The organism is Faecalimonas hominis, assembly GCF_054660755.1.
Genome location: NZ_BAAHSH010000003.1, coordinates 1 through 57,671 on the forward strand (window position 1 = coordinate 1; position 57,671 = coordinate 57,671).

Annotated in this window: 52 protein-coding genes, 4 tRNA genes, 1 pseudogene and 1 other annotated feature (1 of these 58 running past the window's edge); of the genes and pseudogenes, 14 read left to right on the plus strand and 43 right to left on the minus strand. The window is 38.8% G+C overall.

Annotation, left to right across the window (positions count from 1 at the left end; all coding sequences use genetic code 11):
- Positions 1-217: 217 nt before the first annotated feature.
- The 9 genes from ACYQ35_RS00270 to ACYQ35_RS00310 all read right to left on the minus strand — a co-directional run bounded on the left by ACYQ35_RS00270 (position 218) and on the right by ACYQ35_RS00310 (position 4,642).
- Entirely contained in the window at positions 218-631 is a 414-nt protein-coding gene (locus tag ACYQ35_RS00270) for a hypothetical protein (RefSeq protein ID WP_459829023.1), read from the minus strand.
- A gap of 384 nt (positions 632-1,015) precedes the next feature.
- Positions 1,016-1,086, minus strand: a tRNA-Gly gene (locus ACYQ35_RS00275).
- 21 nt (positions 1,087-1,107) lie between these two features.
- Positions 1,108-1,180 (minus strand) — tRNA-Phe (locus ACYQ35_RS00280).
- A gap of 148 nt (positions 1,181-1,328) precedes the next feature.
- On the minus strand, positions 1,329-2,492 hold the full coding sequence (locus tag ACYQ35_RS00285; protein WP_009462410.1) for an FprA family A-type flavoprotein: 1,164 nt from the start codon (positions 2,490-2,492) through the stop codon (positions 1,329-1,331).
- A 159-nt stretch (positions 2,493-2,651) separates the two neighbouring features.
- Positions 2,652-2,738: transfer RNA gene (locus ACYQ35_RS00290), tRNA-Leu, on the minus strand.
- Between the two features lie 88 nt (positions 2,739-2,826).
- Positions 2,827-2,908, minus strand: a tRNA-Tyr gene (locus tag ACYQ35_RS00295).
- 244 nt (positions 2,909-3,152) lie between these two features.
- Positions 3,153-3,608, minus strand: a complete 456-nt coding sequence (locus ACYQ35_RS00300) for a thioredoxin domain-containing protein (RefSeq protein ID WP_459829026.1) — start codon at positions 3,606-3,608, stop codon at positions 3,153-3,155.
- Between the two features lie 18 nt (positions 3,609-3,626).
- A complete protein-coding gene (locus tag ACYQ35_RS00305) occupies positions 3,627-4,187 on the minus strand; it encodes a hypothetical protein (protein WP_459829029.1) in 561 nt (186 codons plus the stop codon).
- Between the two features lie 2 nt (positions 4,188-4,189).
- Positions 4,190-4,642 (minus strand): hypothetical protein, encoded by a 453-nt coding sequence (locus ACYQ35_RS00310; protein ID WP_009462413.1) that lies wholly within the window; start codon positions 4,640-4,642, stop codon positions 4,190-4,192.
- A 52-nt stretch (positions 4,643-4,694) separates the two neighbouring features.
- Here ACYQ35_RS00310 and ACYQ35_RS00315 point away from each other — a divergent pair.
- The 3 genes and pseudogenes from ACYQ35_RS00315 to ACYQ35_RS00325 all read left to right on the plus strand — a co-directional run.
- Positions 4,695-5,294 (plus strand): annotated as a pseudogene (locus tag ACYQ35_RS00315) (replication initiation factor domain-containing protein); the annotation flags it as partial.
- Positions 5,294-5,497 carry an excisionase gene (locus ACYQ35_RS00320; protein WP_002607397.1) on the plus strand — a complete coding sequence of 68 codons (204 nt, stop codon included), beginning with the start codon at positions 5,294-5,296 and terminating at the stop codon, positions 5,495-5,497. The pseudogene ACYQ35_RS00315 and the gene ACYQ35_RS00320, both read left to right, overlap by 1 nt.
- Before the next feature lie 78 nt (positions 5,498-5,575).
- Complete coding sequence (locus ACYQ35_RS00325) at positions 5,576-6,769, plus strand: tyrosine-type recombinase/integrase (protein WP_459829033.1); 1,194 nt, start codon at positions 5,576-5,578, stop codon at positions 6,767-6,769.
- Positions 6,770-7,144: 375 nt separating this feature from the next.
- Here the strand turns inward: ACYQ35_RS00325 and ACYQ35_RS00330 are convergent, their stop codons facing one another.
- The 16 genes from ACYQ35_RS00330 to ACYQ35_RS00405 all read right to left on the minus strand — a co-directional run bounded on the left by ACYQ35_RS00330 (position 7,145) and on the right by ACYQ35_RS00405 (position 22,074).
- Complete coding sequence (locus ACYQ35_RS00330; protein ID WP_459829036.1) at positions 7,145-9,187, minus strand: glycoside hydrolase family 13 protein; 2,043 nt, start codon at positions 9,185-9,187, stop codon at positions 7,145-7,147.
- A gap of 15 nt (positions 9,188-9,202) precedes the next feature.
- The gene (ftsH, locus tag ACYQ35_RS00335) at positions 9,203-11,038 is read right to left on the minus strand and encodes an ATP-dependent zinc metalloprotease FtsH (RefSeq protein ID WP_459829039.1); all 1,836 of its coding nucleotides are present in this window, start codon (positions 11,036-11,038) and stop codon (positions 9,203-9,205) included.
- A gap of 17 nt (positions 11,039-11,055) precedes the next feature.
- Entirely contained in the window at positions 11,056-11,583 is a 528-nt protein-coding gene (gene hpt / locus ACYQ35_RS00340; protein WP_009462433.1) for a hypoxanthine phosphoribosyltransferase, read from the minus strand.
- A complete protein-coding gene (gene tilS, locus ACYQ35_RS00345) occupies positions 11,567-12,979 on the minus strand; it encodes a tRNA lysidine(34) synthetase TilS (protein ID WP_459829113.1) in 1,413 nt (470 codons plus the stop codon). The genes hpt and tilS overlap by 17 nt, the downstream gene beginning before the upstream one ends.
- 73 nt (positions 12,980-13,052) lie before the next feature.
- Entirely contained in the window at positions 13,053-14,444 is a 1,392-nt protein-coding gene (locus ACYQ35_RS00350) for a SpoIIE family protein phosphatase (protein WP_009462436.1), read from the minus strand.
- 106 nt (positions 14,445-14,550) lie between these two features.
- Complete coding sequence (locus ACYQ35_RS00355; RefSeq protein WP_009462438.1) at positions 14,551-14,877, minus strand: septum formation initiator family protein; 327 nt, start codon at positions 14,875-14,877, stop codon at positions 14,551-14,553.
- 58 nt (positions 14,878-14,935) lie between these two features.
- Positions 14,936-15,265, minus strand: coding sequence for a spore cortex biosynthesis protein YabQ (gene yabQ, locus ACYQ35_RS00360; RefSeq protein WP_009462441.1), 330 nt, complete (start codon positions 15,263-15,265; stop codon positions 14,936-14,938).
- 6 nt (positions 15,266-15,271) lie between these two features.
- Positions 15,272-15,556 (minus strand): sporulation protein YabP, encoded by a 285-nt coding sequence (gene yabP / locus ACYQ35_RS00365; protein ID WP_040449319.1) that lies wholly within the window; start codon positions 15,554-15,556, stop codon positions 15,272-15,274.
- Between the two features lie 87 nt (positions 15,557-15,643).
- Positions 15,644-15,883, minus strand: coding sequence for an RNA-binding S4 domain-containing protein (locus tag ACYQ35_RS00370; protein WP_009462444.1), 240 nt, complete (start codon positions 15,881-15,883; stop codon positions 15,644-15,646).
- A 62-nt stretch (positions 15,884-15,945) separates the two neighbouring features.
- Positions 15,946-16,248 carry an HU family DNA-binding protein gene (locus ACYQ35_RS00375; protein WP_172618727.1) on the minus strand — a complete coding sequence of 101 codons (303 nt, stop codon included), beginning with the start codon at positions 16,246-16,248 and terminating at the stop codon, positions 15,946-15,948.
- Between the two features lie 105 nt (positions 16,249-16,353).
- Positions 16,354-18,087, minus strand: coding sequence for a phospho-sugar mutase (locus ACYQ35_RS00380; protein ID WP_459829047.1), 1,734 nt, complete (start codon positions 18,085-18,087; stop codon positions 16,354-16,356).
- Between the two features lie 33 nt (positions 18,088-18,120).
- Positions 18,121-19,125, minus strand: a complete 1,005-nt coding sequence (locus tag ACYQ35_RS00385) for a CotS family spore coat protein (protein ID WP_009462451.1) — start codon at positions 19,123-19,125, stop codon at positions 18,121-18,123.
- A gap of 80 nt (positions 19,126-19,205) precedes the next feature.
- Positions 19,206-20,540 carry a CCA tRNA nucleotidyltransferase gene (locus ACYQ35_RS00390; RefSeq protein WP_459829050.1) on the minus strand — a complete coding sequence of 445 codons (1,335 nt, stop codon included), beginning with the start codon at positions 20,538-20,540 and terminating at the stop codon, positions 19,206-19,208.
- A gap of 14 nt (positions 20,541-20,554) precedes the next feature.
- The gene (locus ACYQ35_RS00395; protein WP_009462455.1) at positions 20,555-20,797 is read right to left on the minus strand and encodes a thioredoxin family protein; all 243 of its coding nucleotides are present in this window, start codon (positions 20,795-20,797) and stop codon (positions 20,555-20,557) included.
- An 8-nt stretch (positions 20,798-20,805) separates the two neighbouring features.
- Positions 20,806-21,744 carry a CobW family GTP-binding protein gene (locus tag ACYQ35_RS00400; RefSeq protein WP_459829054.1) on the minus strand — a complete coding sequence of 313 codons (939 nt, stop codon included), beginning with the start codon at positions 21,742-21,744 and terminating at the stop codon, positions 20,806-20,808.
- A 3-nt stretch (positions 21,745-21,747) separates the two neighbouring features.
- Positions 21,748-22,074 carry a winged helix-turn-helix transcriptional regulator gene (locus ACYQ35_RS00405; protein WP_459829057.1) on the minus strand — a complete coding sequence of 109 codons (327 nt, stop codon included), beginning with the start codon at positions 22,072-22,074 and terminating at the stop codon, positions 21,748-21,750.
- A 152-nt stretch (positions 22,075-22,226) separates the two neighbouring features.
- On the opposite strand from ACYQ35_RS00405, the gene ACYQ35_RS00410 reads away from it, so the two are divergent.
- A complete protein-coding gene (locus tag ACYQ35_RS00410; protein ID WP_009462461.1) occupies positions 22,227-22,859 on the plus strand; it encodes an NAD(P)-dependent oxidoreductase in 633 nt (210 codons plus the stop codon).
- A 28-nt stretch (positions 22,860-22,887) separates the two neighbouring features.
- On the opposite strand, the gene proS is transcribed toward ACYQ35_RS00410, so the two are convergent.
- From proS to ACYQ35_RS00440, 6 genes are all read right to left on the minus strand, one after another.
- Positions 22,888-24,330, minus strand: coding sequence for a proline--tRNA ligase (proS, locus tag ACYQ35_RS00415; RefSeq protein ID WP_459829060.1), 1,443 nt, complete (start codon positions 24,328-24,330; stop codon positions 22,888-22,890).
- Between the two features lie 70 nt (positions 24,331-24,400).
- Positions 24,401-24,617, minus strand: a binding site (T-box leader).
- Positions 24,618-24,812: 195 nt separating this feature from the next.
- Positions 24,813-25,703: an Rpn family recombination-promoting nuclease/putative transposase gene (locus ACYQ35_RS00420; RefSeq protein ID WP_009462465.1), complete on the minus strand. Its 891-nt coding sequence runs from the start codon at positions 25,701-25,703 to the stop codon at positions 24,813-24,815.
- A gap of 72 nt (positions 25,704-25,775) precedes the next feature.
- Positions 25,776-26,429 (minus strand): RluA family pseudouridine synthase, encoded by a 654-nt coding sequence (locus ACYQ35_RS00425; RefSeq protein ID WP_009462467.1) that lies wholly within the window; start codon positions 26,427-26,429, stop codon positions 25,776-25,778.
- A 99-nt stretch (positions 26,430-26,528) separates the two neighbouring features.
- The gene (gene spoVG / locus ACYQ35_RS00430) at positions 26,529-26,813 is read right to left on the minus strand and encodes a septation regulator SpoVG (protein ID WP_009462469.1); all 285 of its coding nucleotides are present in this window, start codon (positions 26,811-26,813) and stop codon (positions 26,529-26,531) included.
- A 17-nt stretch (positions 26,814-26,830) separates the two neighbouring features.
- A complete protein-coding gene (gene glgD, locus ACYQ35_RS00435; protein ID WP_009462471.1) occupies positions 26,831-27,949 on the minus strand; it encodes a glucose-1-phosphate adenylyltransferase subunit GlgD in 1,119 nt (372 codons plus the stop codon).
- Between the two features lie 2 nt (positions 27,950-27,951).
- On the minus strand, positions 27,952-29,223 hold the full coding sequence (locus ACYQ35_RS00440; RefSeq protein ID WP_009462472.1) for a glucose-1-phosphate adenylyltransferase: 1,272 nt from the start codon (positions 29,221-29,223) through the stop codon (positions 27,952-27,954).
- Between the two features lie 215 nt (positions 29,224-29,438).
- Between ACYQ35_RS00440 and murC the strand changes: the two genes are divergently transcribed.
- From murC to ACYQ35_RS00460, 4 genes are all read left to right on the plus strand, one after another.
- Positions 29,439-30,824: a UDP-N-acetylmuramate--L-alanine ligase gene (gene murC, locus ACYQ35_RS00445; RefSeq protein ID WP_459829066.1), complete on the plus strand. Its 1,386-nt coding sequence runs from the start codon at positions 29,439-29,441 to the stop codon at positions 30,822-30,824.
- 139 nt (positions 30,825-30,963) lie between these two features.
- A complete protein-coding gene (locus tag ACYQ35_RS00450; RefSeq protein WP_459829068.1) occupies positions 30,964-32,013 on the plus strand; it encodes a DnaD domain protein in 1,050 nt (349 codons plus the stop codon).
- 15 nt (positions 32,014-32,028) lie between these two features.
- The gene (locus ACYQ35_RS00455; protein WP_009462476.1) at positions 32,029-33,024 is read left to right on the plus strand and encodes an ATP-binding protein; all 996 of its coding nucleotides are present in this window, start codon (positions 32,029-32,031) and stop codon (positions 33,022-33,024) included.
- Entirely contained in the window at positions 33,024-34,208 is a 1,185-nt protein-coding gene (locus ACYQ35_RS00460) for a ribose-phosphate pyrophosphokinase (RefSeq protein WP_009462477.1), read from the plus strand. The genes ACYQ35_RS00455 and ACYQ35_RS00460 overlap by 1 nt, the downstream gene beginning before the upstream one ends.
- Here ACYQ35_RS00460 and ACYQ35_RS00465 read toward each other — a convergent pair.
- The 5 genes from ACYQ35_RS00465 to asnS all read right to left on the minus strand — a co-directional run bounded on the left by ACYQ35_RS00465 (position 34,205) and on the right by asnS (position 40,018).
- Positions 34,205-35,689: an ATP-binding protein gene (locus ACYQ35_RS00465; RefSeq protein WP_459829072.1), complete on the minus strand. Its 1,485-nt coding sequence runs from the start codon at positions 35,687-35,689 to the stop codon at positions 34,205-34,207. The two genes, ACYQ35_RS00460 and ACYQ35_RS00465, sit on opposite strands and share 4 nt — an antisense overlap.
- Before the next feature lie 6 nt (positions 35,690-35,695).
- Positions 35,696-36,751, minus strand: coding sequence for a metallophosphoesterase family protein (locus tag ACYQ35_RS00470; protein WP_459829075.1), 1,056 nt, complete (start codon positions 36,749-36,751; stop codon positions 35,696-35,698).
- Positions 36,687-37,877 carry a sensor histidine kinase gene (locus tag ACYQ35_RS00475; RefSeq protein ID WP_009462480.1) on the minus strand — a complete coding sequence of 397 codons (1,191 nt, stop codon included), beginning with the start codon at positions 37,875-37,877 and terminating at the stop codon, positions 36,687-36,689. The genes ACYQ35_RS00470 and ACYQ35_RS00475 overlap by 65 nt, the downstream gene beginning before the upstream one ends.
- Entirely contained in the window at positions 37,867-38,556 is a 690-nt protein-coding gene (vanR, locus tag ACYQ35_RS00480) for a VanR-ABDEGLN family response regulator transcription factor (RefSeq protein ID WP_009462481.1), read from the minus strand. Before vanR ends, ACYQ35_RS00475 begins: the two co-directional genes overlap by 11 nt.
- A 70-nt stretch (positions 38,557-38,626) precedes the next feature.
- Positions 38,627-40,018 (minus strand): asparagine--tRNA ligase, encoded by a 1,392-nt coding sequence (asnS, locus tag ACYQ35_RS00485; protein ID WP_459829079.1) that lies wholly within the window; start codon positions 40,016-40,018, stop codon positions 38,627-38,629.
- Positions 40,019-40,282: 264 nt separating this feature from the next.
- Between asnS and ACYQ35_RS00490 the strand changes: the two genes are divergently transcribed.
- Complete coding sequence (locus ACYQ35_RS00490; protein WP_009462483.1) at positions 40,283-40,783, plus strand: QueT transporter family protein; 501 nt, start codon at positions 40,283-40,285, stop codon at positions 40,781-40,783.
- Positions 40,784-40,824: 41 nt separating this feature from the next.
- Here the strand turns inward: ACYQ35_RS00490 and ACYQ35_RS00495 are convergent, their stop codons facing one another.
- The 4 genes from ACYQ35_RS00495 to ACYQ35_RS00510 form a co-directional block, all read right to left on the minus strand.
- Entirely contained in the window at positions 40,825-43,332 is a 2,508-nt protein-coding gene (locus ACYQ35_RS00495; RefSeq protein WP_459829083.1) for a cysteine peptidase family C39 domain-containing protein, read from the minus strand.
- On the minus strand, positions 43,333-44,484 hold the full coding sequence (locus ACYQ35_RS00500) for a class I SAM-dependent methyltransferase (RefSeq protein ID WP_459829086.1): 1,152 nt from the start codon (positions 44,482-44,484) through the stop codon (positions 43,333-43,335). It abuts the gene before it with no gap.
- 108 nt (positions 44,485-44,592) lie between these two features.
- Entirely contained in the window at positions 44,593-47,136 is a 2,544-nt protein-coding gene (locus tag ACYQ35_RS00505; RefSeq protein WP_459829089.1) for a sensor histidine kinase, read from the minus strand.
- A 12-nt stretch (positions 47,137-47,148) separates the two neighbouring features.
- The gene (locus ACYQ35_RS00510) at positions 47,149-47,847 is read right to left on the minus strand and encodes a response regulator transcription factor (protein ID WP_009462487.1); all 699 of its coding nucleotides are present in this window, start codon (positions 47,845-47,847) and stop codon (positions 47,149-47,151) included.
- 160 nt (positions 47,848-48,007) lie between these two features.
- Between ACYQ35_RS00510 and ACYQ35_RS00515 the strand changes: the two genes are divergently transcribed.
- Genes ACYQ35_RS00515 through ACYQ35_RS00530 form a run of 4 tightly spaced genes read left to right on the plus strand, consistent with a single transcriptional unit; the run spans position 48,008 to position 51,963 of the window.
- Complete coding sequence (locus ACYQ35_RS00515) at positions 48,008-49,378, plus strand: citrate/2-methylcitrate synthase (RefSeq protein ID WP_459829092.1); 1,371 nt, start codon at positions 48,008-48,010, stop codon at positions 49,376-49,378.
- Positions 49,379-49,383: 5 nt separating this feature from the next.
- Positions 49,384-50,322 (plus strand): alpha/beta fold hydrolase, encoded by a 939-nt coding sequence (locus ACYQ35_RS00520; protein WP_009462489.1) that lies wholly within the window; start codon positions 49,384-49,386, stop codon positions 50,320-50,322.
- 54 nt (positions 50,323-50,376) lie between these two features.
- On the plus strand, positions 50,377-51,255 hold the full coding sequence (gene rsmA / locus ACYQ35_RS00525) for a 16S rRNA (adenine(1518)-N(6)/adenine(1519)-N(6))-dimethyltransferase RsmA (protein WP_459829096.1): 879 nt from the start codon (positions 50,377-50,379) through the stop codon (positions 51,253-51,255).
- 27 nt (positions 51,256-51,282) lie between these two features.
- Positions 51,283-51,963, plus strand: a complete 681-nt coding sequence (locus ACYQ35_RS00530) for a TIGR00266 family protein (RefSeq protein WP_459829099.1) — start codon at positions 51,283-51,285, stop codon at positions 51,961-51,963.
- Between the two features lie 448 nt (positions 51,964-52,411).
- Here the strand turns inward: ACYQ35_RS00530 and ACYQ35_RS00535 are convergent, their stop codons facing one another.
- From ACYQ35_RS00535 to ACYQ35_RS00545, 3 genes are all read right to left on the minus strand, one after another.
- Positions 52,412-54,157, minus strand: coding sequence for a DUF885 domain-containing protein (locus ACYQ35_RS00535; RefSeq protein ID WP_459829102.1), 1,746 nt, complete (start codon positions 54,155-54,157; stop codon positions 52,412-52,414).
- A 64-nt stretch (positions 54,158-54,221) separates the two neighbouring features.
- A complete protein-coding gene (locus ACYQ35_RS00540) occupies positions 54,222-54,692 on the minus strand; it encodes a hypothetical protein (RefSeq protein WP_459829105.1) in 471 nt (156 codons plus the stop codon).
- Positions 54,679-55,371 (minus strand): hypothetical protein, encoded by a 693-nt coding sequence (locus ACYQ35_RS00545; protein ID WP_459829108.1) that lies wholly within the window; start codon positions 55,369-55,371, stop codon positions 54,679-54,681. The genes ACYQ35_RS00540 and ACYQ35_RS00545 overlap by 14 nt, the downstream gene beginning before the upstream one ends.
- A gap of 425 nt (positions 55,372-55,796) precedes the next feature.
- Between ACYQ35_RS00545 and metG the strand changes: the two genes are divergently transcribed.
- On the plus strand, positions 55,797-57,671 hold the 5' portion of the coding sequence (gene metG, locus ACYQ35_RS00550; protein ID WP_459829117.1) for a methionine--tRNA ligase. 87 nt of this gene lie beyond the right edge of the window; the window shows 1,875 of its 1,962 coding nt (coding positions 1-1,875); its start codon is at positions 55,797-55,799; its stop codon lies beyond the right edge, outside the window.

The following is a 57,671-nucleotide window of genomic DNA, read 5'->3' on the forward strand; positions in this document are numbered from 1 at the left end:
TATTAATGCGGTTGGCGAACCTTGCATTAATTATAACACTGGAGGTTTTTTACTGTAAGCTGAAGCACCTCTATCTCACCTGCATAGCAGGTGGTTTATTTGTTTTCCAAAGTTCCGTTTTTCGAATCAGCGAAAAACTCCACAATGGCAAACAGGGCTTTACCCTAACAATTTAAGAGGACATATCAAATTTGATATGCCCTCACTTTATTATCCGTCAAAAATATTTCTCAAACTTTTTATATGTTTCTTTCGGAATCTGATACAGTTCATCATCTATCTTAACTTTATCCGGATTATAAAAATAGAGTTTTTTTGACACTATTTCTTTTTCTACTTCACACTCTATCTCCATATGATAAATCAAACCCTTGATACTATCATTATTCATTTTCTTATACGATATATTTTTCAAATCCTCCAACAGCGCTTCAGAAGCATTCTCATCTAAAACAATATATTCAGCCCCATGTCTTATCATTTCCTCATCAGCCATTGAGATTTTCACAAGATTATCTTTGTTTACACCTTCCAGTGGGCTTACATCTTTTTTACAGGAAATAACAGAAAGGGATAATGCCGTTACAACACTCACATTCAAAAGCATAATTTTCCATCGTTTATTTTGCAAAATATATCACCCCATCTAGATTAGTATAATTTTCCCGAACCCAAACATTATTTTGTCCCCAGCCATTATTTACAATCACATAATTTCCATTTTATATTAACAATTTTTTATATTTTTTCAACCTTATATTTAAAAAAATATATTTTTTATTTATTTTTTTAGTTTTATTTTTTTATAAATTTTCTGTTTTTAAGTTGTTACTACTAACAAGATTATAAAATAAATAAATCTTCTTTTGGTAGACATTTACTAATCTAACAAAAGAAGATCATTCCCAAAGAAATATCAATATATCCCAAACACATTATTCAGTTAATAGCAAGATTCTATTTTTTCTATAATACACTCACAAAACATATCTTATATATTTTTACGTAGCAAAAAAGCGGGTGATGGGAATCGAACCCACGTATCTAGCTTGGAAGGCTAGTGTTCTACCATTGAACTACACCCGCATAATCAATCTTATTCAACTATGCCCAGAGCCGGAATCGAACCAGCGACACGAGGATTTTCAGTCCTCTGCTCTACCGACTGAGCTATCTGGGCTTATGTCATTTGATAACTTATCTCTGACACGTTTAATATCATATCAGATATTCCAACCATTGTCAACAACTTTTTTACATATTTTATCTTCTTTCTTTTCCGAAAAAGAAGGGCATATCCTATCAATAGTCTACGCCCCTTTATCACCTTATGCCATTAATTCATCTGCCATTTTTTCCATAACTTCTACTGTATCATCGTTCATTACAGATTTGATTGTCACTACAGTGTCACAAATTGTTATGTCTTTCATACTTTCAAATACTGCCTTCATCTGTCTTGCCGCTGTCGGAGCCCATGAACCATTTTCCATAATCGCCACTTTACGTTTTTGGAAGTTTTTCGCTTTTAAGTGCGTTAAGAAGTTTTCCATACATGGAAATACTCCGTTATCATAAGTTGCCGCAGCCACAACTAATTTATCGTACTTAAATGCGTCCTCAATCGCCTCAGACATATCATCTCTTGACAAATCCATTACAGCAACTTTTTTCGCACCTTTTTCCCCAAGGATTTCTACCATTTTCTTTGCCGCTGCTGCAGTATTTCCGTGAATGGAAGCATATGCTACCAAAACCCCTTCTTCTTCCGGTTCATAACTGCTCCATGTATTATACTTATCTATATAATACGCTAAATTTTCTTTCAATATCGGACCATGAAGCGGACAAATCATCTCTATATCCAATGCCGACGCTTTCTTCAAAAGATTCTGCACCTGCATACCGTATTTTCCTACAATATTGAAATAGTAACGTCTTGCCTCGCAAGCCCAATCTTCATCTGTATCTAATGCCCCAAATTTTCCAAATCCGTCTGCCGAAAAGAGAATCTTCTCAGACTGCTCGTAAGTCACCATAACTTCCGGCCAGTGTACCATCGGTGCCATAAAGAACTGTAATGTATGACTTCCGATATTTAGAGTGTCTCCTTCTTTTACGAGAACTTTTCTTCCTTCCAAATCCACATTAAAAAACTGTGAAACAAGATTAAATGTTTTCGCATTGCCGACTACCTGCATACTTGGGTACTTTTCAATTAAATTTTGAACATTGGACGCGTGATCCGGTTCCATATGAGAAACAACAAGATAATCCACTTCTCTGCCGTCCAAAACTTCTTCTAAATTAGCAAGCCACTCTTCTGTCGCTCTTGCATCTACTGTATCCATAACAGTTACTTTTTCATCAAGAATGACATATGAGTTATAGGAAACTCCATTCGGAATCACATACTGACTTTCAAACAAATCCAACGTCTTATCATCTACACCTACATACTTAACTGTATCTGTGATTTTCATCTCTTTCATCTCTTTCTCCTCAATCTATCTTCTCTTTCACTTCGTGCAATTATTATACCGTAGTTCTCTGCAATTTCCTAGTATGTTTTTCTAAAAATGCACTGCCAACCTAAAACAAGAAGAGAGAAACCTCTGTTTCACAAAGATTTCTCTCCCACTGCTTCTCACTGCCGCAGACCGGAATCGAACCGGTACGGGAGTATAAGTCCCGCAGGATTTTAAGTCCTGTGCGTCTGCCTGTTCCGCCACTGCGGCATATATAAATTAAAATATAAATGGTTGAAGAAGGATTCGAACCGTTTTGGTTGTAGCAAACCGCTTTCTCTACCCTTAGTTTTATGAATGGATGGAGAAGGATTCGAACCTTCGAAGGCGGTGCCAACAGATTTACAGTCTGCCCCCTTTGGCCACTCGGGAATCCATCCATATGCCTAACAATATCTATTTATATCACACTCTAAATAAAAAAGCAAGAAAAAGTTCTAATCTGTATTAGATTTTTTCTCTTCATTTAAACTCTGTCGGCATTTTTCACATATCATCTGCCCTTCGGGAACGATTTCCCCGCAGCATACGCACGTGTCTACATTAAAATATTTTATTTTCTTCCCACTTTTCTTTTTCTTTTCCAAAATATACTCACCCTGTTTCTCAGTAGAAAAGTCTTCATTATTTTTTCTTGTCCATTTTATAATCTTGTACCCAATTATCAAATAATGTTTTAGTTAAATCCTGACTTTCATTATCTAACTGATTTACCAGTTTTCCGTCTTCAATATAGAATATTCCGGGTGTTCCCACAAAATCCGGAAACATATCTTCTATTTTTTCTATATTCTCATCTGACTTTGCGCCAAAATTTTCATCAATGTTTACATCATAAATTTTCACATGGTGGTTCTTAAGATAACTTTCCATCAGTTCATAAAATTCCGCACAATATTTACAATAGTCACGGGTAACAACTAACGTAAATGTTTCCTTTTCTTTCATCATCGTTTCCATTTCTTCCATGGATATCTTTATAATTTCCCCCGGTCTTGTGTCCCTATTATAAAATTTTCCACAGCCGCTCACCATAATACTCAAAGCAATGATTAACAGTAAAAAAGATTTTTTTCCCAACTTTTCTCCCTCCTATTCTTAATTCTCCTTATCCCTTTTCAATTCTGAAGGTATAGAATATTTTATCTTGTGGTCAAAACTTACCTGTTCTTTATCTATTTTTCCATCTTCATCAAAATAGAAAATGTATTCCGAAGGCGCTTTCTCTTTCTTTTCAACAATTGAAAATATATAGAAATCGAGTTCTACTCCCGGCTCTATTTCTTCCCAAAAATAACTTTGAATTTCGTTAATAAGCACAATTTTCCCCTGATAATGTTCTTTGTTGGAAAGCCCTTCCACTTTTATCTGGTTTACATTTACTTTTTTATCTCCGGTATTTTTCAGTGTTCCGTATAATACATGATAGTAATAGCCCTCCTCTTTTTTATAGTGGTTATAATATCCCTGCGGATTTTTGGGTTTAACCTCTTCTCTTTTGTCCCATGATTTGACTTCCAACTGCAAATTTCCGATTTGAAATGTATTTCCTTCCCGCTCTACAGTATCTTTTGCCTCATATTTAGTATTTCCACAGCCTGATAACAGCAAAACCGACAAACACAGACAGATAATTTCTTTCCTCCAATTTTTCTTCATAATTATTCCACCTTAAGTATAGTCTCTACCTCTCCGCCATTCATCTCAACTTCAGGATCTTTCAATGAGCCTGTCTTAACGGAAATTGTAATCGGATAATTGCCAACTTCAAATTTCTCTTTTATCTCAATTTCCACAATCGCTGTGCCGGGTTCTAACCACTTACTTTCATATAGAAGTTTGTTTCCTTCTTTTAAATAAATCTGATATTTAAAATAACATGGGTTTCCTTCCGGATTCACCAAGCCTGCTTCTACTTTATTTTTCCCTGTCTTCATCGTCAGTTCTGAAAAGACCGGAATCATAATTTCATTAGGATTTTCATTTTTCATTCCATTCGGCATCTGATAAGCAATCGCTTCTTTATCTAAATCAACTTTCGGCTGCCGGTTTAACGCCCACCAGATTCCTCCGCCAACCAACAAGGCAAAAATTAAGATAAGCGGAAGCAACATTTTTTTACGTTTTTTTCTATGATACGTACATATCCTTCCTCGCCCTCGTTACTTTTACACTGCAAAGACTGTTTATATTGGTGCTGGTAAATCGGGATTATCCTACCGCTTTTATGATAAAGATAAGGAAGTCTGTTCAAAACATAATAAGACACTTGATGAAGTCGGCAGTTGGAAACGGACAGAAATGCAACTGCGTGATGATAAGGCTCATGCTTTTGCCATGACATTCAAAGACAGACCGCTGGAACTTGGGGAACTGGCTTTCGGGCTACTGGCAAACAACCTACGCTTTGTCGTAGCAAACAGAAATGAAAGTAATAAAAGCAGGTGGAAAACGTGTCGATTTTGGGAACGCTTTTTAGGGGCTGTGGAAGTCTTGAAACTGCAAGTACCAAAACAGCAAAATTCCCTTGAGGAAACACAGCAATGGCTCACAGAGGGTGGCGTGATTTCCGCTGTCAAAAGTTTTTATTTCTTAGAAGAACATGACGCATTAGGTGGACTGGAAAAAGTAGGAACTATGCTTGATAAGGCAAGATACAGCAATTCCCTTTCCAGTAAATTAACCGCCCATTTACAGAGGATAAACCGCACCGACCTTATCCCCTATATCCAGTATGACACGAAACATGGGAAAGGGGGTATCTGATGAATAACAACGATATTCCCGTATGGGAAAAATACACCCTTACCATTGAAGAAGCGTCAAAGTATTTCCGTATCGGAGAAAACAAGTTAAGACGATTGGCAGAGGAAAACAAGGACGCTGGCTGGCTCATTATGAATGGCAACCGCATACAGATTAAACGCCGACAGTTTGAACAGGTCATTGACAAATTGGACGCTATCTAGTGCAAATGAGCCTTGTATGTGTTATGATGAACACAAGTCATATCAAGGCTCTTTCCAACAAGGAAAGGAGCAGACACCATGAAAGAAAAAAGACGGGATAACAAAGGACGTATCCTGCATACTGGAGAGAGCCAACGAACAGACGGAAAATACTTATATAAATATGTGGACGCATTTGGAAACACAAAATATGTGTATGCTTGGAGATTGACACCCACAGACCCGACACCAAAGGGAAAACGGAAAAAACCCTCACTTCGAGAACTGGAACAGCAGATAAGACGGGATATTGAGGACGGTATCGACAGCACAGGCAAGAAAATGACGCTTTGCCAACTCTATGCCAAACAGAACGCACAGAGGGCAAATGTGAAGAAAAGCACAATGAAACAACGGGAACAACTCATGCGGTTATTGAAAGAGGATAAGTTAGGTGCTAGGAGCATTGATACAATCAAGCCCTCTGACGCTAAGGAATGGGCGTTACGCATGAAAGACAAAGGCTTTTCCTACAATACCATTAACAACCATAAACGCTCGTTAAAAGCGTCATTCTATATCGCTATACAAGACGATTGCGTAAGGAAGAACCCTTTTGATTTCAAGTTAAATGAAGTCCTAGAAAATGATACCAAAGAGAAAGTCGCATTGACAGAGGAACAGGAACAAGCCTTATTGTCATTTATTAAGACGGACAATGTGTATCACAAGCATTATGATGATGTGCTGATACTGTTAAAAACAGGACTTCGTATCTCGGAACTGTGCGGACTGACAGTAGCCGACATTGATTTCAAGAATGAAGTTGTGATTATCGACCACCAGTTACTAAAGAGTAAGGAACAGGGCTATTATATTGAAACGCCTAAGACGAAAAGCGGGATAAGGCAAGTACCATTAAGCAGAGAAACGATACAGGCATTTCAACGGGTTATGAAGAAACGCCCAAAGGCAGAACCATTTGTGATAGACGGACGGGGCAATTTCCTATTTGTCAATCATAAGGGCAAGCCAAAAGTTGCGATTGATTACAACGCCTTATTTGTCCGTATGGTAAAGAAATACAACAAGCACCACAAAGACAATCCCTTGCCACATATCACACCGCATACGCTACGCCATACGTTCTGCACAAGGCTGGCAAGCAAGAACATGAACCCAAAAGATTTACAGTATATCATGGGGCATTCAAACATTAGTATCACAATGAACTGGTATGCTCATGCGTCCATAGATACCGCAAAATCAGAGGTTCAGCGTCTAATTGCATAGAAGTATTTACCACGATTTTAACCACGTTTGATAGAGAAAATATAAGAAGATAGACCTAGATATGTGAGGTTTACCACAAAAGCAAAATGCCCGTAGAACCGATAAAATAAGGCTTTGCGGACATTTAAGAAGATATAAAAAGATAGTCAAAAAGACATATATAATTTAAAATAAATATTTTACTTTAAAATGTATTTTGGTAAAAAGCAGATGATATTTACTACACTTCTGTAAAAACTATACCAATTTGCTCTAGATTGATATTAACATAACCGGAAAATATTGTCTATAACTTTTTTCCAATTTTTTACATTTTTTTCATACACAAAAATTATATTGACTTTAACCATAATCCAAAAGGATAAGCGCCTATTTTTAAAATTCCATCGTCTTTAACACAAGCGCCGAATGTTTTCCCATATTGACTACCATTTCCCCATTCTTCACAATATACTCTTCATATTCCGTTGTATAATCATCGTCATAAGTATACATCAGCCTTCTCATTCTGCCCTCTTTCGGAACGCCTGCACGCCATACCGGAACAACAATTTCCGCACGTTCACTTCTGTTATTTATCACAACAACAAATTGTTCCGTGTCGCTGAATCTGGCATACGCCAAAATATGCTCCGCTCCATGCAGTAATAAGATTGATCCGCTCTTGAACGCCTCATATTTTTTGTGAATCCGTATCATTTCTTTATGGAAAGCAATCAGCAATTTATCTTCTAACCCCCACGGATATGTTCTTCGGTTATCCGGATCGGTAAACCCGCATACGCCCGCCTCATCACCATAGTAAATCGTCGGAGCGCCTATCCAAGTCATCTGCATTGTAACGGCAACTCTGAAGACTGCCTTACTCACATACTCTTCCGCCGCTTTCGCGCCCAGCTGTGCCGCCCTTCCCACCATATGGTTCGTTCTTGTGAGGAAACGGGAATGGTCGTGATTAGACAATTCGTTCATTGCAACAAGTCTTGAAGGTGTAAACATTTTGGACATATGATACTTCATCGTTTCCGCAAAATGGTCTGCATTCCCCCATAGTTCCTGTCTTTCTTCGTCACTGTGTTTTTCCATACCGGTTAAAAACCATGTAATCGGCTCCATAAACGCATCGTAATTCATTACCGTATCCCATTCATCTCCCAAAAGCCACTCTTTCGGATCTCCGTAATGTTCTGCGATAATTACCGCATTGGGATTCGCCTCTTTTACGGCACTGCGGAATTTTTTCCAAAATTCGTGATTATATTCGTTGCTGTATCCCAAATCAGCAGCAACGTCCAATCTCCAGCCGTCCACATTGTACGGCGGAGAAACCCATTTTTTAGCAATATTCAGTATATATTCTTCCAGTTTTGGAGAATCTTCGTAATTTAATTTCGGAAGGGTATCATGCCCCCACCAGCCTTCATAGCGGGTATTATATGGCCAGTCTGAATCTTTATTTTCATTAAAATGGAAAAACTCCCTATACGGACTGTCTTTAGAAATGTATGCGCCTTTCTCATATCCCTGCTGCCTCTCATAAATATGTTCTCTGTCCAACCATTTATTAAAAGAGCCGCAGTGATTGAATACGCCGTCCAAAATCACTTTCATTCCTCTTCGATGAATCTCTTCAACTAACTGAGCAAAAAAGCGATTGCTTGCCTCTAAATTTTCTTTATCTGTTGTTCTTTTCTGATATTTCGTTGCGTGCACGTTGTTTTTAGCATGCTCGCCGACCAATTCGCCGCCATCATGAAGGATCACTGCATAGTGAGGATCTATATAGTCATAATCCTGTATGTCATATTTGTGATTAGACGGTGAAACAAATATGGGGTTAAAATAAATCGCCTCAATCCCTAAATCCTGAAGATAGTCTAATTTATCCATAACGCCTTTTAAGTCTCCGCCATAAAAATCACGCACGTCCATCTCTCTCGGATAACGGTTCCATTCCGTCACTTTTTGACACGGTTCTCCTATATAGAGATATTCCCTCGTTTCCACATCATTCGTTTTATCACCATTACAAAAGCGGTCAACAAAAATCTGATACATTACCGCCCCTTTTGCCCAATCCGGTGTGGAAAATCCCGGTGCAACCGCAAAAGAATAGGAATGAATCAGGTTCTTACAAACTCCGTAGGTATTATAATAACAGTAGTCATCTTTGCTTTTCACTTCAAAATAATAGTAAAAAATTTCACTGCCCAGTTGTTTTTCAACAGTATAATAATCAAAGTTTCCTTCTGTCTCTCTCTTTGTCATAGGCAATCTTTCGTTTCCGGATACAAGCCATACATTTTCCACATCATCTTTTGCAGTGCGGAAACGTATGGTAATCCGGCTATTTACCGATGGATCAGGAGGCCATACATAACTCCCTGTCCCATCACTAAACAACGCCTGTTTATTCATAGAAGCACTCCTTCTCTAACCTTCAGATACCGTTTCTTCAAATAATGCCTCAAATTCTTCTCTTGTAATCTTCTCCTTTTCAAGCAAAGCATCGGCACATGCGTGCAGCACAGACTGGTGTTCTTTGATAATCGCTTTTGCTTTCGCATAACATTCATCAATAATACGTTTCACTTCTCTGTCAATCTGTCCGGCAACTTCCTCGCCGTATCCTCTAGATGTGTGTGCAAAATCACGTCCGACAAACACCTCTTCACTGTCATTATCGTAATTAATCAGACCAAGCGTTTCCGACATACCAAATTTTGTTACCATAGATTTTGCCATAGCCGTCGCCTGCTTAATATCCTGAGATGCTCCCGTCGTAATATCGTCAAAAATAATCTCTTCCGCAATTCTTCCTCCAAGAGATACCGTAATATCCTGCAGCATCTTTCCTTTTGTATTAAACATCTCGTCTTTTTCAGGAAGAGGAATTGTGTAACCTGCCGCACCGGTTCCCGTTGGAATGATAGACACACTGTAAACAGGGCCTACATCAGGAAGTACATGGAATAAAATCGCATGTCCCGCCTCGTGATATGACGTAATTTTCTTTTCTTTTTCGGAGATAATACGGCTCTTCTTCTCCGCTCCGATGCCGACTTTTACGAACGCTTTGCGAATATCATTCTGCTTTACATAAACTCTGTCTTCCTTCGCCGCATTAATCGCGGCCTCATTTAACAGGTTTTCCAAATCCGCTCCGGTAAACCCTGCCGTTGTCTGCGCAATCTGTAATAAATCCACATCGTCACCAAGAGGTTTTCCTTTCGCATGAACACGAAGAATCTCCTCTCTTCCTTTTACGTCAGGTCTTCCAACCATAACTTTTCTGTCAAATCGTCCCGGTCTTAAAATTGCCGGATCAAGAATATCCACACGGTTTGTGGCAGACATTACGATAATTCCTTCATTTACGCCAAAGCCGTCCATCTCAACAAGAAGCTGGTTCAGCGTCTGCTCTCTCTCATCGTGACCGCCGCCCATTCCGGTTCCACGCTTTCTCGCAACCGCATCAATTTCGTCGATGAAAATAATACACGGAGCATTTTTCTTCGCTTCCTCAAATAAATCTCTCACTCGGGAAGCGCCTACACCTACAAACATTTCCACAAAATCCGAACCGGAAATAGTGAAGAACGGAACACCCGCCTCACCTGCCACAGCTTTTGCAAGAAGTGTCTTACCTGTTCCCGGAGGTCCTACGAGGAGTACCCCTTTCGGAATTCTCGCGCCAACCTGAATATATTTCTTCGGTTCTTTTAAGAAGTCTACAATCTCCTCTAAATCTTCCTTCTCTTCCTGAAGGCCTGCCACCTGCGAAAATGTAATCTTTCTGTCCTTATCCGTGCTCATCTTCGCGCGGCTCTTTCCGAAACTCATGGCTTTCGCACCCGCTCCGCCTGCCTGACGGTTCATCATCATAAACAGGAACAAAATAAGCCCTACGGATACGAGTGTTGAAAATCCGGTTGTAGCAAACCAACTGTCTTTCGGAACATCATTCACATAGTAATCTACATTTTCCTTTTCCAAAAATTTCTCAACTTCTTTTACGTCCGATACATTAAAAGTTTCCTTACTGTCATCTTTCAGAACGGCTTCCACCTGACCGGTAGGAATTGCCTTGTTCTGCTTAACCGTGACAGATTTCACCTCATCATTTTGAACAGCAGACTTAAATGCACTGTAAGTATATGCTGATTCTCTCTGCGGGATATCATTCAGAATCCACCACGTCACCAAAAACACTACAATCAACAAGATGAAAGGAAAACCATTTACACCTCTGCTCTTACCATTATTCAATTTCTCAATACCCCTTTCTACTCGACACCTTCCACTACGCCGATGTATGGTAGATTTCTATATTTCTGTGCATAATCCAGTCCGTATCCGACTACGAATTCGTCCGGAATCTCAAATCCTACATAGTCCACTTTGACATCTCTCACACGGCGGTCAGGTTTGTCAAGTAATGTGCATAATCCCATACTTTTTGGGCCTCTCTTCTGCAGGATTTCCAATAAGTATGACAATGTTCTTCCTGAATCAATAATGTCCTCCACAACAATAACGTCTTTTCCTTCCAATGTTTCGTCTAAATCTTTTGCGATTTTAACAACTCCGCTGGAAGATGTTCCGTCACCGTAACTGCTTACGCTCATAAAGTCCATAGAAACCGGAACAGTAATTCTCTTTGCCAATTCACACATGAAAAATACTCCACCTTTTAACACACAGATTAAATGAACCTGTTTTCCGGCATAGTCTTCGCTGATTTTCTTTCCTAATTCTTCAATTCTTGCATTTACTTCTTCTTCTGAAATTAATACTTTAATTTTTTCTGACATTGTCCTTTTCTCCTTTGTCTATTGTGATTTTTAATATATGTTTTGTATTCTTACCTATCTGATACGCACAACCTCTTCTATATCCCACAACCCATAAAATATGGCTGCCGTCTGCCAGAAGAAGAACCCTGTCCCTCTCTTCCTTAGGGATTTTCTCATTGATAAAATAAGATTTAAGTTTCTGCTTCGCTCCACTTTCATTGATGGTAATATAGTCGCCCGCAGCCCTCGTCCGTATCACTATAGTTCTGTCCATTATATCACAATCAAAGCACTTCGTGTAGGGGTTTTCTACTTCCTCCCTGCTGATTTCTTCCGCATTCTTTATTTCATAAGAAATATTCCACTCCCCTATCTGCCTGTGATTACTCTGCAGTAAGTCTATTTCCTGTTTTTCCGCTTCCTCTTTCTGTCTCATTTCCCTTGCAAACGTAATACAAATCCCTTCATAACAACGGCAGGCACAAACGCCATACGGAAGATGTATTTGCCTTCCCACCTGATTGCCCATCAGTTTCTGTACTTCTTCGATGTGAACGGCATGGATATCTTTTTCCTTCTTTGTCATGGAAACGATTGCCTTTTTGATTACCATTCCACGCAAAATCAGAGGGAGTTTCTCATACTCTTCCTTCAAAAGAACTGTTTTGTTTTCTTTCTCAAGACTTACCCTGTCGTAGCGCCTTTCCGCTTCCTCCTCCATATAGTCCTGCAGTTCCCATATTCTCTCCATCGTCTCAGAAAAATGAGCCACCGTTTTTTCATTTACTCCCTGTTCCAGCGTCCGTATAACATGATTACGAACCCGGTTTCTCGTATACGCATCGGAATAATTTGTTTCATCTGTGCAATAGGCAATCTGACGTTTCAACAGATACTCTTCAATCTCTTTTCTCTCAAGACAGAGAAGCGGACGAATTCTGTTTTCCTTTACCGGACGCATGCCTCCAAGTCCCGCCAGACCGCTCCCCCTTGCCAAATTCATCAGAAGAGTTTCTGCATTGTCATTTCTATGATGCGCAAGTGCGATTTTCGTTCCGCCATACTTTTTTAGCGTTTGTTCAAACGCTTCTCTTCTCACATTTCTTCCCGCTTCCTCTAAGGACTCCCTCTTATTTTTCGCAATCCATTCTACATTTTCCCGATAAACTTCGCAGGTTAGATGATATTTTTCGCAAAGTTCCCTCACATATTTCTCATCACTTTCCGCATCTTCACCGCGCAAAAGATGATTGACATGGACAACGATTATATCAAACCCGATTGTCTTTTGCAGTTCCATTAAAACAAAAAGAAGGCATACCGAGTCCGCACCCCCTGATACGCCCACAACAACTTTATCCGCTTTATTCAGCATTTCCCATTTTGCCACAAATCTTGCAACTTTTTCTATCATCACATTCAGTCCCTTTATCTTTTGATATACATTTCCACTATATAGAATTCCTTTTTAAAATGCAACCATTTCATTACAGACTCCAAAATCCCACTGCCAGCACGGTCATGTCGTCCAACGGTTCTTCTCCCGTCCACTCCAGCACCTGCTCCAAAATGTGGTGCGCCATTTCTTTCGGATTGTTTTTGTTCGTTCCGCTTATAATCATTTCCATCAGCAAATCCTGCTCCCCGACCGGCAGTGCGTCCAGCACACCGTCCGTCACCATAATGACAAAGTCCCCGTTTTCCAATCTTTTCCGCGTTGTCTCTATCTCCAAATATTGTACAACTCCTATCGGAAGACTGGTGGAACTGATTCTTTCCACTTTATCCCCACGTTTTATGTAGGTCGTGGACGCTCCCACCTTCACAAACTCACAATTTCCATTATACAAATCAAAAACACTCATGTCGATTGTGGAAAAACTGATTTCTTCTCTTCCCATAACGAGAGCCGTATTCATCATCTGAATGGCAGTTTCCTTAGGAAATCCCGCAATCAGAAGTTCTTCCAACATTTCCACAACCATCGCACTTTCCTGAAACGCTTTTTCCCCCGAACCCATACCGTCCGACAAAATAACGCCATGTTTTCCACCCGGAAGTTCCATCATGGAAAAGTTATCCCCGGAAATTTTATCACAACCTTTCCCGATTTTGGCAACTCCCTGAAGAGTATGGTATTTCGGGCCTTCCATAGCGACAATTGTACAGTACTCCTGACCGACCAAAAGACGCTCCCCTTCCGGTAAAACCATTTTTCTGCCCACAACTTTTGACAGATTCCATACCAGTTCTTTTGTCGTCACACATTGTCCCTTTTTAGAACGGACAGTGAGATGTATCTCATATTTCCCTTCCGGTGTAATCAGAAACACACTGCTCAACAGCCGCACATCTATCTTTTTCAACTGTGCCTGTATTCTTTTTTCCAAAGACTCGTCCGAAAAAATACTGGCGTCCAACTCTCTCGTCGCATGCTGAATCATATGTGCAAAAGAATCCAGTTGAATGGCACACCCCTGCCTGTTTTGTGCCAATTTATTATTCCAAAGCAGTGTCTTTTTTGCCCCCTGAAACGTGTCCAATGTCTCCCGCAAAAATCTTGGCGCCTGTATGCAGCGTTTCTGCAATTTTCTCTTTATCTCCGTATTCAACTCAACGCCGTACTCCTCCACCGCCGAAAGAATTTCATACACCATCTGATATGTATAAATCGCATTCTCCCCCATGCACCATTCTCTGTTCTCACATTCCCTGCAGACGTTTTCACCTATCTCGGCAAAAATTTCTTCCATTTCCGCCTGAGTAAGCGTCTCCCTCTTTTCCTCCAGATGTAAAAATGTATCCGATAAATGCCTGAGTGAATTGGCAAACTTATCTATCTGTGTCACATACGGATTGTCCACTTCTATTTTACCCATACCCTATCTCCTTCTCTCACTTATTTTCTTTGCAAAAGATTGTATGACCGTACAATAAAAAACAAAAAAGATTGCGCTAAACGCAATCTTTTGTAAAATCTCTTTTCTATTTTTCTGACTGAAACAAAATCTCATTCTTACGGGCAAGCCCTAATTCGTCTTTTGCCTTGTCCTCTACATACTCATCTGTCTGCACATATTCTTCAAACTCTTTAATGTCTTCTAATCTTTCGTTCTCTTCTTCAATCTGTTTTTTCAGTTCTGCTTCCTGTACTTTATATGTCTTATTCTTCGCCTGAAGTGAAATGCTGCTAACAGAAACCACTCCCACCAACAGAACCAAAACAAACGTAACAATCATCATACTTCGTTTATGGCGCTGTAACTGTTGTTTCTTTTGACGTGCAGTTATTTTTTTGTTTATTTTCGCCATACTTATTCCCCATTTACTACTTATTTATACTTCATTATCCCCATAACACATGTTCATCTTAGCGTGTTTTCGCCCTTTTATCAACACTTTTCTTAATTTTTTCACATATTTTTTTCGCCAAAAAAAGTGCAAAAGAGAGTAAAATCATACCCAAAACAACACCTAGTATGAAGAACCAGCGAACACTACCATCACTTGTATAATAGATTTCTATAAACAAATAAAAACTCGTCCCTACCCAAAAAAGAAAATCTTCGATTGAAATGGAAAGCAGATTATGTTTGACGATTCTCCGTATCACTCTCAGCAAAGTGTATGTACCATACACTGCCATTCCCGCAATCACAGCGTGGACAAATATTTCCAGTTCTTTTTCTAAACCAAGCATAAACGGTTACCTGAACAGTTTTGCAATCAGATTTTCTCCCTGCTTTGCTTTTGCATGAATTTCAGAATAAGCGATACTGTCAATATTTCCCGAGAGGTCCACTTCTCCCTTTTCCAGACTGAGCCGGTTGACATGAATATCGCTTCCTTTAACCATAAGCATTCCCTGTTCTGTTTCCAGCAATATTTCATTCAAATCAAAAGACAAGACGTCCAACACTCCTGTTACGACACTTGTCTTTCGGTTATTGATTACAATTTTATGTGCTTTTGGCACTTGTTTCTCTTCCACTTACCTACACGCCCTTTCCTTTTGTCCGAACAGACAACACGTTCTTTTTGCTATTATATGAAAAGGGCAGAAAATTTATGACTATACCTATAAGTAACGGAATAACTCTTTTGCTTCCTCTTTCTTTGTCGTCTCCTGCAGAGCAAGCACTTCCGCTTTCACACTTTTTGTTCCGAATTGGATTTCAATAATATCCCCGACTTTTACTTTCTGTGACGCTTTCGCAACCAATCCGTTGACCAACACACGCCCCGCATCACAGGCTTCATTTGCCACTGTTCTTCTCTTAATCAAACGGGATACTTTCAAAAATTTATCTAATCTCATAGTTCCTCCTTAAAAGGGGACGTAGTAAAACCTGATTTTACTACGTCCCCTTTCACACTTTTTTAACAATTTACAGCATCTTTTAATGCTTTTCCAACTTTGAATTTTGGTACTTTGCAAGCCGCAATACTCATTGTTTTTCCTGTCTGTGGATTTCTTCCTTCTCTTGCTGCTCTTTCGCTTACTTCAAATGTTCCAAATCCTACTAACTGGATTTTTTCACCTTTTTTCAATTCTTCTGTAACTACTTCAACGAACGCTTTTAACGCTTTCTCAGCATCTTTTTTTGATAATTCTGCATTTTCAGCAACTGCTGTAATCAATTCTGTTTTATTCATGGATATATCCTCCTCTAGTTGTATCATAAAATCCATCTTAGATTCTATAGCAATTACGAGCATTTTCCCTATTTTTCCTGCTCTTGCCCTAAGTATTGTTATAACGGTTTCCCCTATATTTGTCAAGGGGAATTATAGCATTTTATCAATCATTTCAAGCACTTCTTTGCCCAACTCTTCTGATTTCTTATCTGCGTCTTCCAATGAAGTTCCTTTTACTCCATAGTAGAATTTTACTTTTGGTTCTGTACCAGAAGGTCTTACACACAGCCACGCCTCATCGTTCAAATCATAGTAAAGAACATTTGAACTTGGAAGTCCTGTCTGTTTTGTTTCTCCCGTCTCCATGTCTTTGATTGTATCAGCCTGATAGTCGCGGGCTTTTAATACTTTATATGGGCCGAAAGAAGAAGGTGTATCATTTCTCAATGTATTCAAAATTTCCTGAATTTTTTCCAATCCTTCAATTCCCTTTAATGTAATTGACTGGATTCCGTCTTTGTAATATCCGTATTTTTCATACATATCGATCATTGCGTCCCACAATGTTTTTCCTTTTGTTTTGTAATAAGCAGCCGCCTCGCAAAGAGCCATTGTCGCAACAACCGCGTCCTTATCTCTCGCATGCGTTCCGATAAGGCAGCCATAACTTTCCTCAAATCCAAACAGGTAGTGACCTTTTCCCGTTGTCTCAAATCCTAAAATTTTCTGTCCGATATACTTAAATCCTGTCAACACTTCAATAAGACCTGCTCCATATCCTTTTGCGATGGCATCAGCCATATTTGAAGTAACGATTGTCTTAATGAGATAACCGTCCTCAGGAAGTCCTTCTTTTTCTTTTCTCTGACCGATTTCATAGTCCGCGAGAAGACAGCCGGACATATTTCCCGTAAGCACTTTATACTCGCCTGACACTGTATCTTTTACATATACGCCAAGTCTGTCCGCGTCAGGGTCTGTCGCAAGTATTAAGTCTGCATCAACCTCTCTCGCCAGTTTTAAACCGAGTTCAAATGCCTCTTCCGATTCAGGATTCGGATAAGATACCGTAGGGAAATCTCCGTCCGGAAGTTCCTGTTCTTTGACAATATAAACATTCTCAAATCCCAACTCTTTTAAAACACGTCTTACAGGCACATTTCCCGTACCATGAAGAGGACTGTAAACAATTTTAAGTTCTTTATTCATTGCGTCAATAGCGTCCTGGTGGATTACCTGCTGCTTTAACGCCGCAATATAAGCATCGTCAATCTCCGCTCCGATTGTCTGATACAGTCCCATTTCTTTTGCCTCTGCAAGAGACATTGTTTTCACACAATGGAAATCTTCAACCGCCTCTACTTTTGCCATAATTCCTTTATCGTGCGGCGGCGTAATCTGTGCACCGTCTTCCCAGTACACTTTATATCCGTTATATTCCGGCGGGTTGTGACTTGCAGTAATGTTGATACCCGCAATACAATTTAACTGACGCACTGCGAAAGATAACTCAGGAGTTGGTCTTAATGCGTCAAAAACATATGCCTTAATTCCATTTCCCGCAAGGCAGAGCGCCGCCTCGTCCGCGAATTCCGGAGACATATGGCGTGAATCATATGCGATTGCAACTCCTCTCTCCTTAGCATCTCTTTTCGCAATATAATTTGCCAGTCCCTGTGTTGCTTTTCTGACAGTATATATGTTTAAACGATTTGTTCCTGCACCGATAATTCCTCTAAGTCCTGCTGTTCCAAATTCTAAATCTTTATAAAAACGTTCTTTAATTTCATTCTCATCGTTTGCGATTCCTTTTAATTCTGCTTTTGTGTCCTCATCAAAGTAGGAATCGTTTAACCACTGGTCATATCTTTTCTGATAATCCATACTTTTTTACCTCCTGTAATTTGCTGTTTTTTATTATACAACAGTATTTTCCAAATGAAAAGCAAATATATTCTTTAAAAACTTCTTCTTTTCTTCCGTCTGTGAAATGGCGACAGAAAGTTTCTCCACATTTTTTTCGGAAATCCACGCCTTATTGGAATGATAGTAACTGTTCAGTACCTTCCAAAATTTCTCCGGATAAACAAAACGAAGACAGAGATATTCTTTTTCCCCCTCCCCCAGAGGTTTTATTTCCTGATATGTACGCAGCATAGCCCTGCCAAGTTCCACGCTCCAGTGATGTTTTTCCAACACTTTTCTCATAAAATAGTATAAATCTGCCGCCTGAATATCAAGGCAGGAATGTTCAAAATTGGTTGTCGCCATTCCCTGCTGCGTTATAATCAGGTTATGGTAATTATAGTCTCCGTGGGTGATTGCTCCCTCCTCAATACTTTTTTCCAGAAGCATTTTATATGATGAACATGCTAATTTCTTATCAGCGTATTCTGCCCACATATACATTTCACCAAAATGTTTCAATGCAACATTTTCAAATTGACTTTTAGCCGTCTTATTGCGCATAAATTTTCTTATTTTTCTCAATTCCCTGTTGTGCCGGGTATATTCCTCCGCCAAATCATTTCCAACAAATAATTTCCAGTCCTCATTAGGAATTTTCATCATCAAATGTATTCTCGCAAGGTTTCTTGTCGCTTCCAAAACTTCCGTTTCACGTTTCACATCACATTCTCGTCCTAAATACCATTTTTTTAGAACATAACGTGTCCCGTCTTCAGACATACTGACAAAGTTTCCCTCTTTGTTGATAAACATATTGTCAACCCGTTCGTATCCCCTGTGTATCATTTGAGTTGTCAATTCCTCCAGCATGGAAATTTTCTTTTCCGAATCAACGGTTTCCTTAAGCAGAAGTACCCCTTTATCTGTTTCACATAAAATAGCGCCCCTCACTTTTCTTGTGGCACTGACTTTTATATCATATTGCTCCAAAACATTTAAACTATATTCTTTCATGACTCCCCCTACATTTTCTGTTTTGCTCTTTTAACTGTATGAGAAAGTTTTACAAAGTAGAACAAAACCTGTAGTACAAGTCAGATTTTTCTGTTTTCTTTTACATAAAGTTTTAACATTTCTTCATTATTATATTCAGGATTATCCAAAACTAACTGTAATAATGTATTCAACATCTCCCCTATTTCTTTTCCCGGCTTCATGCCAAGCTGGATCAAATCATTTCCGGTAACGGCAAGCGTCTTAAGGGAAACGCACTGTCCCTTTTCCTGAATCTCCTCGAAACAGTCCCTGATTCCATCGAGATTTGCCAGTTTCTCCGTTCTCTGATACTCACTCTGCGCCAATGTATCCGCCATACGCACTTCCAAATAAAACGGAAATAAATCCTCTCCGATTAAGTTGACCGCACGTCTTACATTTTTTGTACGCGCAGGCATTCTGTAGTCATGGTATTTAACTAGTTTTGCCACTTTCCGAAGTGTATCATTGTCAAATTTCAATCGTTTTAAAATATTTCTGACGATTTTCTCCCCCTCCACGTCATGATACTTAAAGTGGGCAACCCCGTCCCTGTCCACGGTCTTCATCATCGGTTTTCCCACATCGTGCAGAAGCATCGTCAATCTTAAAATTTTATCCGCCCTTATAATCGTGAGCGCTTTGATCGTGTGTTCCCCGACCGTATACATATGATGAGGTGTTTCCTGTTCCGTATTCATCATTTCATCAAACTCCGGCAAAATTACTTTTGTAATGCCAAGTTCATATGCAAGCCGTATTCTTTCAGGATTTGGGGAGACAAGCATTTTGACCAATTCCACCTGAATTCTTTCCGCGCTAATCTGCTGCAGTGTAGGGGCTAACGCCACTATCCCCGCTTTCGTTTCCTCCTCTATGGAAAACCCGAGTTGTGCCGAAAAACGTACCGCGCGCAAAATGCGAAGTGCATCTTCCCCAAACCTTTCTTTCGCATTGCCGACACATCGGATAACACCTTCTTTTAGATCTTCCATGCCGCCAAAAATATCAACAATTCCCTCTTCTTCATTATATGCCATGGCGTTAATTGTAAAATCTCTTCGCAGCAAATCTTCCCGAAGGCATCTTGTAAATGTTACCTGTTTTGGGTGGCGGTTATCTTCATATTTTCCGTCAATGCGATATGTCGTTACTTCAAAACCTTCTTTTCCCATTAACACGGTAATCGTTCCATGCTCAATTCCCGTGTCAAAAGTACGTTCAAACAGTGCCTTCGTCTCTTCTGGCAAGGCCGATGTGGTAATATCCCAGTCTTCCGGCTCTCTTCCCAAAATCGAATCTCTGACGCAGCCTCCGACTGCATACGCTTCATATCCATGACTTTTTAACGTATGGATAATCTTTTTCACTTTCTCCGGTAATGTAATCTTCATTATCTGTTCCTTTCCTATTTTCCCGTGGACTGTATATATGTTTTCACTTCGTCCTTTTTCATCACTCTCCCGGCGGAAATCATTTTTCCGTCAATCATAAGCGCCGGAGAAGTCATCACGCCCAATTTCACAATCTCCATAAGATCTTCCACCTTTTCCACTTCCGCTTCAACACCGGTTTCTTCCACTGCCTGCGTTACATTCTCATATAATCTGTCACACTTGTCACAACCTGTACCAATCACTTTAATTACCATATTTCCCCCTAATTTCTTAACTTCATTTCTGTATCATTATATTTTGCCCACACTGCAAAAATCTCTTTAATGACAGCCGCCCCTATTTTAGAAATAAACACAAGCTGTCCCTTTTCCAACGCATCTGTCTTCTGCAAATCAATCTTTTTTCCTACCAGGTCAACCTGATTCCAGCCTTTTCCCTTAAATTGGACAAATCCTTTTGCTCTGTATAAGCTTGGTGCAATCTCTTCCAAAAAAGAACGCAGTCCTTCCTCTTCCACTTCCGACTCAAGTTCCATAAACAGGGTTTTTGGTTTTGTTTCTTCCGTATTTGTTGTTTCTTCGCCTTCCGCCCACTGATACAATAATAAATCTTCTTCTAAAACAGTTATATCCAAATCTCTATTTGCACTTTCCACAATTTTGCATACGGGGTTAATCGTTCTGATAACTTTGCAAAGATTTTGAACTTCCTCCTCAGACACCAAATCCGTTTTTGTAATAACCGCCAGATGGCAATGTTTCAGTTGCCTGTGAACTGTCTCTAAATCCTCCAGTTGTGACAGGAAATTCACCGAATCCACGAAACAAATCACCCCTCGAAAATCATAAGACCTACCCGATACCATCTCAGAAGCCTTCAGAATTTCTTCTACATTCGACGGGTCACCTAATCCGGAACTTTCTACAAACAATTTATCAAATTCATATTGCGCCATCTCGCTTAATGCCTGTACGAACTGCAGTTTTAAACAGGAACAAAAAATAGAGCCGCGGTTAATCTCCACCATTTGAATATCATTATGTTTTAATATCTCACCATCAATCCCCAGTTTTCCGAATTCATTCTGAATCACACCGTTTTTTTCTTCTTTTGACTCCTGTAAAATTCTTGATAATACAGTTGTTTTCCCCGCACCGAGAAAACCGGTAAATACATACAGTTTCGTTCTCTTTTCTTCCATTTTCTATCCCTTCTTTCTTTTCTTCTTATATTCTGTTCCCCAGTCAACCATGGAACTCAAAACCGGTTGTAAACTATATCCTGTTTCTGTAAGCGTATATTCTACTCTCGGCGGCACTTCCGCGTATACTTTTCGCGTAAGCAGACCGCTTTCCTCCATCGAGCGCAAATTTGTGGTCAATACCTTTTGAGATACATTTCCAATTGATTTTTTCAGTTCTCCAAACCGTTTTGTCCCCGGCATCAAATCACGCAGGATTAAGACTTTCCATTTGTCCCCAATCAGCATAAGTGTCGTCTCCACCGGGCATATCGGTAAATTTTTTTCCATAATAATCCCCATTTCTTCACAATAGTTACTTTTAGGTAACTATAGCACAAAAAAGTGCTTACTTTACGATTCTTCTCTACGCTTATATTATAATCTTGTAAACGGAAAACAACAAGCCATAAATAAAACAATAAATCGAGGAGGTAATCATTATGAAGATTGCAGTTGTTTGTGCAAATGGTAAAGCAGGTAAATTAATCACGAAAGAAGCAGCGGATAGAGGACTCGACGTTACCGCTATCGTGCGTGGCGAAAATAGGTCCGCTGCCGGGAAAGTTGTCTTAAAAGACCTTTTTGAACTCACTTCAGCTGACTTGGCAGATTTCGATGTCATAGTTGATGCTTTCGGTGCATGGACACCGGAAACCATTGACAATATTCCTAGAGCAGTAAAACACCTTTGTGATTTGCTATCAGGTAAAAATACGCGTCTGCTGATTGTCGGTGGTGCCGGCAGCCTCTATATCAATAAAGAACATACTTTATGTGTAGCCGATGGGGCTGATTTTCCTGAAGCATTTAAGCCTTTGGCAGAAGCACACGATAAGGCTCTGCGTCACCTTCGTACGAGAAATGACGTAAATTGGACATATATAAGCCCTGCCGGAGATTTTCAGGCAGACGGAGAAAGAACCGGAAAATATATTTTAGGTGGAGAAGAGTTGACTTTAAACTCTAAGGGTGAAAGTGTAATCAGTTATGCCGACTATGCAATAGCTATGGTTGATGAAATCATAAAAGGAAAACATGTACAACAACGAATTTCTGTTGTTTCTGAGTATTAAAAAAGATTGCGCATATGCGCAATCTTTTTTAATAAGATTTTCCCCAATAAACCATATGTTTTGCAGGTTTTCCACAACAGATACAAACATCTGACAAATGCTCCTGTTCAGGTGGAATACAACGTGAAGAAGCGCCGCCTGTCTGTGCCTTAATCTCATCTTCACACGCCTCATCTCCACACCACATAGCTTTGATAAACCCACGGTTTTCCTGGGATTTCTCAATCATTTCGTCCATCGTAACCGCTGTATCAATATGAGAATCAAGGAATGCTTTTGCTTTATCAAACATATCTTTCTGGATTGTTTCCAAAATCTCACCTAATTTTGTTGTAATTTCATCTAAAGATACAACAATTTTTTCTCTTGTATCACGTCGTACAACGACAACCTGATTATTTTCAATATCTTTTGGCCCGATTTCAATACGTGTTGGAATTCCCTGCATTTCCTGCTCACTGAATTTCCACCCCGGACTCTTATCTGAACTGTCCATGTTGACAGCATATCCTGCCGCTTTTAATGTGTTCATAAGTTCTGTTGCTTTCTCAAGAACACCTTCTTTATGCTGAGCAATTGGAATTACTCTTGTCTGTACAGGTGCAATTCTTGGTGGAAGAACAAGTCCGCTGTCATCTCCGTGTACCATAATAATCGCACCAATCATTCTTGTTGTTAAGCCCCAAGACGTTTCATATACGCTGTGCAACTCATTGTTTTTATCCAAATATTTAATGTCAAATGCATCTGCAAATCCGCTTCCGAAGAAATGACTTGTCGCTGCCTGCAACGCTTTTCCGTCATGCATCAATGCTTCAACGGTATAAGTGTCTTCCGCGCCTGCAAATTTTTCACTGTCTGTCTTCTTACCTGCAACAAGTGGGATTGCAAGACTTTCTTCAATAAAGTCTTTGTAAATCTTCTGCATCAAAATTGTTCTTTCTTCCGCTTCCTCATATGTTGCATGAATCGTGTGTCCTTCCTGCCATAAAAACTCTCTTGAGCGCAGGAACGGTCTTGTTGTTTTCTCCCAGCGGAGTACTGAACACCATTGATTCCAAATCTTTGGAAGGTCTCTGTAAGACTGTACTGTTTTGCTCCAATGGTCACAGAATAATGTTTCAGATGTAGGTCTGATACACATTCTCTCCTGAAGCGGTTCATTTCCTCCATGTGTAACCCAGGCAACTTCCGGTGCAAATCCTTCAATATGATCTTTTTCTTTCTGAAGAAGATTTTCCGGAATCAACATTGGAAGGTATACGTTTTCTACGCCTGTTTCTTTAAATCTTTTATCTAGGTCTGCCTGAATCTTCTCCCAGATTGCATATCCGTTTGGCAGATAAACCATACAGCCTTTTACTCCTGTGTAGTCACATAACTCCGCTTTGCTTACTACGTCTGTGTACCACTGCGCGAAATCTTCATCTCTGGAAGTAATCGCTTCTACAAATTTCTTTTCTTTTGCCATAGCACTCTCTCCTTTTTACTACTTCATTTGATAGTTTACGGAAACAAAAAACGCCGGATTTTTCGTTCCCTAAAGGGACCGAAAAACTCGGCGGTACCACCCTAATTAATTATGACAACATATACCTGTTTATCATAATTCACTTTCTTCCCTTTAACGCAGAGATACGTTGTATTTTCATACAAAGCTCGAAGGCAGGTTCTATATAGCGCCCGTAGAAATATTCCACCATAAATTTCCTCTCTGTAACTTCTTCTATATATACTAATCCTTTTCATCGCCAATCTGTATAACTATCCGTAATTTTACGGGAAATGCACATCTTTGTCAAGTCCGTAACCTGAAAGTATAGTTATATTATAGAATTCCTCCGCTTTCTCATTGAATATCTGCCTGAACCGGCATTGATTTGTTTACTTATAACCGCAAACCCTTACGCTCGGATTTGCGGTAAATAGATTTGAATTTTTAGAAGAGATTATTTACATTTTAGAAATAAATTCATCTAATGATTTTACCTCACTTGCAATCCGTATCCAGTATTTTAAAATTTCTTCGTCCTCTTCTTCAGAAATTTTGTTCTGAAGTTCTTTTGGAAGTATATCAAATTTAGATAAAAACATTTTCAAAATCTCAGACATTCCCAAGTTTCTTCCCTCAGAAATGCCTTCGTTACGTCCCTGTTCCAATCCTTCTTTCCTTCCAACTTCTCTTTCATCTTTCAGCAATTCTTCAAAAAGCATATATTTTTCCTCCATTTCCCTATTCTGTTTAATATGCTTCACAAATTCCTGTATTTTCCTTACATATTCATCTTCAAAGTCATTTTGACTTTCCTTTAAATCTGCTTTTACAAATTTTAAGAAACGCACAAGTTCTTTCGGGACTTCCGCGTCGTTCTCACCTTTTGTACTTAGAAATACGATATTTCTTTTATCCTGTAATTCAACCGTCTTAATTTCTGTACATTCCATCGCAAAAGTATATTTATATTTCTTTTCGCCAAACGGATCAAAATCACAAATAAAAATAACATAACTATTCGGAAGTTCGGAATATTCACACCCCGACAATAACATCTCCATATCCATCTGACTCTGATAATATCTGCTTCTCAATCCCAAAGCACTTTGAGAAGACACCTGCATTTCTACATTATAACGTGTATTATTTTCGTCTTTTGCATATACGTCCAAACGCACGCCTTTATATTCCGGGTGATAGACAATATTTTTCTCCGTACAGACTTCTACATGGTCGATTTTTATCTGTAACGCTCTCTCCAAAAAGCCTTTGCAGTTTTCCTTATCTAACATGACTGCCGCAAACATAAAATTATCTTTAATTGTAAGGTTCTTTAATTGTTTCTTCATTCAGTTTCCTCCGTTTGCAGAGGAATTCTATAAGTTATATTATATCAGAGTTCCTTAAAAAACGCTATATAATTACTCCAACTCAAATACCATTTCCTTCTTTGTCTTTGGGTGTACAAACCGCAGCCTGTACGCACAGAGGGCAATCTTATCCCACTTCTCCTGCTCATAATTGCCCGCATTGTATTTCGCATCACCCATAATTCCACAACCAATATTTGACAACTGTACTCTTATCTGGTGGTGTCTGCCTGTTTCCAGACAAATATGTAACACCGCTGTCCCGTCGCCTTGTTCTTCCGTCACTTTGTAGTGTAATACTGCTTTTTTTGCTCCCATTTCATTTTCACCGCATACGCGAGAAGTATTGGAACGCTTATCTTTTACCATATAGTTGACAAGTGTTCCCTCCTGCTGCTGCGGAGTTTTGCAGACAACCGCCCTATATTCCTTTCCAAATCCTTTTTGCTGCAACTGTCTGCTTAACTCTTTTGCCGCAAAAGGTGTTTTTGCAAATACAAGCAGCCCTTCTACCATTTGGTCCAGGCGATGTATAACGGCAAGATACGGTTCCTGTTTTTTTGACGACTGCTGATGTAAATAGTTTTTCAGCAGGCTCACCATATCTTTTTCCCCGATTCGGCTTGTCTGAGTCGCTATTTTAGGTAGTTTATGACAGACAAGCAAATGTTCATCTTCGTACACAATGTAATCTTTTATATCCATTCCTGCTTCCTTTCATTTTTTATCTATTATACACAATTTACATAAAAAAGTGTCACAAAATCTCTTTTCGATTCCGTGACACTTTCTCCCTGCTAAACTTTATACAACTTCTTCAACTTCAGGTTCTTCCTGTAATACCTCTTCATATTTTGCTAAAATTGTACTCTGTATCCTGTCTCTTGTTTCCGAATTAATTGGGTGTGCAATATCTCTGTATTCCCCATCTAATGATTTCTTACTTGGCATTGCGATAAATAATCCTTTTTCTCCCTCAATTACTTTGATATCATGTACTACAAATTCTTCGTCCATGGTAATTGACACTACCGCTTTTAATTTTCCTTCTTTTGCTACCTTTCTTACTCGTACATCTGTAATCTGCATATCTTTGGCCTCCTTAATTATAATGTATATCTATCATTTTTTTCTACTACAACTTTCACTCCGTCCTCACCGATATAGCGGGTATTGGCTCGAATCGTATCTCTGCTTTCCACAATACAGTTTTCAATATATGTATTATCCCCAAGATACACATCATTCAGAATGATTGAGTTTTTAATAATACAGTTATTTCCAACAAATACTTTTTTAAATAGAATGGAATTTTCAACTGTACCATTGATAATAGTTCCACTTGCTACCAAACTGTTTTTCACAACTGCCCCCGGATTATATTTTGCCGGCGGCAAATCACTTACTTTAGAATATACTCTCGGCAATTCATGGAAGAAATACTCTCTTATCTCAGGTTTCAGGAAATCCATATTCGTCTTGTAATAAGCATCTACCGTCGAAATATTGCTCCAATAATTTTTAATCTTATATCCGTAAATCTTCTTCACATTCTTATAGCGAATTAAAATGTCGGTTACAAAATCATAGTTCTCTTCCTCTGCCGCTTTTTCAATCAAATCAATCAACTGTCTTCTGCGAAGTACATAGATTCCCGTTGAAATCGTTCTTGATTTTGCCAGCATCGGCTTCTCCTCAAACTCTTCAATCAGGCTGTCTTCATTCATCTTGATTGTTCCATAACGTCTCGGATTATCACCCGGCTCCAAGTCTTTGCATACAACCGTAATATCTGCCTGTTTTTTAATGTGATATTCCAAAACTTCGTTATAGTCTAACTTATAAACTGCATCTGCTGAAGTAATGATGACATATGGTTCATGTGATTTCTTTAAGAAATCAAGGTTCTGATAGATTGCGTCCGCTGTTCCTCTATACCAGTATCCGTTGTTCTTTGTAATGGTAGGAGTAAATACATACAGACCGCCCTGTTTTCTTCCGAAATTCCACCATTTTGACGAATTCATATGCTCATTTAAAGACCTTGCATTATACTGTGTCAACACTGCCACCTTCTGTATGTTGGAATTTGTCATATTGCTCAATGCAAAGTCAATACATCTGTAACTTCCCGCAACAGGCATTGCCGCAACCGCACGTTTATTCGTCAGTTCTTTCATTCTGTTATTGTTACCACCTGCTAAAATAATACCTACTGCTCTCATAACTATCTCTCACCTGCCTTTATTAATGTTTCACCACTTTCAAGCACTCCACCTATGTAATCTTCTTTTGATGTCACACCACTAATGGCGGTATTTTTCCCAATCTGCACACCGGACGGAATTACGCTCTTTTCTCCTATTGTTGTCAATCCCGAATTATAAATATCCGGTCTCATTTTATTCGGTATATCACTTCCGATTCCAATTGTGACATTGTCGCCGACTTTAACGTTTTCAGCAATGATCGCCTTATCCACTACACAGTTTTCGCCAATTTCCGTTTCATTCATAATAATGGAATCCCTGATAATTGCTCCTTTTCCAATTCGTACTCTTGAGCCGAGAATGGAATTATGTACTTCACCGTAAATACTTGCCCCGTTACAGATAATACTTCTCTCTATGACGGACTGCTCTGAGACATAGTTTGGCGGAAGCACTCCGGAATTCGTATAAATTTTCCAAAACTCTTCATACAGATTAAACTCAGGAATAATATCAATCAATTCCATATTTGCTTCCCAATATGAACTTAATGTTCCTACGTCCTTCCAATATCCATTATATTCATAAGCAAATAATCTCTGATTTTTACTGTGGCAGTATGGAATAATGTGTTTTCCAAAGTCACAGTTTGGCTGGCTTGACAGTTCCTGCAATGCCTCTTTTAATACAGGCCAGCTGAATATGTAAATTCCCATAGAAGCAAGATTACTTCTAGGCTGTGCCGGTTTCTCTTCAAAATCTTCGATTTTACCTTCATCGTCCGTAATTACAATTCCAAAACGGCTCGCTTCCTCCAGAGGTACAGGCATCGCCGCTATCGTAACATCCGCATTATTCTCTTTATGAAAATCTAACATCACTTCATAATCCATCTTATATATGTGGTCTCCGGATAAAATCAATACATAGTCCGGATTGTATGCACTCATATAATCTAAATTTTGATAAATGGCGTTTGCCGTTCCCGTATACCATTCACTGCTTGTACTCTTTTCATACGGCGGCAGTACGGTTACTCCTCCCACATTGCGGTCTAAATCCCACGGTATTCCGATTCCGATGTGCGTGTTTAGTCTTAATGGCTGATATTGTGTCAATACTCCTACCGTATCAATTCCGGAGTTGATACAGTTGCTCAGCGGAAAATCAATAATTCTGTATTTCCCGCCAAATGAGACGGCCGGCTTCGCTACTTTTGCAGTCAGAACTCCAAGTCTGCTGCCTTGTCCACCTGCTAAAAGCATTGCTATCATTTCTTTTTTTATCATGTCATCGCCCCTTCCAGTAATAATAATCTTATTATAGCATACACAAACCCATTCGTGAACAATATTTACAGATTCTTTTCTTCTTTTTTTCTTTTTTCATACAAAACTCACAAAAAGAAATGGCTTGGCATTTTATCCTACAATAGTTATAATATAAGGGTAGACTATAAAATATGTTTAAAAATGAAAAAAAAGAAAAATAGGGGAGCATATTTATGTATAAAATTGATTTTAAGAAGCCAATCCATGTACATTTTATCGGCATCGGCGGAATTAGTATGAGCGGTTTGGCTGAAATTTTATTAAAAGAAGGATTTACCGTTTCAGGTTCCGATAATAAAGAATCTGCTCTGACCGACCATCTCGCGGGAAAAGGCGCAACAATTTTTTACGGTCAGAAAGCATCTAATATTATAGATGGAATTGATGTTGTCGTTTATACGGCTGCCATTCACGAAGATAATGAAGAATTTGCGGAAGCCGTGCGCCAAAACATTCCAATGCTATCCCGAGCCGAACTTCTCGGGCAGTTGATGACAAACTATGAATGTCCAATCGCTGTTTCGGGAACACACGGAAAAACAACAACAACTTCCATGTTATCCCACGTTCTCTTAGAGGGTGAAAAGGATCCTACCATTTCCGTAGGAGGTATTCTAAAAGCAATCAACGGAAATATCCGTGTCGGTAATTCAGGCGTTTTCGTTACGGAGGCATGCGAATACACAAACAGTTTCCTGCATTTTCTTCCGAAAATCAGCATTATTTTAAACGTGGAAGAGGACCATATGGACTTTTTCAAAGATATTGATGACATTCGTCAGTCTTTCCACCGTTTCGCACAGTTACTCCCTCAAAATGAAGAAGGCACATTAATTATTAACGGGGAAATCGAGAAAATCGAAGCCATCACAGACGGTCTGACCTGTCGTATACTTACTTATGGCCTTCACGGTGATTATGACTACAGCGCAAAAAATATCAGTTACAACGAAACAGGCTGTACTTCTTTTGATTTCTACCGTTTTGGAGAGTTTGCAGACCGCATCTCTCTTTCCGTGACAGGGGAACACAATGTGTCCAATGCGCTTTCTGCCATTGCAGTAGGTGAACTCACTAATGTACCATTGGAATCCATCAAGAAGGGACTTCTGTCTTTCTCGGGAACGGACAGACGTTTTGAATATAAAGGAGAGTTGAACGGATTTACAATTATTGATGATTACGCACATCACCCGACAGAAATTACGGCGACACTTTCTTCTGTAAAACATTACCCGCACAGAGAAACCTGGTGTATTTTCCAGCCCCACACCTACACGAGAACGAAAGCATTTTTCCACGAATTTGCGGAGGCGCTTTCTCTTGCTGATCATGTTCTTCTCGTCGACATTTATGCGGCAAGGGAGACCGACACTTTAGGTATGTCCTCGGAACTTCTCGCAGAAGAAATTAAAAAATTGGGAACTGATGCACACTATTTTCCTGACTTTAAGTCTGTGGAAAACTTTGTTCTTAAACACTGTATCCACGATGATTTGTTGATAACTATGGGTGCGGGAGACGTTGTAAACATTGGAGAATCGTTACTTTCCACATAGTTATCCACATTATCCACAATTTTTTTATCCACAAAAAAGCCAAGTTTTCCACCGAAAAGTTCTTTGTCCTATGCAGATATAGTGTTATAATACGCATACGAACGAAGAAGAACTTACTTTTTGAAGGGGTAAAGATACAATGAAAGCATTAAAATTACACAATCATCTTCAGATGAATTCCACATGGATTGAGAATAATTTTATAGACAATTATATGGCACAGGCAAACGGGGAGTATGTGAAGGTATATTTATTTTTACTTCGCCATTTGCAGAATCCTTGCACTACCATGACAATCTCTACCATTGCTGATTGTCTTGAAAATACGGAGAAAGATATTTTGCGTGCTTTGAAATATTGGGAAAAAGAGGGACTCATTTCTCTTACTTATGATTCCTCCAATGAAATTGACGGCATCAGTATGGGCGGAAATCATGAAGATGTCCATGAGAAAGTTATCGTGGAAGAACCTGAACCGATTGTTGAATCTTCCCCTGTCATTCAGGAAGAATTAGCAGAGGAGAAACCTGTGGCAAAGGCTTCCAGCATTGAACAGTTTAAAAACCGCAAAGAATTGAAGTCTTTGCTTTTCATTGCTGAGCAGTATCTTGGAAAAACTTTGTCCGGCACGGACATTGAAGCCATTACATATTTTTATGACACCTTGCATTTTTCTGCAGATTTAGTAGAATACTTAATTGAATATTGTGTGGAGAACGGTCATAAGAGTATTCATTACATTCAGAAAGTGGCTCTTGCCTGGTCAGAAGAACATATTACTACGGTGGAGCAGGCTAGAAACAGTTCAAAATTTTATAACAAAAACTGCTATTCTATCTTGAACGCTTTCGGAATTAAAGGGCGTGCCGCTGCCACACCGGAACTGGCATATATTAAGAAGTGGACGGAAGAATACGGATTTAGTTTAGATTTAATTATCGAGGCATGCAACCGCACAATGGCTAAATTGCATCAGCCGAGTTTTGAATATACAGATTCTATTTTGAAGAAATGGATTGCATCAAACGTGCATCATCTTTCTGATTTGCAGCGTTTGGATTCTGCTCACCGCCAGACTGTTGTCCGCAGAAGAGCAGAGACAAAACCTGTGATAAAGAATAAATTTAATAACTTTGAAGGTCGTACGTATGATTACGACTCTTTAGAAAAACAACTTTTAAGCCAATAAAAGAAGGAGAGTATCGTGGCATTAAGAAACGCTCAACATGATATGATTATGCGTAACTATGAGCAGAAACAGTTGCGCAGTCAGAATATTTTGACGCAACGCTATAATGAAATTTATGAAAAGATTCCCAAGTTCAAAGAACTTGAGGATTCTATTTCTATGCTTGGGGTTAAATACGCCCGCAAGTTACTTGACGGTGATTCCCGCGCCTTAGAAGAATTTCGCGTAAAACTGAATTCTCTTTGTCAGGAAAAGACAGATTTACTTACCCAAAGCGGCTATCCCGAAGATTATCTTGAACCGGTATATGAATGTCCTTTGTGTAAGGATACCGGATATATTGGCAATGAAAAGTGTATTTGCTTTAAACAGGCAGCTATTGATCTGTTGTATACACAATCCAATCTGAAAGAAATTCTGAAAAAGGAAAATTTTGATACCTTTTCTTTTGATTACTATTCCGATAATTTTGTCGATGCAAAAAGCGGTCTTTCATCATCAGCCGCTATCAGAAAGGCACATCAGACCTGCCTTGATTTTGTGAATAGATTTGGAGAAGATTTTGAAAACCTGTTTCTCTATGGAGATACCGGAGTTGGCAAGACTTTCTTATCCAACTGCATCGCAAAAGAACTCATTGATAAATCTTATTCCGTAATTTATTTTACCGCATTTGAACTCTTTAACATTTTCGAAAAGAGTAAATTCGGAAGAGATGAAACCGCCGAAGTGATGAACTCTCATATCTTCGACTGTGATTTGTTAATTATTGATGATTTAGGAACTGAATTATCCAATTCATTTACTACTTCACAATTATTTTTATGCCTGAATGAACGCCTGCTGAAAAAGAAATCCACAATTATTTCTACAAATCTTGCACTGGAAACTTTTTCGGATTATTATTCACAGCGCACATTCTCCCGCATCACAAGTAACTATAAACTTTTAAAACTCATAGGCGATGACATTCGCCTGAAAAAGAAACTAATGAATATGGAGGCAAACTAATGTTACACCGAAAAGAACGCAACTTAGAAAATATCCCTGTAGGAGCACTTGGCATTATCGCCGTTGACGGCTGCCAGGAGTTAGGAAATAAGGTAAATGACTATCTTGTAAAATGGCGTAATGAAAGCACAAAAGATTTCTCTGCATCTGAAGTTTTCACGGGATACAAAAAAGATTCTTACCTTATCGACGCCAAAGTACCACGTTTTGGCTCAGGAGAAGCTAAAGGTATTATCAACGAATCCGTAAGAGGTAAAGACCTTTATCTTATGGTTGACGTATGCAATTACAGTTTAACTTACTCACTTTCAGGTCACACAAATCATATGTCACCTGATGACCATTTCCAGAATTTAAAGAGAATTATCGCTGCTATTGGTGGTAAAGGACGTAGAATTAACGTTATCATGCCGTTCTTATACGAAAGCCGCCAGCATAAGAGAAGCAGCCGCGAATCTCTGGACTGTGCTCTTGCTCTGCAGGAACTTGTTCATATGGGCGTAGACAACATCATTACTTTCGATGCTCACGATCCTCGTGTACAGAATGCAATTCCGCTTAGCGGATTTGAGACAATCCGCCCGACTTACCAGTTTATCAAAGGACTTCTCCGCGCAGTGCCTGATTTACAGATTGACAGCAAACATATGATGGCAATCAGCCCTGACGAAGGCGGTACAAGCCGTGCAGTATACCTTGCCAACGTTCTTGGTCTTGATATGGGTATGTTCTACAAACGCCGTGACTACACGCAGATTATAGACGGACGTAACCCAATCGTTGCTCATGAATTTTTAGGTTCTGACGTAGAGGGAAAAGACGTTATTATCATTGACGATATGATTTCTTCCGGAGACAGTATCATTGACGTTGCAACTGAATTAAAAAGAAGAAAAGCAAAACGTATTTTTGCAGCTGCGACATTTGGTTTATTTACAAACGGTCTTGCAAAATTTGATAAAGCATATGAGGACGGTATTATTCATGGTATCTTAACAACAAACTTAATTTACCAGACACCTGAATTATTGAGTAAACCATATTATATCAACTGTGATATGAGCAAATATATCGCTTTAATCATCGACACATTAAATCATGACGGTTCTCTCAGTTCAATCTTAAGCCCGAACGAACGTATTCAGCACATTGTTGAAAAATATCGCAACGGAGAACGCATCTAAAACTGATAATATGTATATGGAATTTCCATTTTCTTCAACAACTCTTCTTCTCGTTTCTGACATGTAAAAAGTAATACCTGCTTTTTATTTTCCGCCAGCCATTTCAACGTATACTGTAATCTCTTTTCATCATAAAAGGCAAATGTTTCATCTAAAATCACCGGAAATTCTTCTTCATTCATAATTTCCACGGACGCCATACGGAGTGCAAAATAAATTTGCTCTATCGTTCCCCTGCTCACTCTCTCAAGCGGAATTTTTCTTTCCTTCGTCAAAAGGCTTATTTTAAGATTGTCCTCCACAAATAAGCGTGTATATTTTCCGCCTGTTATCCGGCTGATAATCTCTGATGTCCTTTCATTTAATGCCTGTCCGAGACTTTTCTGCATATGTCTGGAAACTTCAATCAATTTTGCAGATGCAAGGTCAAGCGCCTCTTTTTTCCGTTTCCAGTCTTTATGCTCCTCCTGTTCTTCCTGAAGTTCTTCCAACTGCTCTTCCAGATTGCTGTGCTGCACCTGTTTCTCTTTCAACTCCTCAAAAACATGATTTCTTTCCCACCGCAATTTTCGTATGGCATTCTCATTTTCAATGCACTCTTCCTTTTTTCTGCCCTCTTTTGTTCTGTTCCAAACGTAAATGCCTTCAGCCAATGCGCCTACAATAACGATGAGATAATTCCACGGGCGGGGAATCAAAACAAAAATTGCAAAGAGTACGGCAAACATTCCCAACACTTCTATCGGGTGAACTCTCCATTTCGGCTTTTCTGAAGTCTTCTTTTCCTGAAGTTCTTTTACCCGTATTTCCTCATCAACGGCCTCCAACTTCTGCTCAATCTTGTGAATATCTCTCCAGACATACGAAGATTCCAACGCAATTTCTTCTCTTCTCCTGTCCTCTTTCATCAATTCTTCCTTGAATTGTTTTTCCACTTCTTTCTTCTTGTTATTCAGATATTTTAGCGCCTCTTCCAGGTGCATTTCACCGTCCCCGGTTGTGTAATAGTTTGTCGCGTAATCCTGAAGTCTGTTTGCCAGACTCTGCTCTGTCTTTACTTTCAGTTGTCCGATTGAAACTGTATTTTCAAAGGCATCTTGCGTAAGCCCGTCCAAAAGAACCTGCAGGTCACCCTGTTCAACAGACAATTCTTCCCCGTCATCTTCACAAATCAATGTGACACTTTTTGAATATTTATCAAAATTTCTTTCCAAACGAAAGTTTCTGTTTCCACAAGAAAAGCGCAGTATTCCGGAATAAAAATTGGGATTCTCCCACGGCTCATACTGACTAAATTCATCGTTTAAAGACGCACGTCCTCTTCCCCTTTCCAAACCAAAAAGCATACTTTTGATAAACGTATACAATGTTGTTTTTCCCGACTCATTTTCGCCATATATCACATTTATTCCTTCAGTAAATTCCCACGATTTTCCTGAAAACTTTCCGAAATTCTTTATAATTGTTTCCAGTAACTTCATTCCCTGTTATCCCTTCTTCGTTTCTAAAAGTGCCTCTACACCTTCATAAAGAGCCATATATTCCAAACTGTCTGACTCGCAATCACCTATACTCTCAATATATTTTCCAAGCAGATTATCTTTATTTTTTTCTTTTAACTTTTCAAATCGGTATGCCGGTTTCGTCTCATCTACAATTTCCAATATATTGCCAAATGGATCTGTATTGGAAACATCAAACTCTATGTCGGCATTTCTGAAACCACACAAAAGAATTTTATAAATATTTTTTATTCCTCTCTCCTCTATGCTATCCCGTATGATTTCCTTCAACTGCATATTTGTTACCGTATCGTCTATCTCCAGATGCATATGCACATATTCACGCATGGCAAACGGTACAAATTTTGTCTGAACTTTTCCGTCCTCTATCTCTCCTTCTATGTAGCCATGTAAACCGACATCATTTTTGTCAATAGGTTCCAGCGCTCCAGAGTAAACTATTTTGTTTTCTTCGATAGTAATCGGTTTATGAATATGTCCAAAAGCAATATAATCATATCCTAAAGAAATTAATTCATTTCTATTAATAGGTATATGCTTCTCATCTCCGCCGTGTGCCAAAAGAATTTCATTTTTTTGTTTCTTCCATGCTTTTGCTTTCGCATATTTTCTTTCTGTAATTTCCCTCTGATAATAACTGAAACCATATACTGCCGTTTCATGTTCTTTAAACTCTACACACCCTAAACGGTCACTTAAAAGTGGAAATACGTTCTTGCTCCAACGAAATGTCCTAGAATACGAATTCCACTTGATGTAATCATGGTTGCCCGCTATAAACACAACTTTCGTTTTTGTCAGTTTTGAAAATAAATAATCCACTTCTTTTAATTCTCGCAGCAATGGCTGTCGGTGAAACAAATCACCAGCTATAAGCAACAAATCTGTTTCTTTTTTCTCGCATATATCTATAATCTTTGCAAAACTTTCCCAGATTTCCTCTCCGCGGTTTGCACTATATTTTTTTCCTGCGTCTGCCTTTGCCCCCAAGTGTACGTCCGCTATGTGAATAAACTTCATCTTTTTCCCCTTTCGGTAAACTTACAATAAATTTTGTCTCTTCTTCATTACTTTCTGCACGAATTGTTCCCGAATGTAATTCTACAATCTCTTTTGCAATTGCCAATCCCAGTCCTGCCCCTCCGGTAGAACTTGAACGTGCATCATCTACACGATAAAACTTTTCAAATAGCCGGTCCAGTTTCTCCGGCGGAATCTGTTTTCCTTTATTTATAAATATAATTTCAACATTATCCCCAATATCTTTCGCCTGAATCTCGATAAGTGTATCCGGATAACAGTAGGTAACCGCATTTCTTAAAATATTATCAAATACTCTTGCCAATTTATCCGGATCCCCTTCTACAACCAGATTGTCTTCCATATACACTTTACAGATAAGATTTTTCTCACGCAAAACCCCATACAATTCATCTGCCAACTGCTCCAGCATCATACTCAAATTCAATTTCACTTTTTCCAACTCGATGTTTTGCAGATTAAATCTTGTAATCTCAAAAAATTCACTAATCAGTTCTCCTAGCCGTATTGCTTTCTCCAGCGAAATATGCGTGTATCTCGCACGTTCCTCCACCGACATATCAGGGTGAGAATCAAGCATACTCAAATATGCCACAATAGACGTCAACGGAGTTTTTAAATCGTGGGCGAGAAAAACAACCAAATCATTTTTTCTATTTTCCGCCTCGATTGCCTCCAATTCCTGCTTTTTAAGTGTTTCCTTAATTTTATTTAAACGTTTTTCAATCGGCCTTAACTCTGTAATTAAGTGTACCGGTTCTGTAGAATCAGAAATAATATTTTCAATTCCCGCCTCAATCTGATGCAGATATTTTGTCATTTGTGATAGCGCAATGTAAAAGAACAATGCAAATAGCGATAAAAATCCTACCATCATAAACAAATCTTTATTGTTCCCGATAAACTTCCAATACCACGCTATCGCCGTTTCCCGCTCTACGCCCATGTCCATCAAAACATCTACGAAAATCCTTCCAAAACTCTCATTATATACCCCATCAATGACATAGTCTAACAGGAACGCTCCCACTAAAACTGTCAATGCCGTTACGAACACGGTTTGTAATAAAACGCTCAACTTTAATTTGCGGTATTTATTCTTCAACTTTATATCCAACTCCCCATACGGTCTTAATGAAATCTGACTTACCTGTCGGCTCACTCATCTTCTCGCGCAAATGCCTTATATGAACCATTACAGTATTGTTACTGTTTTTATAGTATTGCTCTTTCCATACCGTTCTAAATAACTCTTCCGAACTGATAACTCTTCCCCTGTTTTCACAAAGCAGCCAGAGAATGTCAAATTCAATCGGCGTCAGCGTCAGTTCTTTATCATAATAGACACATTCGTGCGATGTTCTATTTAAAAACAGCGCTCCAAAATCTATAATATCCCCTTCATTTTTCCCAACGTCATTATACTGTGTGTAACGTCTAAGTTGTGCCTTTACCCTTGCAACAAGTTCAAGGGGATTAAACGGTTTAGGAATATAATCGTCCGCTCCTAAAGTCAACCCTGTTATTTTGTCCATGTATTCAATTTTCGCAGTGAGCATAATTACCGGAAATGTATATTTTTCCCGGATTCTTTTCAAGATTTCAAATCCGTCAATGTCAGGCAGCATCACGTCTAAAAGCGCCAAGTCAATTTTCGTGTTATCTATACAGTCGAGTGCTTCCTGCCCTGTATAAAATTTAAAAATGTGATACTGATCACTCTGTAGATATAATTCCACTACATCTGCTATTTCTCTTTCATCATCAACTACTAAAATATTCATACTCTTTTCCTCTTTTATTTTTATACAAAAGGGCGCGGAAATTCAAATTTCCCACGCCCCATTCTTCCTCTTAAAGTTCGCAGTTATTTACTGTTCTTGGGAACGGAAGAACGTCTCTGATGTTAGACATACCTGTCAAATACATTACGCAACGTTCAAATCCCAAACCAAATCCTGCGTGCCTTGTAGAACCATATTTTCTTAAATCTAAATAGAATTGATATTCTTCCGGTTTCAATCCCATTTCGTTCATACGAGCCAATAATTTCTCGTAATCGTCCTCTCTCTGGCTTCCACCGATGATTTCACCAATCCCCGGAACAAGACAGTCTACTGCTGCTACTGTTTTGTTGTCATCGTTCATTTTCATATAAAATGCTTTAATATCCTTCGGGTAATCTGTTACGAACACAGGACGTTTAAACACTTCTTCTGTAAGGTAACGTTCATGCTCTGTCTGTAAATCTGCTCCCCAAGATACTTTATAATCAAATTTATCGTTATTTTTGTCCAGTAATTCGATAGCCTCTGTATATGTCACACGGGCAAACTCTGAATTTGCCACGTTGTGTAAACGATCCAAAAGTCCTTTATCCACGAAAGAGTTAAAGAAGTTCATTTCTTCCGGTGCGTTTTCCAATACATAATTGATAATATATTTTAGCATCGCTTCTGCAAGCATCATGTTATCATCTAAATCTGCAAATGCAATTTCAGGTTCTACCATCCAGAACTCTGCCGCATGTCTTGTTGTGTTAGAGTTTTCCGCTCTAAATGTAGGACCAAATGTATAAATGTTGCGGAATGCCTGCGCATATGTTTCGCCATTCAACTGTCCGCTTACGGTCAGACTTGTTTCTTTGTTAAAGAAATCCTGACTGTAATCTACTGTTCCGTCTTCATTTTTCGGAAGATTTTCCATGTCTAATGTCGTTACTCTGAACATTTCCCCCGCACCTTCACAGTCACTTCCTGTGATAATTGGTGTGTGGACATATACAAATCCTCTTTCCTGGAAAAACTGATGAATCGCATATGCAATTAAGGAACGAACACGAAATACTGCCTGGAATGTATTTGTTCTCGGACGCAGATGTGCAATTGTTCTTAAATATTCAAAACTGTGACGCTTCTTCTGTAACGGGTAATCCGGTGCAGATGCTCCCTCCACAATAACTTCTGTTGCCTGAATTTCAAACGGCTGTTTTGCCTGTGGTGTTGCCACTAATGTACCTTTTACAATAATTGCCGCACCTACATTCAATTTGGAAATCTCCGCAAAATTTTCCATTGTATCATGATATACTACCTGTAATGTTTCAAAAAATGAACCATCATTTACAACGATAAATCCAAATGTTTTAGAATCACGAATACTTCTTACCCAACCGCCAACACTAATTTCTTTATCTAAATATTGTTCACGGTTCTTGTACAATTCTCTTACTGTTACTAATTCCATTTCCCCAACTCCTTTTTATATTTAATTATCCTTCCAGACAATTATTTTCATTATTCTTTATAGTATACCTTATTTTCCAATTTATCGCAATTGGGAATCTTAAGAAATAGCGATAGATGTGAAATCAACTACTACTTGCAGAATCTATTGAAATATGCTACACTATTACCCGTTGCAAAACCCGAAAAACAAGGTCTTAAGGGCAATTTAAACCGAGTGTTCGTGACCTTCCACTCGTAAAACAAAACTAAAGGAGAATTGAATATGAAAAACCAGAAAGTAACATTTTTGACACAGGCGGCAATGATTGCCGCAATCTATGTGGTGTTGACTGTAGTGTTCGCACCATTCGGCTTTGGAGAAGTTCAGGTCAGGATAGCCGAATCCCTCACCATTCTTCCATTTTTTACACCGGCAGCCATTCCGGGATTGTTTATCGGTTGTCTGATTGGAAATATATTAGGTGGCGCAATCATTCCTGATATTATTTTCGGAAGTTTAGCAACTCTTGTCGCAGCCTGCTTTACTTATGCTCTGCGCAAAAAGAGTTCGTTGTTCGCTCCACTTCCGCCAATCATTGCCAACACTATTGTTGTACCATTTGTTTTGGCATACGGATATGGAGTACCGCTTCCGATTCCATTTATGATGCTTACGGTGGGAATCGGAGAAATTATTTCCTGCGGTGTACTTGGAATGATTGTGTTAAAGGCACTTTCCAAATACGAATATGTTATTTTTAAAAATAAAAAAACTGTTTCTTAACGTAAACGGCGCCATGTGATATACTCACATGACGCCCTTTTTTATTTTACATATCCGAAGAAAGTTCCCTGACTTCCCTTTGCCATATTTTCTATTACAGATATTGCCTCTGTCGGTTTTTTAGACGTACTTGGATTTAGATAAGTAATCATCTTATCATCATATCCCACTAATAAAATAGCACTGTCTGTTCCTGTCATTGCAATAACCGGAGTTCCTTTTCCGATAATGTAACATAACTGTTCTACGGTGCAGCCGCTTAAGTCAACCGCTTCTCCGCCTGAATATTTATTTAAAATATCCATCACGGATTTTCCGTCCTGCATCTCTTTTGCCACATTCACTTTTTTCCCTTTATACTCCAGCAACTGTCTTAGACAAGCCTGAAGGGAAGTTTCGCCCTGTTGCACTGAAAATGCAGATGTATTTTCTATATTATATCTAAGTTGTCTGTTCCCTCTCTCCCAGACTTTTGTCTGATGCGAAGTAACTACTACTCCTCTTACCTCATCTGCTTTTAGAATGGCTGCTCCTGCCGTCTTATAAATTCCCTGCAGTTTTCCCCGTCCATACACATAATAGCAGTTTTCTTCATCTGCCAGATTAAATTCAATCACTATCGGCTTTCCTTTTGCCAACTGCTTTTGCACAAGCCTTTTTGGTTTTGTTTCTGATGAGGCTTTTTTATCCTCCAGTCTTGTTACCGTTCCTTTTGTTTCCGATGTATATGTTTCAACTGTTACGGACGGTTCTTCCTGTTCTTTATTGTTTGTGATATAGTGCTGCGTAATACCTGCATATGTATCTCCGCTTTTCTGCACCCTCTCCAGCGTAATCATATTATGCTCTGTGTTGGCGCTCACAACATATGACTGATCTTCCTGATATGTTTTTACCACCTTATTTTTTTGATTACGGATTTCTACTTTATACAATGGAATAATCTGATTACCCGATACATTTTTCCCTATATCTTCCTTTTTACCGATTCCATAAACGGCATCTCCCATGACAAATGTGAGCGGACGGATAACTTCTCCTTTTTCTGCTTTTACTTTATATTTTTTTCCGGTCTGCAAATTTTGAATTGTCATCTCCGTTGCTTCGGTCAGTTTTCCGTCGGACTGATAAGCAATATATTTTCCGTCATTGGAAACGACGTACTGTCCTTCTTCCAAATTTTTTACCAACACGGAACGTTTTTGTGTCTCCAAATTTATTTCGTATAGCGTTCCCTCAAACATTGCATATAGTTTGTTTTCTTCTTCGCTGTAATAGGCGAGTTGGATCAAATCTTCTGCCGCTATCTCTCCCGATTTTTCGCTCGGGATAAACGCCTTTTCTTCCACATAGTTTTTCTCACTGTTAAAATAGTATATGCCCGCACCGACTTTTCCCTCATGCATTCCGCGATTCATATAGCCACATACGACAAATGTTGTGTTTCCTTTATTATCCATAGAAACCAACTCAATTTCATGGTTATCATTTCTGCTGCGAATATCATCTTCCTCACCGTCAGCAAAACTAAATACAAGTGAAATCTCATTTTTTTCTTTATTATAGTTCCACACTTCTCTCTCCTGTACAAAAGAGATAATGTTTTCTTTTTCATTTACCATATATGGAATTTCTTCGCCGGCAATTCCAAGTTCAACCCCTTTTGCGGAGAAATCACTCTCGTCACCCGAAAAAACTTCGTTCATCGTACGCTCATAGTCTTCCAGTGAACCTTTTCCTTTGAGGAAACGGACTTTGAAAAATTCCGTCACATTATATAAGTCTTCAGAATCTCCTTCCCCTTTACATTTCACCTGAGATTTTAAATAAATAGAAGTGTACGTCTCCGTACTTTCCTTAATCTGCCATACAACATCTCCGACTATTTCAGGATTAAGCCCGCTCCAGCCGATCTGTTTTATGTCAGAATTTAAAGTTACTTTCTGGATAGAACTAGGATTCGGATTACTTCCACGCTCCAATCTCGGTTTTAATGCATTTACCTGATCCGCATCGAATGTTTTTTTGTGAAAATCGTCTGCAAACTCCAAACACTGCTGCACATGAAATTCTGTCGCCTTCAACACACGGGTATAATAATAAACATCTTGCCCGCTATCCAGCGTTAATTTCATCTTCAATACTTTTTCTTCCCCATCGGAAATCGTATCTCCAAGTTCTATATTAACGGTATCTTTTACTTTCTTTATCGTTTCCTGCTTAATACTTTCTTTTCCGTCCAAAGTACATATCTCATAAGTAAATGATTTAATTTTTCCGGAATATCCCTGTATGTCCGCCTTTATTGTTGTTCCGACAGAAATAGGCAAAACCATATCCCTGACCGATGTAATTTCCATACTGTCCGTATAGCCGTAAAGAGAATTGATTTTATACTCTCCTTCCTGAAAAGAAACAATCGGAAGAGTTGCTCCTCCCATCTCCTCTGTCTTATCTGATGTTCCCCTATTGAGAATCATGCCTAAAATAACGGCCGCCGCAATGACAATAACAGCCGCCACGCTCCCTATTATTATCTTTTTTTTCATTTATACTTCCCCTTTGTTATCTAATAGTTTCTTTAATGTCAGCGAAAGATTTAACTGCTGCTCACAGTCAGCAATTCTATCTGCATTTTTTCCTTTCTTTCCTGTCTTTATGGCACGGATTAAAATATTTTTCGGCGTATGCTCCATATCAATGAATTCCAAAATCTGTGACTCATATCCTTCCCGTTCAAGATACTCTGCCTGCAGGGCGTCCGTTACTAAAGCGGAAATTCTTTCCTTAATTAAGCCGTATTTTAAAATCGGCTCTAACGTTTCATTTTTTATCTGATTGTTCGCCTCATGCTGACAACATGGAACGGATAAAATGACTTTTGCATTCCAGCCCACTGCTTTTGCCAGCGCATAATCCGTGGCCGTATCGCAGGCGTGAAGTGTCACAACCATGTCAACTTCTTCCACACCTGTGTAATCTGCAATATTCCCTTCCAAAAACTTCAATTTCTCATAACCGTATTTCTCACTCAACTCATTGCAGTGACGAATAACTTCTTTTTTCAAATCCAATCCGACAATTCGTACATCGTATTGTTTTAACTCATGCAAATAATAGTACATTGCAAAGGTAAGATAAGATTTTCCACACCCGAAGTCCAAAATGGTAATCTCTCTGTCCTTATCTAACTGTGGTAAAACATCTTCAATAAATTCCAAAAAACGGTTTATTTGTCTGAACTTATCAAAACGTGTTCTGACAATTTTCCCTTCCTGTGTCATCACTCCCAAATCACACAGAAACGGAACCCTTTTTCCCTCTTCCAAAATATATTTCTTGGAACGGTTATGAGATAAATCAACCTGTTTTGTGCAGCCCGGCTGCTTCTTCTTCTTAACGGTTACTTTTCCCTTCTTGCTGACTAAAACCGTATACTGACTTTGTTTTGTTTCTAATTGCATCTGTTTGAACTGCTCCATCATTTCTGCAAGATATGAAACAGCCTCTTCTCTCACATAATTTCTGTGAAACGCCTGATTGTTTTCAAATATTTCGCACTGAAATAAAAGTTCTTCCTTCACCATAACCGGACGGACTTTTATCTTCATAATCCCACCCTTCTTCTTAGGGTTACTGATTGTTGCCTGTATAAAATCTATATGTAAACTCTCTTCTAAAATTCTTCTGATTTCTTCCATAAATACCTCTTTAAATTTTAATCACATAATATTGTAATGCGTATCTCTCCCAAACGCAAGAAAGACAAGGAATATTTTATAATTCCTTGCCTTTTCTTTATAGTTTCGTTACATTTCACCCTCTTTTGTAACAGTTGACTGCATTTGAGGGAATGTAATTGTAACTTTAAATAAATCTCCGTCAATATAAATTTTGAATTTTCCACCCTGCATTTCCGTAAGGTTTTTTGCGATGGAAAGTCCAAGTCCGCTTCCTTCCGTACTTCTTGAAACATCTCCGCGGATAAATCTCTCCGTCAGCTCATCTGCCGTAATATTTAACGGATATTCAGAAACATTTTTCAAAGAAAGAACAACGATTTTACCGTTCGCCACCATATCCACATAAAGTCTTGTGGAAGGCATTGCGTATTTTGCTGCATTGTTGTAAATATTTTCAATTACCCTCCACATACGACGCCCGTCTACACGCACGATAACCGGCTCCTCCGGAATATTTACTACCGCCTGCAAATCCTTTTTCTCGAATTTCTCTGTAAACTCTCCCGTAGTCTGATGTATCATTTCAACAAGGTTTAAGTTAATAAACTCTAAGTTTATATTCCCCGAACTGATTTTTGACGCCTCGACAACATCTTCGGTCAATGTTTTCAGTCTCTGAGATTTTGCATCTAAAATATCTAAATATCTCTGTATTTTCGGATCATCAAATTTCTCCTGCTTCAGCAAGCCTACATAATTAATAATGGAAGTAAGCGGTGTCTTAATATCATGAGATACATTTGTAATCAAATCTGTTTTCAGTCTTTCGTCCTTCAAACTTTTCTCGACCGCATTTTGAATACCCTCACCGATCCGATTGACCTGCATTGCCATCTCCTGATTGTCTTTTGAAAGTTTCGCTGAAGAAATCTTATATTTCGCATCTCCGTTTGCAATGCGGGTAATTCCTTTTTTTATTTTTTCTTTCTCGATGTTACTCTTTGCTATTCTGATTACCACATACACATCAGCCGCAATTCCAAGAAGAATAAAGAACCCGGAATTTGATGTCATCAGCAGATTTAAAATGAGCATTCCACTTCCGATGAACACAATTTTTGTAATGCTGCTGCGATTTTTATAAATATAGGCAACTGACTGTAAAAACCATTTACAAATACTGTTTTTCCATAAATTTCTCGCCTTAATTCTTCTGACGAAACTTAAGTAGGCGACAAGGAATAATAATCCTGCTGCAAATGTGCCCGCGCCAATCCCCATAAATGCCGCAATGCTAATTCTTCCGTTTCGCAACGATTCCATATACCCTGATTCCGCATAGTTATTTATCTGATACAGATAATATTCTATTGCCATGATGACTTCCGTCACAAGCGGCGCACCTAAACAGCCAATCAGACATAACCAGATTTCTGTTTTCCATTTATCAAATCGAGTGAGCGCCAGTTCTTCCTGTTGATTGGAACGTCCCGCAACTGCCGTAAGCCAGATGACTGAAAGCAGTAAAATAAGAGCTGCTCCCGCTCCAATTACAATGGCGCTGTCTACGTACGGAGCATATCTTTCATAAGATTCCGCCCAGTTATAAAAAGAATCCTGAATCGGATAGTCTGTATCTACGGAAATAATCAATCGGAAATTCTCCGGATAATTCAAACTTGACTGTACCATATGCTGCCAATCCGATAATGCCACACCGTCTTTCGCCATATTTGTGGAACAATCCGCAAGTTTTGGAGCGACTACAACGTATTTATCCATTTCCTGCATATTAGGCAATCCGTTTCCAACATTTTCCCATGTAGCCTCCTGATTTGACTCCAGTTGTTTTGTGTCATAATTCACATAAAGATAGGACAAGTTTGTATTTCCCTGTGCAAAATAAGATTTATAGGAATCATATACTTCCTTCAAAGAGGCAACTCTCGTTTTCATTGCGTCTAACGCTTCCTGCATCTGTTCCAGAGAACCGTTAAATATCTCAGAGTTATTCGCCAACTCTACCATTGTTTTTCCCGCTGTTGTTTTTATGGTCGCATCAAACGGCTCATTATAAAACCATACTTCTCTATAAATCGTATTACCGTCTTTATCCAGTACTTTACCAGACGGAAGATATATTCCCTCTTCCATTGATTTCAATGCTGCTTCCTGCTGCTTCTTTGTTTCCGCCTCATTTGAAAACAGATATTCATTTTGTCTTGATGCATGGATAAATTCCGAAAATTCCATGTAGTGGTATGTTCCGTCTTCCCTTTGTGCGACAACGATTTCGTTTTGACCGCTATCTAACCTGTCTAATAAGTCTTGCAGCCGAAAACTAAATTCACCCTCGCCCTTTTTTAGTTCACCTGTATTTTTAAGGTCTTCCACTGTGACAGCCTGTGTTAAGTCTTCTTTTCCGTCTTTTTCGAGGAGATTTTTGCTCTCCAAAAATCTGAGCAGTTCTCCGGTTTCATTCCATACCTGTTTGGAAAATCCTCTTGCATCTTCATAATGTTTCTCTGTCTTTTTTGTAAACAGTTCCTCATAATTCTGTCCCGGATAAACTAATCCGATTGACAGACAAATACTCAGCACCGTAACGGATATTCCTGCCAGCAATATTAAAATTCCTTTACAAAAGGCTGATTTATACCATTTCTTCATAAATACCCCTTTCTAAAGTTTTTCTATCTTATATCCAACTCCCCATACTACTTTTAAATATCTCGGTTCTTTCGGATTGATTTCAATCTTCTCCCGGATATGTCGAATATGAACCGCAACCGTATTATCTGCCCCAATCGCGTCCTCATTCCAAATACTTTCATATATCTGGTCAATAGAAAAAACTTTTCCCTGATTTTTCATTAATAATAATAAAATATTATATTCGATAGGAGTAAGTTTCACAGGCTCTCCGTCCACGGTTACTTCCTTTAAATCGTCATCAATGGAAAGTCCTCCTACCGTATACACCGTATTGTTATTCTGTACAACAGTGCTTCCAAGTTTTGTGTATCTTCTCAACTGTGATTTTACCCTCGCCACCAACTCAAGCGGATTGAAAGGTTTCGTCACATAATCATCTGCGCCTACATTCAGTCCTAAAATCTTATCCGCATCTTCTGATTTTGCGGATAAAATAATAATCGGCAAACTGTTTTCCTCACGTATTTTCAGTGTCGCCCGAATGCCGTCAAGTCTTGGCATCATTACATCTATCACTAATAAATCTACTTTTTCTTCTCTTTTTAATACTTTCAATGCCTCTTCGCCGTCATAAGCTTTCAGCACGTTGTATCCTTCCTGTCTTAAGTAAATTTCAATTGCCTCTACAATTTCTTTGTCATCATCACATACTAAAATATTAAACATTTTCATCACCTCCCTTGTAGTATACAAGATTAACATGGATTTTTTAAGAGCCAGCTTTGAAAATTCTTAAGAAAGTTTAAAATTTGTTCACTTAGGAATTGTATTATAATTCTCAATTTAGTATAATTAAGTAAATTTTTTCAGAGAAAGGAGTTTATGTATGGCGAATTCAATAGACAAAGTATTGTTTGAAATTACCCCGAAAATCCGGCAGTTAGCCGAACTATGCGAACAAAATAACGCTATCGACAAAGAATTATATACAAAATATGAAGTAAAACGAGGACTTCGTGACTTAAACGGAAAAGGTGTTCTCGCAGGTCTTACAAACATTTCCGATGTTTGTGCCAAAAAGGAAGTGGACGGTGTAGAAGTTCCCTGTGAAGGAAATCTGTACTATCGCGGCTACAATATCAAAGACCTTGTTCGAGGATTTTTGGAAGCGGAGCATTTCGGTTTCGAGGAAGCGGCATACCTTCTTTTGTTCGGCAATCTGCCAAATCAACAGGAGTTAAGTGATTTTCACGAGACACTTATCGAAAGAAGAACACTTCCTCCTAACTTCGTCAGAGATGTTATTATGAAAGCGCCGAGCAGAGATATGATGAACAGTCTTTCACGCTCTATTTTAAATCTGTATTCCTACGACGAGAAAGCGGACGACACTTCCATTCCGAATGTCTTGCGCCAGTGTCTGAATCTGATCAGCGAGTTTCCGATGCTTATGGTATACAGTTATCACGCCTACAATTACAGACGCGGAGATGACCTTTTCATTTATGCGCCGTCTCCAAAACTTTCCACGGCGGAAAACATTCTGATGATGCTTCGGGAAGACAAACAGTATACAAAATTTGAGGCGACCGTACTTGACATGGCGCTTGTTTTACATATGGATCACGGTGGTGGTAACAACTCTACATTCACTACACACGTTGTTACTTCTTCCGGAACGGACACTTACTCAACAATTGCGGCAGCGCTTGCTTCTTTAAAAGGTCCGAAACACGGCGGTGCTAACATTAAAGTTTCTCAAATGTTTGACGATATGAAACAGCATATATCTGACTGGGAAGATGAAGATGCCGTTCGTCAGTATTTGAATGATTTATTAGATAAGAAAGCATTTGACCAAAAAGGTCTTATCTATGGTATGGGACATGCTATTTATTCCATTTCTGACCCAAGAGCGGACATTTTCAAAGGATTCGTAAAGCGTCTCGCCATCGAAAAAGGGCGTGAAAAAGAATACAATCTATATGAAATGGTTGAGCGTCTTGCTCCTGAAGTCATCGGTGAGAAACGTAAAATTTACAAAGGTGTTAATGCAAACGTAGACTTTTACAGTGGTCTTGTATACGGTATGCTCGGACTTCCAAAAGAACTGTATACTCCTATTTTCGCTGCTGCACGTATTGTCGGCTGGAGCGCTCACCGCTTAGAAGAGTTAAAAAATGTAGATAAAATTATCCGTCCTGCTTACCGTCCTTTATGCCCTTATCGGGAGTATATAAACATGGAGGACAGATAAGATTCATGAAACAACATTTTTATTATCCGTCACAGGACGGAAAAACAAAAATTCATGCAATCGAATGGATTCCCGAAGGCAGTATTTCCGCCATACTTCAGATTTCTCACGGTATGGTGGAATACATTGAGCGTTACGATGAATTTGCCCGTTTTCTAAATGAACAGGGATATTATGTTGTAGGACACGACCACTTAGGACACGGCAAATCCATACGGTCAAACGAAGATTGGGGATATTTTCATGAGGAAAAAGGAAATGAATATGTAATCGGCGACATACATCGGTTACGCCAAATCACACAGGAAAAGTACCCTGACATTCCTTATTTTCTTCTTGGGCACAGTATGGGTTCTTTTCTCGCAAGACAGTATCTCACCTTACACGGAAACGGGCTTTCCGGAGCAATTATTATGGGAACGGGAAATCAGCCTCTTTTCCTGATAAAATCGGGAAAAATATTGTGCAGACTTATTGCGTTTTTCAGAGGCTGGCGCTATCGAAGCCATTTCATAAACAATATGGCGTTCGGAGGATATAACAAGAAATTTTCTCCCGCCCGCACACCGATGGACTGGCTGAGTCTCAATCCGGAAAACGTGGATAAATATTTAAGTGAGGACTGCTGTACATTTATTTTCACGGTAAACGGTTACTATCATATGTTCAGGGGAATGGAACATCTTGCAAAGAAACAAAACTTTAATCGCATTCCAAAAAATCTTCCTGTATTTTTCGTGGCGGGGCAAGACGATCCCGTGGGTGATTTTGGGAAAGGTGTTGCGTCTGTCTGTCAAAAATACAAAGACGGCGGTATAAAAGACGTTTCCCTAAAACTTTATAAAGATGACCGTCATGAAATTTTAAATGAAACTGACCGGGAAACCGTCTATGAGGACATTTATCAATGGCTTGAAACAAAGCGAATTTCCTGCACACAGTAAGGTTATGATATGCTATACTGGTAACAAGATAAAAATGTTAGGAGATAGAAATTTATGAATACGCCCAAATGTACTTTAGGCAATCCACAAAATACAATAGAAATATTGCAGAAATATCAATTTTCTTTTCAGAAGAAATTTGGACAGAATTTTTTGATCGATACTCATGTTTTGGATAAAATCATCTCTTCCGCCGAGATTACAAAAGACGATTTTGTATTGGAAATCGGACCGGGCATCGGGACAATGACACAGTATCTCGCCTCTGCGGCAAGAGAAGTTGTCGCTGTTGAAATCGACAAGGCGCTTATTCCGATCTTATCCGATACCTTGAGCGGATTTGATAATGTTACCATTATCAACAATGACGTATTAAAAGTAGATATAGGTGCTTTGGCACAGGAACATAACAACGGCAGACCGATCAAAGTCGTTGCAAATCTTCCATATTATATTACAACACCGATTATTATGGGATTATTTGAGAGCAACGTACCAATTGAGAGTATTACGGTTATGGTACAAAAAGAAGTTGCAGAACGTATGCAGGTCGGACCGGGAACAAAAGATTACGGTGCATTATCGCTGGCCGTACAATATTACGCGAAACCATACATTGTCGCAAATGTTCCGCCCAACTGTTTTATGCCAAGACCTAAAGTTGTCTCAGCGGTTATCCGTCTGGAACGACACAAAGAACCTCCGATTTCCGTTGTGGACGAAAAGTTAATGTTTAAAATTATACGCGCGTCCTTTAACCAAAGAAGAAAAACATTAGCCAACGGGCTGAATAACTCTCCTGAAATTCATCTGCCAAAAGATGTGATTACAGAGGCGATTGAAGAACTTGGAAAAGGGGCCGGCGTACGCGGAGAAGTTCTGACTTTACAGGAATTCGCCACATTAAGCGATAATATAAGCAAACGATTATAATTTTCATTCCAGAAAGGAGATATGCTTATGCAATACCAAATCAAAGGAGAAACTTTACCGGTTGTTATCTGTCATTTAGAGGCAGGGGAAAAAATGATTACAGAAAAAGGCTCAATGTCTTGGATGTCACCGAATATGCTTATGGAAACAGGCACAAACGGCGGTCTCGGAAAAGCATTCGGCAGAATGTTTTCCGGTGAATCTATGTTCCAAAATACTTACACCTCACAGGGTGGAAACGGAACAATCGCATTTGCTTCCAGTTTTCCGGGTTCTATAAAAGCATTTGAAATCAGTCCGGGAAATGAAATGATTTTCCAGAAAAGCGCCTTTTTGGCAGCCGAAGCAGGCGTACAGCTTTCCGTTCATTTTCAGAAAAAATTAGGTTCCGGTCTGTTCGGCGGAGAAGGATTTATTTTACAGAGAGTATCCGGTCAGGGAACTATGTTCGCTGAATTTGACGGACATGTAATTGAATATGAATTACAACCGGGACAGCAGATTGTTGTGGACACAGGACATTTGGCTGCAATGACGCCTTCCTGCCAAATGGATATTAAAACAATAAAAGGTGTAAAAAATATTGTGTTCGGAGGCGAAGGACTTTTCAATACAATTATTACCGGACCCGGTCGTGTATGGTTACAGACAATGCCGGCAAGCAATGTAGCGGGAGCATTAATTCCATACTTGCCAACAGGAAATTAAATCTTTCATATTTTGTTCAAATTTAAAACACAAAATATACACATTGCTCTTATATACTAAATTCAAAGTTAAGAAAAACTTTTTATAACTTTTCAATTTCTTTTTCATAATCAGCCGACATCTGAGATGTCGGCTTTTCCTCCGTTTATCCCTAATTTTTTTTACACAGCGAAAAAGGTTGGTTTCTACTTTGTAGAAATCCAACCTTTTCGCTGACTAACATCAACATTTTATTTTGGGGTTAACATCTTGATGTTAGTTCATTATTTAAAGGAATGAGAGTAAAGTGTACACCTTAAGTTGTCCTCAAGGTGAAATTTTACTTTATGAGGGGGGGAGATAGTTGTTTATCAACTATCTGACTCTTAGTATAAGGGAAAAATGTGTCTAAAATATGTTCAAGCTATAAAAGAAATAGAAATTTTATTAAGGAAAAATAAAGGAAGTGCTATTTTCCCTGCAAAACATACTTTCTCACTACGGAAAAAGGAGCCGGCCCAATATCCAGTATCTCCTTGTGAAACTGCTTTTGTGAAAAATCTTCCCCTTTTCTTCCTGCCACTTCTTTTTTTAACTCCAGAAATTCAACATATCCTACATAATACTTTAAATAATTTGCCGGAGTGGAAACAATTAGTTCATATATCTCCGCTATCGTTTCTTCTTCACGAATACCGTATTTTGAAAAAAATTTAACCGTATCCTGAAGAGACCAGCCGTCATAATGAATTCCAATGTCCGCCCGCGCATACAGTCCCAACAAAAGTGAATTATTTTTCTGTGCTAAAACTGCCTGTTTTTTCTCCAACGGAGTAAGGTAATAAGAACACATTTCCGCATAAGTTGCCCAGCCTTCCACATATCCTCCGAAATTTAAAAGGCTACGGATAGGACTTGGATTTTGGGAAGCATAATATGTTGTCTGGTACAAATGTCCCGGATACCCCTCATGTGCCAGTGTTGTGTACAAATGTAATTTTTCCATATCATGGGAGCGGTTAATATAAATCACGTTTTTCTCCGTATTGTCAATACACGGAATCAAATAAAATGCAGGACTTAAATAGGACTCCATATCTGTCGGAACAAATTTAATTTCTGTATCCACTTCCGGCGCTGCCGGGAAAACTTTTGTAATTTTTTTCTCCAAATCTTTTAAATAAGACTCCGGTGTATTATCCTGCAAAGAAAAAACAGTTGCTGACGCTTCCGTACTCACTCCTGTCTGACTGATTGCAAGCAAATCTTCCGTCATCTGTTTTTGAATTAAAGATTTCAATTCGGAAATTTTTCGAGAAGAACCGGTTTCTCTTTTCGCTATATATTGATAATACTTTTTCCCATCAGGAAAATGACAGACTCCCGTCATTTTTTCTCCTTTTCCTCTCATGCTTTTTAATTCTCGAATTAATTTCTCATAGGAAGGAAACACATGATTTTGAATCATTTTTTCATTTTCTAAAAGATACTGTTTTCTTTCCTCCTGAGACAAAGAAGAAATCGTTTCAAGCCTGTTCTCAAATGTAGAATAAAGATAATGCCGTTTTCCCTGCGAAACTACAGACTCACATTGTTCTATAACGGAATCTGCAACTTCATCAGAAAGAAAAAGCCCTTTTTCCGCTTTCTCCTTCTCAAAGTCAATAAGCGCGTCAAAATAATCCGGCGTCGCTTCCAGCAACTGCAGATATGTATCTATATCTTCCTCTTTTGTAAATGAATATTCCGCCAACAAAACCGGAAGCTGCGCCTGTATGCCCGTAACTGCATTTAACGGCTCTTCGTAAAGAAGATAGTTACACCCTTCCTTCTGCAACTGTAAATAGGATTCCAATACGTCATATGTCAGTCGGTTTTCTTTGGATAACTTTCTGTACGGAAATTTCTTTAATATGCTTTCACAATTTTCCACGGACGCCATCGCAGATACCTTATCTGTCGAAAAACCGCCGTAAGTAACGGGAGTATTCAACACACCGTACTCTGCCGGATTTTGTAAAGTATAGTGCAGATTAATTGTATTTGCGGAAACCTCCTGCTGAAATAAGGATAATGTAAACTTTTCAAAAGTTTTATTGATGTCAATGGAACTTGGAATAAAATGATTTGCCAACAGCGAAACGGCTAGTAAGACGGCAAGGAGAAATGAAATATGACGTGTTCGGTTCGATTTTTTTGTAAAAGAGAATTTCATAAAATTCACCCTACTTTTTTTACAGTGTATGAAAAAAAGCAAGGTGTTATACTATCGAAATCTATTATTTTACAATTTTTATTTTGAGCAGGTAATCTGCTTTTTTCTCCGCAAATGTTTTTCCACACTCATTTACATTGACCCATTTAAACGAAACATTGTTATCTTTCGTAACATTGACGCAAAAATTCTGCACATTTGATGTTACGCCTTCTAACTTTTCGGGAACAGACATCTCTTTTTTGTTATAATTCGTAACATTTAATGTTACGTTTTCTTCCATACACCAAAAATGTGTCGGCTGGTACTGTGGCAAACTTATTTCAAGTGTTTCATCTTTCGGTAACTTCATTTCTATCTCTTTTTCCGTACCGGACAGTTTATACTCTTTTCCATTGATGAGGACAATATCATGTTTTGGGTAACCTTGTTTGTCTTTCGGGAACTCTGTGTCTTTTTCCTTTTTACAACCGCTTAACAGACATACTGTTAGAACGAGTAAACTGCCGATTAAAATTTTCTTATTCTTTTTCATAACTTCTACCTCCTTCTTTTTGCAATATAATCCAAAAGACGATAAAAAATATAACATAGGTAATCATACTAAGCATTGTAAAAGTTCGGCTATACTGCATTACGCTTTCCATTCCCAACATAATGTTCAAATTGATATTCCCACTTTCTGTTAAAGAATGTATATCTGTGTATGGTGCTAATGCTTGATATTTTGAATAGAAATAAAAGAAAGCAATAGCATAAATCCCTATTGTACCGCCCAATACACCTGCATATTTATTTAAAGATTTATCCCATACAGATTTTCTTTTTTGTAAAATACAAGATAAAAATATCATTATCATGCTTCCAAACAATACTATTCCTATTTCCATTGCAAATGTTAAAAGGATTTGGTTATTTGTTCTCCCTACCATTAGTATAATGATTGCATCTATTCCCATTTTTATACATGAAACAATCATGCCAAAGCCAAGACCATAAAGACCTATTTTAACCATACTTTCATTACTTCTGCTGTCCATTTTCCACGAAACATATAAAGAAGTTGAATAAAGTACCCACAATACAAGCGATAAAATAAAATGCAAATCAAAATGTCCCCACATCATATAAGGTATACCGACCAACCATTTTGAAATTATTCCGAACAATATTGTTGATATGGTTACAATTGTTAAACTTCTTTTCTCTTGCATTTATCATACCTCCTTTATATCCTTATTTCATCATTCCTTTTACCCTTTAAACCCAAATCACTCATAAAAATATTTTTATACCCATATTATACCAATTACGTATATCCGGCACAATAAAAATCAATCTATCCCTGCCTGATTAATCCCGAATCATTGACAAAAAAGCAGGTCTATGTTACGATTTTTACAGATATAACGAAAACGCAGTGACGAAAAGAGTAAGTTTCCGTAAACTTTACAGAGAATTCCCGATATGCTGAGAGGGATAAGTGAAAAGAAACCGAACATGGCTTCTGAGCGGTGTACTGAGCAAATACTGTTTGTAAGGTATAATGGGTTCGCCCTTTACAGCGAGCGGGTATGGATTCGTACCCATCGAGGTTTCTGTCGCGAGACAGAGATAAACAGAAGTGGTAACACGGGTAATGCTCGTCTTCTCTAGGATTTGGAGAAGGCGATTTTTTTCGTTTAAAAACAAAAGGAGAGAGATTATGGAAAACAAAAAATTTTATATGACAACGGCCATTGCCTACACATCAGGCAAGCCACATATTGGAAACACATATGAATTTGTTCTTGCAGATGCAATTGCAAGATACAAAAGAAGTCAGGGATATGATGTATTCTTCCAGACAGGAACGGACGAACACGGACAGAAAATTGAATTAAAAGCGGAAGAAGCAGGCGTATCTCCAAAAGAATTTGTTGACGGCGTTGCCGCTCAGGTAAAAGAAATCGCAGATATGATGAACACTTCTTATGATAAGTTTATCCGTACAACTGATGAGTATCACGAAAAACAGGTACAGAAAATTTTCAAAAAATTATACGATCAGGGAGACATTTACAAAGGACACTACGAAGGAATGTACTGTACGCCTTGCGAATCATTTTTCACGGAATCACAGTTAGTAGACGGAAAATGTCCTGACTGCGGACGTAAAGTACAGCCGGCTCAAGAAGAGGCTTACTTCTTCAAAATGAGTAAATATGCTGACCGTCTTATCGAGCATATCAACACACACCCTGAATTTATTCAGCCGGTATCCCGCAAAAATGAAATGATGAACAACTTCTTATTGCCGGGATTACAGGATTTATGCGTATCAAGAACATCTTTCAAATGGGGGATCCCTGTTGATTTTGATCCCAAACACGTTGTATACGTTTGGCTTGACGCATTAACAAACTATATCACCGGAATCGGATATGACTGTGACGGAGAAAACAACGAGTTCTTCAACAAAAACTGGCCTGCTGATTTACATTTAATCGGAAAAGACATTATCCGTTTCCACACAATCTACTGGCCAATCTTCTTAATGGCATTAGACCTTCCGCTTCCGAAACAGATTTTCGGACACCCATGGTTATTACAGGGCGATGGAAAAATGAGTAAATCTAAAGGAAACGTTATCTATGCGGACGAACTTGTAAATATGTTTGGCGTAGACGCTGTGCGTTACTTCGTTCTTCATGAAATGCCATTTGAAAATGACGGTGTTATCACATGGGAATTAATGGTAGAGCGCATGAACTCAGATTTAGCAAACACATTAGGAAACCTTGTCAACAGAACAATTTCCATGACAAACAAATATTTTGGCGGAAATGTAACAGACAAAGGCGTAACTGAAGAAGTGGACGCTGACTTAAGAGCAATAACAGAAAACACGCCAAAAGCAGTGGACGAAAAAATGGATAAACTCCGTGTGGCAGACGCTATCACTGAAATCTTCAACTTATTCAAACGCTGCAACAAATATATTGACGAAACAATGCCATGGGCTTTAGCAAAAGAAGATGACAAAAAAGACAGACTGGAAACTGTACTTTACAACTTAATCCAGAGCATCTCCGCAGGTGCTGAATTACTCTCTTCTTTCATGCCGGAAACAGCAGAAAAAATCCTTGCACAGTTAAACGGCGGAAATGTAACAGACAAACCGGAAATCTTATTCCAGAGATTAGATTTGGAAGAAGTTATGAAAAAAGTAGAGGAACTTCACCCGCCTGTACAGGAAGAAAAAGAAGATGATGTGATTGACATCGAACCAAAAGAAGAAATCACATTTGATGACTTTATGAAATTGCAATTCCAGGTTGGTGAAATCATTGCCTGCGAAGAAGTCAAAAAGTCAAAGAAATTACTTTGCTCTCAGGTAAAAATCGGAAGTCAGGTAAAACAGATTGTTTCAGGAATCAAGGCACATTATACTGCCGAAGAAATGGTTGGCAAAAAAGTTATGGTACTGGTCAACTTAAAACCTGCCAAATTAGCGGGCGTATTATCTGAAGGT

What these genes read in the sequence shown, in the direction of transcription:
- ACYQ35_RS00285 (WP_009462410.1), bottom strand. Translation starts at nt 2,492, where the DNA reads ATGAAAGAGATGAAAATCACAGATACAGTTAAGTATGTAGGTGTAGAT.
- ACYQ35_RS00305 (WP_459829029.1), bottom strand. Translation starts at nt 4,187, where the DNA reads ATGAAGAAAAATTGGAGGAAAGAAATTATCTGTCTGTGTTTGTCGGTT.
- ACYQ35_RS00310 (WP_009462413.1), bottom strand. Translation starts at nt 4,642, where the DNA reads ATGTTGCTTCCGCTTATCTTAATTTTTGCCTTGTTGGTTGGCGGAGGA.
- ACYQ35_RS00320 (WP_002607397.1), top strand. Translation starts at nt 5,294, where the DNA reads ATGAATAACAACGATATTCCCGTATGGGAAAAATACACCCTTACCATT.
- ACYQ35_RS00325 (WP_459829033.1), top strand. Translation starts at nt 5,576, where the DNA reads ATGAAAGAAAAAAGACGGGATAACAAAGGACGTATCCTGCATACTGGA.
- ACYQ35_RS00330 (WP_459829036.1), bottom strand. Translation starts at nt 9,187, where the DNA reads ATGAATAAACAGGCGTTGTTTAGTGATGGGACAGGGAGTTATGTATGG.
- hpt (WP_009462433.1), bottom strand. Translation starts at nt 11,583, where the DNA reads ATGTCAGAAAAAATTAAAGTATTAATTTCAGAAGAAGAAGTAAATGCA.
- tilS (WP_459829113.1), bottom strand. Translation starts at nt 12,979, where the DNA reads ATGATAGAAAAAGTTGCAAGATTTGTGGCAAAATGGGAAATGCTGAAT.
- ACYQ35_RS00350 (WP_009462436.1), bottom strand. Translation starts at nt 14,444, where the DNA reads ATGGGTAAAATAGAAGTGGACAATCCGTATGTGACACAGATAGATAAG.
- ACYQ35_RS00355 (WP_009462438.1), bottom strand. Translation starts at nt 14,877, where the DNA reads ATGGCGAAAATAAACAAAAAAATAACTGCACGTCAAAAGAAACAACAG.
- yabQ (WP_009462441.1), bottom strand. Translation starts at nt 15,265, where the DNA reads ATGCTTGGTTTAGAAAAAGAACTGGAAATATTTGTCCACGCTGTGATT.
- ACYQ35_RS00370 (WP_009462444.1), bottom strand. Translation starts at nt 15,883, where the DNA reads ATGAGATTAGATAAATTTTTGAAAGTATCCCGTTTGATTAAGAGAAGA.
- ACYQ35_RS00375 (WP_172618727.1), bottom strand. Translation starts at nt 16,248, where the DNA reads ATGATACAACTAGAGGAGGATATATCCATGAATAAAACAGAATTGATT.
- ACYQ35_RS00380 (WP_459829047.1), bottom strand. Translation starts at nt 18,087, where the DNA reads ATGGATTATCAGAAAAGATATGACCAGTGGTTAAACGATTCCTACTTT.
- ACYQ35_RS00385 (WP_009462451.1), bottom strand. Translation starts at nt 19,125, where the DNA reads ATGAAAGAATATAGTTTAAATGTTTTGGAGCAATATGATATAAAAGTC.
- ACYQ35_RS00390 (WP_459829050.1), bottom strand. Translation starts at nt 20,540, where the DNA reads ATGAAGATTACATTACCGGAGAAAGTGAAAAAGATTATCCATACGTTA.
- ACYQ35_RS00395 (WP_009462455.1), bottom strand. Translation starts at nt 20,797, where the DNA reads ATGGTAATTAAAGTGATTGGTACAGGTTGTGACAAGTGTGACAGATTA.
- ACYQ35_RS00400 (WP_459829054.1), bottom strand. Translation starts at nt 21,744, where the DNA reads ATGGAAGAAAAGAGAACGAAACTGTATGTATTTACCGGTTTTCTCGGT.
- ACYQ35_RS00405 (WP_459829057.1), bottom strand. Translation starts at nt 22,074, where the DNA reads ATGGAAAAAAATTTACCGATATGCCCGGTGGAGACGACACTTATGCTG.
- ACYQ35_RS00410 (WP_009462461.1), top strand. Translation starts at nt 22,227, where the DNA reads ATGAAGATTGCAGTTGTTTGTGCAAATGGTAAAGCAGGTAAATTAATC.
- proS (WP_459829060.1), bottom strand. Translation starts at nt 24,330, where the DNA reads ATGGCAAAAGAAAAGAAATTTGTAGAAGCGATTACTTCCAGAGATGAA.
- ACYQ35_RS00420 (WP_009462465.1), bottom strand. Translation starts at nt 25,703, where the DNA reads ATGAAGAAACAATTAAAGAACCTTACAATTAAAGATAATTTTATGTTT.
- ACYQ35_RS00425 (WP_009462467.1), bottom strand. Translation starts at nt 26,429, where the DNA reads ATGGATATAAAAGATTACATTGTGTACGAAGATGAACATTTGCTTGTC.
- spoVG (WP_009462469.1), bottom strand. Translation starts at nt 26,813, where the DNA reads ATGCAGATTACAGATGTACGAGTAAGAAAGGTAGCAAAAGAAGGAAAA.
- glgD (WP_009462471.1), bottom strand. Translation starts at nt 27,949, where the DNA reads ATGAGAGCAGTAGGTATTATTTTAGCAGGTGGTAACAATAACAGAATG.
- ACYQ35_RS00440 (WP_009462472.1), bottom strand. Translation starts at nt 29,223, where the DNA reads ATGATAAAAAAAGAAATGATAGCAATGCTTTTAGCAGGTGGACAAGGC.
- murC (WP_459829066.1), top strand. Translation starts at nt 29,439, where the DNA reads ATGTATAAAATTGATTTTAAGAAGCCAATCCATGTACATTTTATCGGC.
- ACYQ35_RS00450 (WP_459829068.1), top strand. Translation starts at nt 30,964, where the DNA reads ATGAAAGCATTAAAATTACACAATCATCTTCAGATGAATTCCACATGG.
- ACYQ35_RS00460 (WP_009462477.1), top strand. Translation starts at nt 33,024, where the DNA reads ATGTTACACCGAAAAGAACGCAACTTAGAAAATATCCCTGTAGGAGCA.
- ACYQ35_RS00465 (WP_459829072.1), bottom strand. Translation starts at nt 35,689, where the DNA reads ATGAAGTTACTGGAAACAATTATAAAGAATTTCGGAAAGTTTTCAGGA.
- ACYQ35_RS00470 (WP_459829075.1), bottom strand. Translation starts at nt 36,751, where the DNA reads ATGAAGTTTATTCACATAGCGGACGTACACTTGGGGGCAAAGGCAGAC.
- vanR (WP_009462481.1), bottom strand. Translation starts at nt 38,556, where the DNA reads ATGAATATTTTAGTAGTTGATGATGAAAGAGAAATAGCAGATGTAGTG.
- asnS (WP_459829079.1), bottom strand. Translation starts at nt 40,018, where the DNA reads ATGGAATTAGTAACAGTAAGAGAATTGTACAAGAACCGTGAACAATAT.
- ACYQ35_RS00490 (WP_009462483.1), top strand. Translation starts at nt 40,283, where the DNA reads ATGAAAAACCAGAAAGTAACATTTTTGACACAGGCGGCAATGATTGCC.
- ACYQ35_RS00495 (WP_459829083.1), bottom strand. Translation starts at nt 43,332, where the DNA reads ATGAAAAAAAAGATAATAATAGGGAGCGTGGCGGCTGTTATTGTCATT.
- ACYQ35_RS00500 (WP_459829086.1), bottom strand. Translation starts at nt 44,484, where the DNA reads ATGGAAGAAATCAGAAGAATTTTAGAAGAGAGTTTACATATAGATTTT.
- ACYQ35_RS00505 (WP_459829089.1), bottom strand. Translation starts at nt 47,136, where the DNA reads ATGAAGAAATGGTATAAATCAGCCTTTTGTAAAGGAATTTTAATATTG.
- ACYQ35_RS00510 (WP_009462487.1), bottom strand. Translation starts at nt 47,847, where the DNA reads ATGTTTAATATTTTAGTATGTGATGATGACAAAGAAATTGTAGAGGCA.
- ACYQ35_RS00515 (WP_459829092.1), top strand. Translation starts at nt 48,008, where the DNA reads ATGGCGAATTCAATAGACAAAGTATTGTTTGAAATTACCCCGAAAATC.
- ACYQ35_RS00520 (WP_009462489.1), top strand. Translation starts at nt 49,384, where the DNA reads ATGAAACAACATTTTTATTATCCGTCACAGGACGGAAAAACAAAAATT.
- rsmA (WP_459829096.1), top strand. Translation starts at nt 50,377, where the DNA reads ATGAATACGCCCAAATGTACTTTAGGCAATCCACAAAATACAATAGAA.
- ACYQ35_RS00530 (WP_459829099.1), top strand. Translation starts at nt 51,283, where the DNA reads ATGCAATACCAAATCAAAGGAGAAACTTTACCGGTTGTTATCTGTCAT.
- ACYQ35_RS00535 (WP_459829102.1), bottom strand. Translation starts at nt 54,157, where the DNA reads ATGAAATTCTCTTTTACAAAAAAATCGAACCGAACACGTCATATTTCA.
- ACYQ35_RS00540 (WP_459829105.1), bottom strand. Translation starts at nt 54,692, where the DNA reads ATGAAAAAGAATAAGAAAATTTTAATCGGCAGTTTACTCGTTCTAACA.
- ACYQ35_RS00545 (WP_459829108.1), bottom strand. Translation starts at nt 55,371, where the DNA reads ATGCAAGAGAAAAGAAGTTTAACAATTGTAACCATATCAACAATATTG.